Here is a 42,313-nt window from a genome sequence, read left to right as displayed (position 1 = left end):
TAGGGCACTGCCAGGCATTTATTCCAAAAAGCCCGACCTCGTGTCGGGCTTTTTTTTTGCTCGTTAGCAAGGGCTTAGCCGTTCGCGGTATCATTGCGCCCCTTTAGACTCCCCATAAAGCATCCTGGTCCATGGCGATTCGTGAACAACTTCATAGGGATCTCGGTCTAACCGCCGAGAATATTCAATACAACCTCCAGCCCAAACAGTTGTTTGCCGAGGCCCTAGAGAACGACCGTGGCCGCGTTCGTGTGGGTGGGTCGTATGACGAGCCCAAGGCCTTCGCCACTAAGCTTGGTGATCAGGGGCCGCTGGTGTTCTACACCGATCCCGAGGTCACCGGTCGTCCCGTTAAGGACACCTTTGCGGTCGATTGGCCTGAAGTTGAAGGGGAGCTCTGGTGGAAAGCAGACCTTCAAAAGTTTCCGCATTCCCAAGTGGATGCGCTTTTTGAGCGCATCGTTACTCATCTGAACACGCGGCAGGGTGCCGTTTATGTGCAGGATCTGACCGCAGGTTGGTTGCCCGAGTACGCAATCCCCCTACGTTTCGTGGGTGAGTACGCGACGCACGCTCTGTTTGCGCACAACATGTTCGTTCGCGATTCGATTGCTATAGACGACGCGGATGAGAAGCGCTGGACGATCCTCAACGCTCCTTCTTTTCTCTGCGATCCCGAACGTGACGGTACGCGTTCGGAGCGTTGCGTCATTATTGATATTCGTAATCGTCGTGTTCTCATTGCAGGTCGCGCGGACTACTGTGGCATCAATAAGAAATCGATCTTTACCATCCTGAATTACTTGCTGCCGGCCCAGGACTTTTTGCCCATGCACGCTTCGGCGAACATTGGCAAAGACGGCGCGAGTGCAATTCTATTCGGTTTGTCGGGTACCGGTAAGACGACGCTTTCTGCAGACCCTGACCGCTTGCTCATCGGTGATGACGAGCACGCTTGGACGGCATCGGGTGTGTCTAACTTCGAGGGTGGGTGCTACGCAAAGCTTATTGACCTCAATAAGGATGCCGAGCCTGTCATCGCACGCGCGTTGTCCATGCCTGGCACGGTGATCGAGAACGTCCCCCCGCTGCCTGGTAAGCCGCTTTCGGAAACCGATCCCCAAGATCTAGACCTGAGTGATCAATCGATCACTGAAAACACACGGTTTAGCTACCCGCTGGAATGTAACCCCGGCGTTGCGCCTGGGGCGCAAGGCCCTCATCCCAACACTTTGGTATTCCTGACTGCAGATGCATTTGGGGTGTTGCCTCCGGTGTCGATCCTCGATGAGGACGAGGTGATTTTCCACTTCGTATCGGGTTTTACCGCGAAGTTGGCAGGCACCGAGGTTGGCGTCACTGAGCCCAAAGCGGCTTTCTCGGCATGTTTTGGCGCGCCATTTATGGCTCGACCGGCATCCGTGTATGCCCAGTTGCTAGCCGCTAAAGTGCGTGGTGCACATACGCGTTGCATATTGCTCAATACAGGATGGACGGGCGGGCCTTATGGCGTTGGTGAGCGCATTTCCATCAAACTCACCCGGGCTATGCTCAATGCAGCACTACGGGGTGATCTGCACGCGGAAGGCATGGAGTACAAAACCCATGACATCTTTGGCTTGAAGATGCCCACGAGTTGCCCGGATGTACCGGCGGAGATGCTCGACCCTCGAACGACCTGGGACGATCAAGCTGCGTATAACGCCAAAGCTCAGGAGCTCAAGTCTATGTTTATCCGCAATTTCGAAGACAAAGGCTTCGCCGATCTGGGCATTAAGAATGTCATGGCGGACGACTGAAAACGCGATATAATATCGCGCTTTCCTAAGGGAAAAATCAGTGGGCGATTAGCTCAGGGGTAGAGCACTGCTTTCACACGGCAGGGGTCGCAAGTTCAAATCTTGCATCGCCCACCACTGACATCACAAAAAGGAGCCAATGGCTCCTTTTTTTTGGGCAGCGCTTTGTCAGCGCGGCCTTATCGCTCGATGTTGTTGGCCCAGCTCTTTGCATTACTCAGTCCTGTGGCCGTCAGAGCGGTGCCCTTGCGAGCCCTATAGGAGCATGGCCCCTCACCGAGTGTCCATGATATTGCTAGCATTCCCCCCTTAGAAAAACGGGTGGGGACGACGGGATGCAAAGACGCCACTTTTTAGGATTATGCGCGGTTGGGCTGCCTGCGGCAGGGTGGTTACTCAGGCCTAGCGACGCTGGCGCCGCATACAGCTCAGAATTCGCTAGCTGGAACGAACAGCTTCGTCTGCACGGTGAGGGCCGGCCGAGGATGCTGCTGGATCTTAATGCTGTGGACCACAACCTTGCGTTGGTTCTGGCCAATTTGGGATCTCAAGACTCGCGCAAACATCTGCGCTTGGTGGTCAAGTCGCTGCCGAGCATAGAACTACTCGAGTACCTGATGCGGGCAGCTCAGACTGAGCGACTGATGGTGTTTGATTTACCAAGGCTGCAGGTTATTACTGAGGCACTTCCGCAGGTGGATGTGCTCATGGGCAAACCCATGCCTGTGGCTGCCGTGGCGGCGTATTACGACGGCCACGACTCTGGCTTTGATCCTGCGCGGCAGTTGCAATGGTTGGTGGACTCCCCGCAGCGTTTACAAGAGTATTTGGCACTCGCCAAAGCGCGTGATCTGCGCTTGAGTATCAATATTGAGCTCGATGTGGGACTGAGGCGCGGCGGTGTGACCGCCGGGACTGTCTTAGATGAGATGTTGTCCGTCATCCAAGCGCACCCCAAGCATCTTGTGTGGTCCGGCTTCATGGGCTACGACGCTCACGTGGTGAAAGTGCCAGACCTTATCGCTGATACCTCTACGCTGTTCAGACAGGCTATGCAGGCTTATAACGCCGCAGTCGCTCAGCTCAAGCAAGACTTTCCATCCCTTACGCAAAATCTTGCCGCCGACCGTCCGTGCCTAAATACGGCTGGCAGCCCGACATTCCGCCTGCATCAGCAAGAGACGCTATGCAATGAAGTCGCCGTTGGCTCGGGAATCGTGCAGCCCACAGATTTCGACATTCCCAGTTTGGAAGGGCACCGGCCCGCGTGCTTTATCGCCAGCCCGGTCCTGAAGCAACTGGGCGCTTTGGAGCTCCCGGGCAACCAACAATTAGGGGCCTTGTGGGCGCGCTGGGACGTCAATCAGAGGCGCCGCTACTTTATTTACGGTGGCGACTGGAAAGCCAAGTATTACCAGCCAGCAGGACTCCAGCCAAACCCCCTATACGGGCGCAGCACAAATCAAGATTTGGTTTGCAGCTCGCCGGCCACAGCTTTGAACGTTGGCGATCACGTTTTTTTACGGCCCACCCAAAGTGAACGTGTCTTGGCACAGTTTGGCGACCTGTTTATTTGTCGGGGGAGCACTCACCTGGATCAGTGGACGACAATGCGTGTCTAAGCCTCCGCGCCGCTATACTTTGCCACGTCGATTTGCCATGCGTATCAAGACCTTGGGCACCCAACGATGATCACTCCTGCTTTATCTTCCATTGCCAAAGGATGGTTGAGCCTGGAAACAGCAGACACTCCCATGCACATGGGCGGACTACTGTATTTCCGGGTGCCGAAGACTCAGTCTGCGACGGCCGTAGCGACTGCGCTCTACGAGAACTGGCTTGAAATCCCGCCGACAGTAGCGCCGTGGACATTACGCCTCAAGCGCTCCTGGGCGAACCGCAATCAATCCGCATGGCAGGTCGATGAGAGCCTGGAAATGGAGTACCACCTGCGGCACGCGGCCCTGCCTCGGCCAGGTGGCGAGCGTGAGCTTGGCGAGTTGATTTCTCGTTTGCATGGCCGCCCACTGGATCGCAGCCGACCTTTGTGGGAGTGCTACCTCATTGAAGGCCTGCATGGGAATCGCTTTGCGCTCTACCTCAAAATTCATCCGGCTCTCATCAGCGGTTTAGATTTTCTGGATGGCGTGCTCAGCGGCTTGAGTCAACGACCGACCAAGCAGGCTCAGCCGCCGTGGACAGCCTCCATCGCTTTACAGCCTAAAGGCGCCTTACTTAGCGATTGGCCTCACTGGGTGAAGCCTTTGTGGCGCCATCTGCGCGACGCGGTGAGTTCCTCTTTGCCCTGGGCCGGATTGCAGCATTCACCTAGCTCGGCGCTGAATGGCCGCATCAATGGGCTGCGTCGTTTTGCCACCCAGCGTTACTCTCGTGCCCGCCTCAGTGCCTTGGCCAAGCAGTTCCGGGTGAGTGATGAAGACATTTTGTACTACGCGGTGGGTAGTGCCTTAAGGCGATTTTTCAAAGAATATAATGCGTTGCCTGACGAGCCTTTGGTTGCCGTGGTGGCCGACCGCTCCCGCCAGGACGCCCTTTTGACGCCATTGCTCATTAGCTTGGGCACGCATCTGTGTAATCGGCGCGAGCGTCTTCAAGAAGTGCGGCACAGCCTTAGGGTAGCGCGGGGGATGGTTCAGGCACGCCCGGCTGCGGCTGCAAATGCCGAAGCGGCCATCGAGGTGATGCCGTATATCCTGCGCCAGCTATCGCGAATCGATCATCGCCTGCCCCCCATGTTTAACTTGGGTGTGGTGAACTACGAACGACCTCATCAACGCAGTTATCTGGGTAAGGCCCAGCTCGAGCAGGTGTTTCCAATGCCGATGCTACTGCAGGGCTCGGCTTTAGCGATTGCAAGCATTTCTGATCCAGACAACATCTTTGTCGGGCTGTGCGGCGCGCGCGATAATTTGCCGCACCTGCAACGTATTGCGGTGTATATGGATCGCGCACTTGAAGAGTTAGAAGAAGAGGGACTAGACGATGCCTAAAACAGCATTCAGCCCGCGCTCACTGGGTAATCTCAACCGGCGCGCGGCGCGCAGCCTGGGCAATGGTTTGGAATGGCTCTTCCAGCGTGACCAGCTTATTAAGTCTGGCAAGACTTGGTACGAACTGGTCTACGACGGCGACCCCATGGCAGTTCGCTACTACGGCCTCCCCGACGAAGCGCAGGTCACCTTGCCCGACGGTAGCGACATGCCCGTGTGTCGCGACCAGCACGCTGTCCCACTCATTTTGGTGCCACCGCTAGGGGTCACCACCGAGACTTTCGATTTGATGCCACAGCGCAGTCTAGTGCGCTATATGGCGGCGCGCGGCTTCAAGACCTATATGGTGGATTGGGGGCGGCCGCGGAAAAAGCACGCCCATCTAGGCTTGTACGATTACTCGCAGCGCATGCTCGCAAAAGCGATTGATAAGGTCCGCGCCCACTCTGGTTGCCAGGAAGTGAGCCTGTTCGGCTGGTGCATGGGTGGTCTGCTCTGCCTCATGCACCAAGGCCTGAATGGTGACCCCAATATCCGTAATATCGTCACCGTCGCCAGCCCCATTGATCTACGCGGTGGCGGCATGGTGGCTCAGGCTGCGCAGCTCATTGATGCACCAGCGCGTTTGGTACGTAAGTACACCAACTTGCGCTTGCAGATGCTCGACCCACGGGCCTTCAACATCCCACCATGGATGACCACTTTGGCCTTTAAGCTCACCGACCCCGTTGGCAGCGTGACGACCTACTGGGACTTGATCACGCGTTTGTCAGATCGTGAGTTTGTGGAGTCACACACCACCACTTCAGCCTATCTCAACAATATGCTGATGTACCCCGGTGGGGTGGTTCGCGATATGACCGAGAAAATGGCTATCGACAACACCCTGGCAACGGGGAAGCTGGACCTTGGAGAGGGCAAGATTGCTGATCTCGCCAACATTCAGTCCAATCTCTTGGTCTACGCGGGTGACCGAGACCACCTAGTGGCGGCAGAAATTGCATCGCGCAGCTTGGACTTGGTATCCAGCGAAGATAAGAGCTTCAGGGTTGCGCCCGGTGGGCATATGGGCGTGATATTAGGAGGCAAAGCCTATAGGTCGGTATGGTCCGAGTCGGCAGACTGGCTTGCCGAACGTTCTGCATTGCCCCTGGCTGAGGCGGCCTGAGCCGATGCGGGCCGTCGTTATACGGCATGTGGCCTTTGAAACTTTGGACGGCTTCGCCGGGCCATTTCTGCGCAGCGGATTTCAAACCCGACTCTGTGATGGCTGGGACCCTCAGGCTGTGCAGGAGCTGCGGACCGCGGATTGTGCAGTCTTGCTCGGTGGGCCCATCGGCGCGAATGACTACGCCAACTACCCCTATCTTCGAGAGCTGCAGGCTGCCTTAGTCGATCGGCTGAAGGCCGACAAACCCACCTTGGGTATCTGCTTGGGGGCGCAAATGATGGCGTTGGCTTTGGGCGGAGAGTTAATCCGGGGGAGCAGCTTAGAAATTGGTGCCGCGCCCATCACGCTAAGCACTCATGGAGAACAGTCTTGTTTGCAAATCTTCCAGCGCTTTCCTGAAGCCTGGCATTGGCATCAGGACCAGTTCAGTTTGCCGCCTGGCACGCGACCGCTCGCGTCGACCGAAACGACTGCAGTGCAGGCTTTTGATCGTGGCGAACACATTCTGGCATGCCAGTTTCATCCCGAGTTCGCCGGTGGTGTGGAGCCATGGCTAGTCGGGCATCACGTCGAGCTCATGCAGGCGAGGGTGCCCATAGCGGAACTTCGTGCGCAGGCTTTGCATCATAAGGTGGACTTTGCGCACAAAGCTGAGCATGTTGCGCAGGCGTGGCTGCATGGGTTTATGGATTGAACAATCCCAGTCTGCGGTCGCGATGCAAATCCGGCGGTAGGCCGAGCGTGGGCTGATATGGCGACATCCTTGCATGAGCTGCTCGGAACGGTTCTACGACTTTGGGCGAGTACAGGAAATGCGGCCGCAGCCCAGTTACACTTTCACTATTCGTCAGGTCGTTTTGGCGGTTACGCGCGAAATGTGCCTGTGAACTCTATTCAGCGGAAACGACAGTTTTATGGGCGAATCTAAGCCGACAATTACTTACACGATTACGGACGAAGCGCCAATGCTGGCGACTGCATCGTTCTTGCCGATCATCAGCGCCTACCTTGCCGCTGCAGGGGTGAAGGTTGATGTTGCTGATATCTCTCTAGCGGCACGTATTCTGTCTTCATTCCCCGACTACTTGAGCGAAGAGCAGCAAGTGCCTGATTATTTGGCGCAGTTGGCCGAGCTCACTCAAGACCCTGGCGCGAACATCATTAAACTGCCCAACATCAGTGCGGCAGTGGAGCAGCTGCGCAGCGCCATCAAAGAGCTGCAAAGTCAGGGCTATAAAATTCCGGATTACCCCATGGATGCCTCCGATGATAAGGAGCGTGAAATCCAAGGGCGTTACGCCAAAGTGCTCGGCAGCGCCGTGAACCCGGTGCTCCGCGAAGGTAATTCTGATCGCCGCGCACCGAAGGCGGTCAAAGAGTACGCGCGCAAGAATCCCCACTCCATGGGGGAGTGGAGCATGGCTTCGCGTACGCACGTGGCGCACATGCGCGAAGGCGATTTCTACCATGGCGAAAAGTCCATGACCGTAGACAAACCTTGCAGCGTGCGGATGGAGCTCATCACCAAGGATGGCGAAACGCATGTCCTCAAGCCCGAAGTGAAACTGCTGGCCGGTGAAGTCATCGACAGTATGTTTATGAGCAAGAAGGCGCTGGTGGAGTTTTACGAAGAGCAGATGCAGGACGCGCACGAGACTGGAATGCTGTTCTCACTGCACGTCAAAGCCACCATGATGAAGGTGTCCCACCCCATCGTGTTCGGCCATGCGGTGAAGACCTACTACAAAGAGGCCTTTGCCAAGCACAAGTTCTGGTTCGATACCCTGGGCGTCAACGTCAACAACGGCCTGGTGGATCTGTATCAGAAAATCGAGCTCCTGCCACGCTCCTTGCGTGAGGAAGTCATTCAGGATATGCACGCCTGCCACCAGCACCGGCCTGCGCTCGCCATGGTGGATTCCGCACGCGGTATCACCAACCTGCATGCCCCCAATGATGTGATTGTGGACGCATCCATGCCGGCGATGATTCGTGCCGGCGGCAAAATGTGGGGAGCAGACGGAAAGACTCACGATACCAAGGCGGTCATTCCGGAAAGCACCTTCGCCCGCATCTACCAGGAAGTCGTCAACTTCTGTAAAACCAACGGCGCTTTCGACCCACGCACCATGGGCACCGTGCCCAACGTGGGACTGATGGCGCAAAAGGCCGAAGAGTACGGCTCTCACGACAAAACCTTTGAAGTAGAAGCCGCTGGTGAGGCCCGTGTGGTGGACAACGCTACCGGTGAGGTCTTGATGACTTTGGAGGTGGAAGAGGGCGACATCTGGCGGATGTGCCAGGTCAAGGACGAGCCGATCCGCGACTGGGTCAAACTGGCCGTCAATCGGGCGCGCGCCTCCGGTATGCCGGCTGTGTTCTGGCTGGACCCCTACCGCCCCCACGAGGCGGAGATTCTCAAGAAGGTCCATGCTTACCTAGCCGAGCATGACACCGAGGGTTTGGACATCCGCACGATGTCCCAGGTCCGGGCCATGCGCTTCTCGCTGGAGCGGGCCTCGCGCGGGCTGGATACCATTGCCGTGACCGGCAACATCCTGCGTGATTACCTCACCGACCTCTTCCCCATCCTGGAGCTAGGTACCAGTGCCAAAATGCTGTCTATCGTGCCCTTGATGAAAGGTGGTGGCCTGTACGAAACCGGCGCTGGGGGCTCCGCACCCAAGCATGTGCAGCAGTTGGTGGAAGAGAATCACCTGCGCTGGGATTCGTTGGGCGAGTTTTTGGCCTTGGCCGCCAGCCTGGATGATCTGGGCATGAAGTTCGACCAGCCGCAAATTCGCATCATGGCGGACACGCTGGATGCTGCCACTGGCCGCTTACTGGATGAGGGTAAATCGCCCTCGCGCCGTACCGGCGAGCTGGACAACCGCGGCAGCCAGTATTTCTTGGCGCGCTACTGGGCCGAGGCTCTGGCCGAGCAATCCGACGATGCCGAGCTGCAGGCTTGCTTCAAGCCCATTGCTGAAGATCTCGCGGCTAAGGAAGAGCAAGTGCTTGATGAGCTCACGCAGATTCAGGGTAAGGCCGTGGATATTGGCGGTTACTTCTGGCCCAACAAAGCCAAATTGGCTGAGGTTATGCGCCCCAGCGCCACCTTCAACGCCGTACTGGAAAAACTCCCGGCTGCTTAGTGGCAATCGGTGCCGTGCGGCGGTGTGGATAATCTAGATCTAACAACGGCCCCTTCTGGGGCCGTTTTTTTTTGGACTACCCGAGCTAAGCGGTGTGTGGCTTAAGGGATGAGACTGAGCTGCTCAGGGGCTTGCGGGCGTTGATGCTTGCCGGGCTCGCTCGCGCAGGAAAGCCGCCAGACCCGGAAGATCATCGGTATTGATATGATCCAGGCTGGCGTCGGCGAGTACCGTCCAGAGCGCCTCACGTGCGGGTCCGGGCGCATCAGGTGTGGCCCAAAAACGCAAACGCGCTCCCAAGGCCTGGGTTTTTTCAATGGTGCTCAGCAACTTGGCCTGCTCCTCCTCGGGCATAGGACCCTCGCCTCGCCAGCGGAAATGATTCCCCCAGTTGTCGCTGATTAATGGCATCAGTTCTACCTGGGAGGGCGAGTCCAGGTCGGGCAAACGGCCATCGATAAAGGCCAGTCGCTGGGCCTGCGCCGCCAGGGTATTGGTGGGCCGATTGCCGGAGATCACCACGGTGACCATGCCGGGGTGGACCTCGCCGTCGGCATAGCGGGTGAGCATGGGGGCATAGTCTTCAAGAATGGGCTCGAGTACCAGCCAAGTGGTTTCCGCTTCGGTTTTGAAGTCAATAAGCAGTTGCAGTGGCGCCACTTGGTCGGGGTATAACTGCCCGTCCTGCTCAAAGCGCTCCCATAAGTGGTCGAGGTATAAACGGCGCAGTGTGCGTTCGGGACGAATGTCCTGCGGGTCGTGTGCTACATACAGGGTGGACACCAGCGGCAGAGCGACAGGCAGGGCGGCCATCATTTCCGGCGGTAGCGGCGCCGCGAAAACGTCCGCCTCCACGCTCATGAAGCCATGACTGAGGGCATCCAGCAGTGGCCGCGGATGCTCGTAGTCGTTGTGGGCATGGGCCTGAGCCAAAGCCATCGGCTCGGCAGGGTCCATAACCGTCTCCCGCGCGTCTGAGTGCATGCCGGGCTGTCCACCCTCACACGCCGTCAGGAGTAGGGCTGCAGCAACCAGCAGCGGGCTGGGGCGAGCACGTAGATGTCTGGTCATAGCGGGGTTCCGAACAGGGGAGCGGGTGCGGTTTCACTGCCGATCAATAGGTGCTGACTGTCCTGGCTGAAGTCCCCAGCCTCGATCTGGGGGTAGTCCGGTACCTTGATCACGCGCGGCGTTTGATTCAGGGCCTCCAGCCAGGGCTGGCCGGCGTCACGGGTGTAAACATAACTGCGGTCCAGAGTGACGATCACGGCTTTCGCGCCATCATCACTGAATGCAAACGCGGTGGGTGACACATTGGTGATGCCATCCACGCGGCTTCCGCCTTCCGGGATTGGCAGGCTTTGAATCTCGCCCAGAAATTCCGCCGTCACCAGGCCGCTGGCGTCCAGGGGCAGGCGATACAGACGGGGCAGAGCATCGCGTTTGGAAAGCAGGTAAATAAAGCCTTCTGCAGCATCCACGGCCACCCCTTCGCAGTCGCGGGGGCCGTCCGGGTACCGCAGGATTATGTGGCGGTGGACCGTGAGCGGGGCGCTCAGAGGTGGAGTCGATGTGGGCTCAGCCACGATGTACAGGTCCACGAAGGGCCGAAAGGCTCCGTTGTCGCCCACGTCTGCGAGTAGCAAAAAGCCCTGCTCGCCATCCCGCCAGGAGGCCATGTCTTCCCAATCCAGGGCGCCGGCCAGGAGTACGGGCAGCGTGCCCAGATCACGGCCCTGCTGATCGAAGGCGAACACGCGCGGCTGGTCGCCGGAGTCGTTCAGGCCGTAAAACACACCAGGGTGCAAGGCGCTGTTGGCCAGGCCACTGAGTTCGGCAATGTCAGCGTTCTGGGCCTGGAACTCTCCTTGCGGTGGCTGCGCACCATCGCGCACCAGCAGCAGCCGGGCCGGCTCGTCTGTGATCACGCCATCGACGCCCATTGCCAACAGTTCGCGCATGCGCGGGGCGTCATTAATGGTATACGGGCTGATGCGAAAACCACGACGGTGAATGTCGGCAACGATGTCGGCGTTGAGATTGCTGTGGCTGGGGTTGATCCAGTCGGCAAAGCCGCTGATGTCTGCCCAGGTTTCTTCGTCTTGCGGCGGGTTACCCAGCAGGCCGATGGGCACAGCCGGGTGAATATCGGCGTAGGTGCGCATGGATTCCCAGTCAAAGGAATGCACAATCAAGGGTTGCTGAGCTGCGCCATTGTTGACCCAGCCGGCGGCTTCTAGGTCACGCGCAATGGCCTCTTCAATGCCTGGGTATCTGCTAGGCCCTTTGACCTCTAGCAACAGGCCGGCCCGATCCCGCAACAGATTCAGGATGTCGGTCAAGGAGGGGACCGGCTCACCAGCATAGGAAAAGTTCAGCGGATCCTTGGAATAGCCAAACCAGGTGCCGGCATCCAGGGTGTAGAGTTCGGCGGCATCAAAGTCCCCTACATTCCAAGGCGCACCGACGGGGAAGCGTAGTGGGGCGTCCGTGGTGCGGGTCAAGGTCGTGTCGTGCATCAAAACGACCTCGCCATCGGCACTCATCTGTACATCAATTTCGACGAAGTCGGCTCCGGCCAATACGCCTAGGTCCACCGCAATGGCCGTGTTCTCTGGCGCAATAGCTGAGTAGCCGCGGTGGGCAATGACCAGCGGTACCGCTAAGGGTTGGAGTGCTTCGGAAGCTGACTGCCGGGATGAGGCGGGTAGGGAGGACTGACAGGCCGACAGCGTAAAAAGCATTGACCCCATCAGGGCCTTAACGATGAGGCCAACTGATGGATGAGCAGCGAGGTCCATGGCGTTGAGGTGGTTCTCCAGAGGCCGCCAAGGTTGCCACCCGAATATGACAACTTAACTGCGACACCACCATCACCAGTTTAGGTATTGAGTTCCAGTCTGGTTTGACCCACAGCCTTCCAGGAAAATCCCAGAACTAGAGTACGGATGGCTGACCCAGCGCCAGCCATCCTGTCCTTACTTCACGATAGGGGTTAGAACGCCTTATCGGCGCAGTGGCTCGTGGTCAGCGACATCAGGGTAGGCGAACAATTGACTGTAGCCGCCGCCCCAGGGGTCACCTTCGATTACCAGATACTCACGGAGCATGCTGTCGACGTCCTCATCGGCTGAGTAAGGCGTCGCTGCATAGGACAGGCTGAGGCCTGAGCCAAGCTCTAAGGACATGCGAGAAAAGTAGCCTCCGCCCCATGGGTCTCCTTGGGCAAGTACATATCCACCGCCCCACGGATCACCTTCTACAGAGGTGACTTTCTCCCAGGTGCTCCCAGGAAAATTGAGTGGGTCGTTATGGTCATCAGCAATAAAGTACTGTTGGCGTTCTTCGTCGAATCTTGCCCTGCCTAAAAAATGTGTCTTATCAGCCAGTTCCAAACTGATATCGAGGCCCACGTTTGCGCACTGGCTTGCGTCGCTCACTAAAGCAGCTTCGGCGTCCAAGAGCCCGGCGCCTTGCTGGAAGACACTGATCGCTGCTTCACCATTTGGATTAACCGCGGCTCGCGCAGTTGCAATGAGCTTGCATTTCACATCATCAGGTGTCAGGTGGGGCTGAGCTTGTAGCAATAGCGCCGCTACTCCACTGGTGATCGCCGCAGCTTGTGAGGTTCCTGATAGGGCATAAACTCCGCTTCGAACTTCGCCGGCTCCACCGTTACTCTGTGCCAAGGTGCTGCGTGGGTGCGCTGCGCCTAGAATCCGGTCTCCAGGAGCAACAAGGTCTGGTTTCACAAAAGCTTCGAGGGTAGGACCTGCCGCAGAGAACGAAGTGATGAAGTCATCACTGAGATTTCGGGGAGTTCCATTGTCACTCACAGCGCCAACGGTGATCACGTAAGGCAGATTTCCGGGCACCGTAATGCTTTGAGGGTCGGGCCCCGTATTCCCTGCAGAGGTGACCACCACGATGCCGGCATCCCATGCACGCATCACAGCTTGGTTTATGGGGTCATCCCAGTAGTGCGATTGCACTGGGGCGCCAAAAGACAGGTTCAGTACCCGAATATTGAGCTCGTTGGCATTCCGGATGACCCAATCAATACCCTCGAGCACATCAATATAGCGACCTAGACCATCGTCATCGAAAGCCCGCACCGAATAAATGTGCGCACCGGGAGCAACACCAGCTTGATGCTCCCGCCGGTCTGCACCCACGACGTGACTAATGAGGTGGCTTGCGTGCCCGTGTCGATCCTGACTGCCGCTCTGGAGCTCTGCGCCCTGAGGGGGAATGTCTTCACCAACGCTACTCACTTCACCAAAAACTCGTGGCAGGTTGGCCACCCGGCCCCAAACGCCGGTGTCGATGAATGCAACGCCTATCCCGGCGCCGTCGATGCCCATATTGTGGACGGCACTGGCGCGTACCCAGGGCACAACGGCCGCCGGTTGCCACTCTTGCTCGGGCTGAGATGCGTTGGAGTTCTCTCTGTCAGCAATGCTGAACAGAGGGCCGTCGGCAAACAACTTCAGCTGAGGGTTCTGCGCCTGAAGAGCCACGACTTCGCTAGCGCTAAGCCGCACGCCCCAAGTACCCAGGCTGGGCTGCTCGGAGATGATCCTAGCCCCGACTGCCTCCAGGGACTCCGCGACGTTTGGGCCCCAAGCAACATAGGCGAAGCGCTGCTCACCAGATAAGCTGACAGAAAAGTTCGCCGCGTAAGCAGCCAAACCGGTCGCAGCCACGGCAAAGCCGTAGCGTATCCAAGTGTTCATCCCAAGTGCTCCCTGCGAGTCGAGCTGCGCAATGCCGTAGCTTGCGCGATTTACCTTCAATGTAAGCAACTCCTGGGCCGATGTCTACCTTGTGCAGCTCCAGGATGGAGCCGCTATGCTGACGAGCATCGACCTAGCTCAGCTACTCGAGCCTGGACGCATAAGAAAAGAACCTAAAGCAGGGAAACAATTGACTCGTTCTCCGCCTCCGCGCGCTATTTTCGGTCGCATATCGCGCTTTCTTGTGACTGCCATAGCTGTCACAGTACTTGGCTGGGCGGAGTTATCAGCTGCCTCGATGCGGATGGGCTTCGACGCGTACAGCCAAAAAGCCGGGCTGAGGCAAGCCTCGGTCTACGCAGTGGTGCAGGATGTTTACGGGCAGATATGGGTAGGCACCGAAGCCGGGCTACATCGATTCGACGGATATCGATTTCGGCAGATTTCGGCCGAGTCAAAGGCGACTCAGTCGCAGTCAGATTGGGTTTACAGCATCCTGCCTATGCCGAACGGAGATTTGCTGCTGGGAACCCTCAACCGTGGGATCGTTAAATACGCTCGTAACGCTGGAGAGTTGGTCTCATTCTCTGGTAGCAGCAGCCCCACAAGTGCAATCCGTGATCTAGCCCAGGTCGCGCCCAACGAGATATGGGCAGCCACTTATGGTGATGGGGTTATGCGTATCTCCGCTGATGGGGACGTGCTCGGACTGATTAGCCTAGAAGGTGTTTCCGCGGATGCGCAATTCGTGCTCGATTTACAAGTTGCGTCGGACAAACGGGTCTATGCAGCAACGCTCGGTGGTGTAGTCGAACTTGATGCCGAGTCTGGCGTTGTGCGCCCTTTACTCGACGAAAGCAGGTCACCCTTCCGTTCGGAGTCTGGCGCCTTACACCTAGGCCCAGATGGTCAGCTTTGGGTTGGTACTCGTTTCGACGGGGTGTTTCGCTTGTCGGAGTCCGGCGTCCTTTTGCAAGTCGTAGACAAAATCGCAGGCCGGTCACTACAAGACATCCGCTCACTAACCACTCTGAGTTCTGGAGTAATTATTGCCGGAACTGGCGTCGGTCTGGCCTCAATGAGCGCAGCGTCTGGTACCTGGGAGTGGGTGATTGCCGAAGGCTTGGCAGACGACAAAGTTATGTCTCTGCTGGAGGATGGCGTCGGTGGGCTTTGGGTCGGTACTAAAGATGCTGGCTTGGGCTACTGGGACCAAAACGCCAGCTTATACGGCGTGTATTTGCCCACCCAGCTCGAGGATGCAACCGTAACGTCAGTAGCGTCAATCGATGAACAAACCCTGGCTATAGGGACTGTTGGCGCGGGCCTCAGACTTGCAAAAGTTGACGGCTCAGGAAGTTATCGAACCGTTAACCTTCAGGAACGAACCAACGTGATGGGCTTGCTATCACAAGGTTCTCTGGCGCGCCTTTGGATTGCAACTCGGTCATCTGGATTGTTGGCGCTGGACTCAGGCCTTGCTCAACATCGTTGGTTTCGCCGAGGGGATAACCCCGATACTTTGCGCACTGATGGTGTGATGAGCGTGGCTGAGTCTCGTACAGGGGAGATTTGGGTAGGGTCTTACCGCGGAGGTTTGGCACGGCTTCGCGGGAAGGAACTGCGCCTGCAGCGCCTTAATGTCATGCCACCTCAGCAGCAGTTGAATGAGGCTCTGCCTGGAAGTCTAGAATTCGATGAGTCTGGTGCATTGTGGGTAGGAACACGGGGATTGGGTTTGTTCTACATCTCCCCCGATGATGTAGAAGCACAAAATGAAGGGGTAACCGCCATTCCGGTTCGGTCCCCGGCGCAGGTGATCTATGGCATCGCAGCAGATCGACGCGGAGGGGTGTGGGTTGCCAGCGCAGATGCGGGGTTGTTACACGTCGACACGACATTCACAACTTCCACTCCCGACGTTCGTGTCATCCCACTCAGCGATGAACAAGACAGCTACACAGCATTTGATGTGGTTGTTGATGATGATCAATCGGTTTGGCTCAGTGCGGATTTTGGCCTGGGCCGCGTCTCGTCAAACCAGCAACATATCTTGAAGCTTCAGCGTAATCACCCTTCTTCTATCAGTGAGTACACCGCAGGTGCAGGCGCTCTACTCGAAGATGGGCGGGTGTTCTTTGGCGGCCGGCGGGGCTATAACCTTTTTGATCCTCGCGACCTGGTTTCTGCTGAAGCTTCTCCAAAACTGACTCTCACGGGCATAGAAACTATTGGGGACAACGCGAAGTTGTACCCGCACCCCGAGGCGCTGCCAGCCTTAGAACTGGATCACACCATTTCTGTGGTTCGCTTTGACTATGCATTAGCGGATTACGCAGCGCCCGAAGACAACCGCTTCACCTTCCAACTGGAGGGTTTTGACTCAGATTGGAGCCCGCTGACCAACCGCCATTCCAGCACCTACACGAACCTGGATGCTGGGGACTATGTTTTTAAGGTCCGGGCTATGAACAGTCTGGGTGTTTGGTCAGACCAAGTCCTAGAGGTGCCAGTTCGTGTGCGCCCTGCGCCGTGGGCAAGTTGGTGGGCGTACACCCTATACGCGGCGTTTTTCGTGGGTTTGATTTGGTTGGCGCTGCGTTGGCGCTTCCGCGAGCAGGAGCGAGAGGCGCGTATTAATCAGCTGGCTTATTACGATCAGGTCACTGGTATTCCTAACCGCTACTTATTCGAAGCTAGAGCAGACGCGGCCTTAACGCGGGCGATGGGGGCGGGGGAAGCCTTCTCGGTGTTGTGGCTACGTTTGGTACTAGCGCCACAAATGTCTGATCTACTGAATCCAGAGCAGCGCGATGAGGTGGCTCGCGCGCTCGCCGCTCGCTGCGTGCGCATCGTCCATGCTGGGTTTAATGAGCCCGGCAAACGGGATGTTGCGCGGATGGAGAGCTTGGGCTTTGCCGTATTTGTGCGCGATCAAGCTCGGGGCGAGCAAGCGCAGGCTTTGGCCGAGCGTTTAGTCAATGTGTTGGGGCAGCCGCTGACAGTGGCCGAGCAACTCGTGCCCATTGCTGCGCATATTGGTCTTGCAGCAGCGCCAGATGACGGCGACAAATTATCTGACCTCATGACCTATGCTCAGGCGGCAACATTCGACCCCGGACCACGCCAACAGAGTCGAATTGTTCGCTACCAAGCCAGCATGACTCAAACTGCGGCAGCAAGGGTGTCTTTAGAAAGTCGCTTACGTGAGGCTTTAGCGCAGAGCATCCTGCAGGTCTATTTTCAGCCCAGACTCAATCAGGATGGGCGCATCACAGGTGCCGAGGCCTTGTTGCGTTGGCCTGTGGCGGATGGTCCATGGCCCAGTCCGGCAGAGTTCGTGCCGCTGGCAGAGCAATCCGAGTTGATCGGAGTCTTGGATCGGTATGTTCTACGTAGGGTGTGCATCGCCATGCAGCGCTGGGCCAAGCAGGGTATTCCGGCTATTCCCATAGCCATCAATATGTCCGCGCGCAGTCTGGGGCCGGATGATCTCGTAGAAGATCTTCAAGCTCTGTGCGTAGATCATGGAATCTCTGCCGATAGCTTGGAAATCGAGCTGACGGAGTCTGCGGTTGTGGCCGACATGGAGCGTGTGCGGCGTAGCCTGGAGGCCCTGCAGCGAGCAGGCTGCAAGATTTCTTTGGATGACTTTGGGACTGGGTATTCTTCCCTGAGCCACCTACAGGCATTCGCTATCGACTGCTTAAAAATCGATCGTAGCTTTGTCGCGGAGGTGGATGCTGGTGGTCAGCCGGCGTCGATCTGTCAGGGCATCATCTCCTTAGCCCAGGGTTTGGGTATGCGTGTCGTGGCCGAGGGGGTTGAGACCCAAGCTCAATGGGACACACTGAAGAGAATGGGCTGCCCTGAGATGCAGGGGTTCTTATTTTCTCCGGCTGTTCCGGCAAGCGAGCTAGCCGCTTTGTTGGTCGAGCCTGTGGCCCAGCCGGTGAGCCAGCAATGAGTGCGGGGATGTCACCCTCGATTCAGCCGCCGCCCGGACGGGCGCGAGGCTTGGTTGTATTCGGCGTTGTCATGTTGCTGACAGCCGTTGGCTTGGCGGTGCAGGAAGCGCGGATGGTGTCGGCCCCGACGCTGCTGGGGTTTTCAGCACTGGCTCTGTTGGCGTCCAGTTGTGGTTTTGGGCCACCAGGGCTCGCCTACGTTTCCTTTGATCGTGCTGCCCAGTTTGCCGCCGTGTTTGTGGTGGGGCCTGAGTATGCGGCGGTTATTGCGGGGATTGTGGCCATCGTAGACCCCTGGCAGCGTCGGCGCTCTGGCCAGAGCTGGGGGGAAACTTTGGTTCTGGGCTGGAGTAACGTCGGGATTTCCGTGGGGGTGGTGTTTGTTGGGGGCGCAGTCTTCGAGGCGCTTGGCGGAAACGTCCCACTGCATTCTCTGGATTCTCGGCAAACCTTAGCTTTGCTAGCCACCGGCGCGGTGGTTTATGTCCTCAATGCCATTTTGTTGCTGGGGTGGCATCACGAGCCCGGGCAACGCAAAGTACTGCGGTTGTTCGACCCCTTCGCCACCTCAGTCCAGGTGTTTGCTTATCTCAGTGGGGTGCTGGTCGCGTGGTTATGGAGTAGCTCCTCGCCGCTACTGTTGCTGTTGGGGTTGGCCGTACTTAGCATTGCCATGCTCTTGATACGCCAACTCGGCATCATGCGACTGCACCTCGAAGATTTGGTGGCCAACCGCACCCGAGGTCTGGAAGAAAAGGCGCAAGCTTTGGATTACATGAGTCGAACAGACTCACTCACAGGCTTACCCAATCGGCGCGGTGCGGATCAGGTACTGCAGCAGGCTATGGCAGATGCACTGCGGCTGCGCACCCCGCTGAGCGTTGCAGTGGCTGATCTGGATCGCTTTAAGCCCATTAATGACGAGCATTCACATTTAGTGGGAGATCGGGTGCTGGAGCGAGTGGGCGAGCTTCTGGCTCCAGCAAACCACAAGCACATGCTTGCCGCGAGACGAGGCGGTGATGAGTTCATCTTCTGTTTCCCGCACACCTCCTTGGAGCAGGCGGCTCAGCGCTGTAATGAGTTACGTGATTCGCTGCGGAATACCCTCGTCGCCGACCTAGGACTTAAGCAGCCGCTTACCATGAGCGTGGGTGTGGCTCCCTTTCATGGACAGACCTTGGAGCAGCTCGTGGCCGAGGCCGATGAGGCGATGTACCAAGCGAAGGCAGCGGGACGCGATCAAACCATCGCAGCACCGTCGCAGCCCCTGCCAACCCAGGCCTATCGCGCTCTAAGTGATGACTAGTTAACCCTGCGCACGCTGGCGCCTAGGTATTAACCCGAAGCAGGGGCCTGTTTGGTGCGCTGCGCTGGATGGGATGGCTGCGGTTGGGCGCGCAATTCATATTCTTCCCAGCGCGGGCGATGCATCTCTGCACGGAACTGGCGCGGTCGCCAAGGGTAGATGTTGGGGATGCCATCACGGTCTAAGTACCAACTGTCGCAGCCTCCGGTGAACCACACGGTTCGCTGTGCGGCTTCGGCCATAGTGGCGTTGTATTGCGCGAAGGCCGTTTCCTTCGGCACAACCTCCGTCAAGCCTTCATCCCGCATCTTATTGAGTACGCTGATGAGATGGTCGATTTGATACTCACTAACCAGGATCAAAGAGATATTCCCCACCGGACCTGTAGGTCCTTCAACCATCCAAAAGTTGGGGAATCCGGGCACTCCTACCGAGCGATGAGCACGTGGGGTGCCGTTCCAAAATGTCTCCAAGTCGCGTCCATCTTCGCCGATGACCTGAGTGGGCAAAACAAATTTGGCCACGTCGAAGCCGGTCGCGAGTATCAGTACGTCCAGCTCATGCAGCTGCCCAGCCGCACTGCGCACGCCTTTGGTCTCGATGCGCTCAATGCCAGCCGTGCACAAATTTGCGTTGTCGCGACTGATCGCCGGATAAAAGTTCGAACAAAAAATGAGCCTTTTGCAGGCGGCTTGGTATTGCGGGCGGAGCTGCTCACGCAGCTTGGTATCTGTCACTTGTTTGCGTAGGTGGCGCTCGCAAGCCCACTGGATGTAGCGCAAGAACACCTTGTTTCCCAGGGTGGCTTCAGCAAACAGGTTTTCAATGGCCAGCAACCAAAACCAATAGCGCGCCGTATTCAATGCTGGAACTTTTCGCAGTAGCCAGCGCCATACACGGCTGTAGGCCACCTGCGGCAGCGGATGCATCCACTGCGGTGTGCGTTGGAAGAGGGTGAGCTGAGCAACCTGATCGGTTATGGCACCAACAATCTGCGCCGAGGTCGACCCCGTGCCAATAATGCCAACGCGTTTTCCGCGCAGGTCTAAGTTTTCGGGCCAGCGTGCTGTATGGAAAGCCTGCCCTTGGAACTGGTCCAAGCCCTTGAAGTCTGGCACCGCTGGGTGGTGAAGCACACCCGTAGCAGCGACGACTACGTCGAAGGTTTCAACATCGCCTTGGGCTGTATGCAGCTGCCAAATGGGCGCTTGATATTGCAGCTTGTCGACTACGCAATTAAACCGCACCACCGAGAGCACGTCGAAATCACGCGCCGTTTGTTCCATGTAGGCTTGAATTTCAGGGCCGTAGGCAAAGCGGTGCTTCCAGTTAGGGTTTTTCGCAAAGCTAAACGAGTACCAGGCCGCAGGGATGTCGCAAGACAGCCCGGGGTATCGGTTCTCCCGCCATGTGCCTCCCACCTTGTTGGCTTTTTCGAACACCGTCAGGTCGGTGTAGCCTGCTTTGCGCAGTTTCACCACCGCGGCAATACCACTCATGCCGGCGCCTATGATGGCAATGCGGGGCTGGCGCCCGCTACCTGACCACGGCGGTAGAGGATGTGGTGCCTGGGTCATTGGTCTGTCTCCGGAAGTGATGTCTGACGACAGCTTACGCCAGTGACCTTGCCTCACCTATGATGGAGAGGGTCAAACTATTGATAAAACGCGACAACTAGGAGCGGTGAATGAGTGCTGAGTTGCGGCCAACAATACGCGTGGGTCTTTGGTCGGCTAGACGGTTGGCTTACGGCGTTTTACCGCTTCTCAGCGCCCTTGAGAAACATGATGTGCACTTGGCTCCCATTTTGCGCCGGGCCGATATTGATGAATTCGGCCTTTACGACCCCACTTACACCATCGACATTGACCAAGAACTGCGTCTGCTCAAAGAGGGCTTTGCGGCGGTCGGTGATCCGGTATTCGGTCTGGAGTTGGCGAGTTACTACAGCTTGCGAAGTTTTTCCGCGCTGGGGCTGGCCATACAGGCCAGCCAGAACTTAGCGGAAGTACTGCAACTGGTGACGCAATTTCCTCAACTTGCATGGGGCGTCAGCGATGTGAAAGTCGAGTTTTCGGATGCCGAAGTAGCACTTCAGTTTGAACCGCACCCCTTGCTTGGCTCTTTGGGCATGGACTTGGTGGAAAGAGACATGCTGTGTGCCCTCAATATCCTCTGTGAATGTTTGGGCCAGCGTATTCAGCCAATCGCAGTGCAACTCATGCGCCCGCAGCCGTTACTGGCGACGCAGGCTCGGTATCAACGCTGCTTTGGGCGAACACCCCAGTGGGGCCATCACAGTCATCAGTTGCACTTCAAGCTTTGGGAGTTCAATCAACCCTTGCCGCAGGCTGACCAGCGCATTCAACGCTTTTATCGGGCCCAGTGTCAGCATATGGTTGAGGTGATTCATCAGCCTTTCAGCTTTGCTCAGAATATATTGCAGCGCTTGCACCAGGCGAGTCCCATTCCTGATTTGTCCACGCTTGCGCAACACATGTGGCTCAGCCCGCGGACCCTGCAGAGGCGGCTCAAGGCAGAGCACACAAGTTTCAGTCAGCTCTTGCAGCGTGCCCGCCTAGAGCGTGCTTTTGCACGTCTTCAAGAGCCCCAGACCAGCTTGGCGGGCTTGGCTGCAGAGCTGGGTTTTAGTGATGAGGTTGCGTTTAGTCATGCCTTCCAAAGCTGGACCGGTACATCCCCACGGGCTTGGCAAAAAACAGCAGGGCAATCTCCTACTGGCATCACTTGAAAGTTGATGGCTTGGGCCTATATGTCCGCCGCAGACCTGCCGGCGTGTATAGGAACAGCCTTCATGTTGATACCGTTTCCCACTGGGGAGAGTCGCTCTTGGGTGCACCCTTGTTTGCGCTGCGGCGCATGTTGCGCAAGCTTTAGGGCGTCTTTTTATTGGGCAGAGGCCAATGACGCAACGCGTGGAGGGGTGCCCGTGGAGCTTACGGAAGTATTGACCCCTCATCTGCGTGTGATGCGCGGCACCAATCAGCCTCAGCCACGCTGCATCGCTCTTGATGGGCACATTGGAGAAGCCGTCCGCTGCACCATTCATCCACAGCGGGCCTCCGTCTGCCGAGAGTTTGTTCCCAGCTTCGAAGACGGGCAGCACAACCCACGTTGCGATGAGGCCCGGGCGCGTTACCAACTGCCGCCCCTGACCCGTGCTGACTGGCAGGGCAAAGACCCAGATGAGCCAGAGCCCCTGGGGCCGTCGCCAAGGTGGCCAGAAGTGGCTTGAGTGCCGCTGTTGGCAGCTATAGCGACTGACAATGAAAGCGGCTGTCTAAATGCTATTCCACTATAGCTACACTACAGATCCCTGTTTTCTGAGTTGAGGAGATTGCAGTGAAAGTTTCGAATTCGTTGGTAGTGGCATTGGCCGCTACCACCTTACCAGTCTTCAGTGTCCATGCAGCGCATGGCGAAGGCATGGCCAAATCCGACCAATTTTGGTGGCCAGAGAAAGTTGACCTGCAGCCGTTGCGTCAACACGCTGCGGAATCCAACCCGCTGGGCGCCGACTTTGACTACGCCGCTGCCTTCGCCAGCCTGGATCTGGATCAGGTCAAAGCCGACATTGAAGCGGTACTGACCGAGTCCCAGCCCTGGTGGCCAGCCGATTACGGCAATTACGGCCCCTTCTTCATCCGTATGGCCTGGCACAGCGCAGGGACCTACCGGGTAGCCGATGGTCGTGGTGGCGCCGGTGGTGGCCAACAGCGTTTTGAGCCGCTGAATAGCTGGCCGGACAACGCCAATCTGGACAAGGCCCGCCGTCTGCTCTGGCCCGTCAAGCAAAAGTATGGCGCTAGCTTGTCCTGGGCAGATCTGATGGTGCTGGCCGGGAATGTCTCGCTGGAATCCATGGGCTTCAAGACCTTTGGCTTCGCAGGTGGTCGTACCGACGACTGGGAACCCGATTTGGTCTATTGGGGGCCAGAAAAGGTCTTCTTGGCCGATAAGCGCTACAAAAAAGGCCGCAAGCTGGAGCAGCCCTTGGCGGCCGTACAGATGGGGCTTATCTACGTGAACCCCGAAGGCCCCAACGGTAAGCCTGATCCGCTGGCCGCAGCTCAGGATATTCGCGAAACCTTCGGTCGCATGGCCATGAACGACGAAGAGACCGTGGCGCTGATCGCCGGCGGTCATACCTTCGGCAAAGCCCACGGCGCGCACAAGCCCGACGAATGCACGGGTGTGGAGCCAGCGGCGGCCGAGCTGGAGGAACAGGGCTTTGGCTGGACCAACAAGTGCGGCAAAGGCCACTCCGAAGACACCGTGACCAGCGGCCTGGAAGGCGCCTGGACGGCCACCCCCACACAGTGGAGCATGCAGTACCTGCAAAACCTCTTCAATTTTGAATGGGTGCAAACGCGCAGCCCGGGCGGCGGCGTGCAGTGGGTGCCCAAAAATGCCGATCAGGTGAAGTTCGTGCCGGATGCCCATGTCGAAGGCAAGCGGCATGCGCCGATCATGTTTACCACCGATCTCTCACTGAAGTTCGATCCGGCGTACCGCGAAATCTCCATGCGCTTCAAGGACAACCCGGAGCAGTTTGAAGAGGCCTTCGCTAAGGCCTGGTTCAAGCTTACCCACCGGGATATGGGCCCGCGGGCGCGCTATGTGGGTAGTGATGTGCCCAGCGAAGTGCTGAGCTGGCAGGACCCCATCCCGGCTGTGGACTATCGCCTGATCAGCCAACGCGATGCACGCAAGCTCAAGCGGCAGATTCTGGAATCGGAGCTGACCGTGCCGGAACTGGTGCGTGCGGCGTGGGCCTCCGCCGCCAGCTATCGGGATACCGATATGCGGGGCGGAACCAACGGCGCGCGTGTGGCTTTGGCCCCGCAGAACAATTGGCCGGCCAACAACCCTCAGGAATTGGCCAAGGTGTTGGAAGTTCTGGAAGGCATTCAGACCGAGTTCAATGACTCCCGCCTGTTCAACAAGCGCGTGTCGCTGGCCGATATGATCGTGCTGGGCGGTGGGGCAGCGATTGAAGAAGCCGCACGCCGGGCTGGGCTGGATATCGAAGTGCCCTTCACGCCGGGCCGGGGCGATGCCACGGCCGAGCAAACCGATGTGGCCTCCTTTGCCGAGCTGGAGCCCAAGGCTGATGCCTTCCGTAACTACTACAGCAACGAAGCGCGTCTGTCGCCGGTGCATGCCCTGGTGGATCGGGCCAACTTGCTGGGTCTGAACGTGCCCGAAACCACCGTACTCCTGGGCGGCATGCGGGTGCTGGGCGCCAACACGGGCGGAGCGGAGCATGGCGTGTTCACCGACCGCGTGGGCACGCTGAGCACTGACTTCTTCGTCAACCTGTTGGATATGAGTGTGGTCTGGACGCCTTCGGCCGAAGCTCCTTATCTCTACGAAGGGCGCGACCGCGCCAGCGGCGAGCTGCGCTGGACGGCCACGCCGGTGGACCTGTTGGTGGGCTCCCATTCCGAGCTACGGGCCATTGCCGAAGTCTATGGCGCGAACGATGGCCAACAACGTTTCATGCAGGACTTCGTAGAAGCCTGGGTCAAGGTCATGAACCAGGGTCGTTTCGACCGCGTTTAAGCCGGAGCCTCAGCTCCTAAGAAAAGGGCGTAGCAGCGTGAGCTGCTACGCCCTTTTTTTGTAATTGCCGTCTTTTCTAGGACATTGGATTACCTCGGCTCATAACCACACGCGCCCTCGCTAGGGTGTGGTACCAGGTACTGTACGAGGGACATTGGCTGCAGATTTAGTGTTCAGAGCCAAGCCAGAGGCATGTTGGTCTGTTGGGTCCGCTGTCCTTCGCGCCGCTGCGCGGTGTCCTCCGTCGCCTTGCGCTCAGGTAGTGGCCGGCTTGCCGCGACGTCCTGTCGCGGCTAGCCTCAATCGGCCGTCCATGGCCGATTGACCACAGTCGCTACAAGGCGCCTACGGCGCTGCGGAATGCGGCCCCAACAGACCAACACGCCTCTCTGAACCGTTGCCAAACGAAGACCACTCCAAACCACACCGTCGAAGCAAAAATTACGACGGGAGGGCGTAGTCCCAAGCTGCGATAATGGGGAGCGCCTGCCGGGAGTGGGCGCATGGTGCGAAAGGAGTCCCCATGACGAAGCGAAGCGGCCCGGTGCGGGCGCTACTCATCACGATTGCAAGTTTGCTATTGGCCGCGGGTTGCGGCGGTGGCCGGCCTGGTTCAGCCCAGGAGCCGTCCGGAGGCCAAGCTCCGCTGCAGGCGCAGTTAGCGAGCAAAACCACCTTGGGTGCCTGCGCCCTGCAAAGCCCGCTGCGCGAGCTGGGGCCGGGGCGCGACTTGCCAGGGCGGGTCGATTTAGAGCCGGCTGCGCTGGTTGAACGCCCGGCATCGGCCAGCCTTAACTCGGGGGCCTGCGCACAGAACGAGCAGTACCTGATGGGCAGCGGCGTGCAGGACATGACCGGTCCCGCCGGTGACAGCATCTCGGCGGGCTATGAAGCGCCGGATCATGTGTTGCGCGGTATTCACTTGCGTCAATTTGCCCGGGCCTTCGCCCTGCGCGACCCCTGCAGCGGCCGCAGCCAGGTGATCGCCGTGACCGAAACGGGCTTCATGACTCAGGGTACGCGCCAGACTGTGCTGGACCTGGTGGCCGCAGACCCGGAGCTGGCTCCGCATTACGGCCCCGATAACATCATGCTCAGCGCCACCCATACCCATTCCGGACCGGGTGGGGAGGCGCACCACACCGCCTTCAATCTTTTCCGTTTGGGGTACGACGCCCTGGTTCACGAGGTGTATACGCAGGCGATCTACAAGGCCATCCGGCAGGCGCATGTGAATCTCGAAGCCCACCCCGAGCCGGGCACCATTCGCCTGGCGCTGGGCGAGCTGCTCAACGCCAATGACAACCGCTCCGAGCCGGCCTATGCCAATAACCCCGAGAGTGAGCGCCAGGAATGGTTGAACCAGAGTGGTGACGAGGTGCGGGTGAACAAGCGCATGCTCCAACTGCGCTTCGACCGGGCCAACGGCCGTTCCATCGGCTTGCTCAACTTCTTCGGCGTGCACACCGTGTCCGTAGGTACGGCAGAGCCTTTGATCAGTTCGGATAACAAAGGCCTAGCGGCGCGGGCCTTCGAGGCCATGATGCAAACCGACTATACGGCGCCGGATGGCCAGGATCGCTTCGTTGCGGCCTTCGCCCAGTCGGATGAAGGCGATGCCAGCCCCAATCTGTGTTTTCGGGAGCATCCTTTTCCCGATCCTCGTATTGGCTGCGGTGAGAATACTTTGCAGTCCAATGCCGCCCATGGGGTGAAACAGTTGGCGCGGGCGATTGAGCTCTACGACGGCGGCGGTGTACGCATTCGCGGCGAGCTCGACAGCCGTCTGATGCACGCCCCCATGGACAGCATCGAGGTGAGCGACCCGGTGATTCTGGACAGCCTGCAGCATCCCGCCGCGCTGGACGACGCCGACAAGCGCACCTGCAGCGCAGCATTGGGATATTCCATGGCCGCCGGCGCGGAAGACCAGCGTGGCCCCTCCCAAGAGGGGGTGACCTGCGCCGACGTCAATCTACTGGATGCCCTGGCCACCGATATCGCACTGGCTTTGGAAACCGCAGCCGCCAATGCCAGCGGTAGTGGTTACCCGGTCATTCCGGCCTCAACCGTGGGCAGCAGTCTGGGCTGTGCGCTGACGGGGGGATTGGGTGCCTTGCCGGGCTTGCCCGATGCCGATTACAGCTGCCATGCCGAAAAACCCATCCTGTTCCCCATTGGCAGCACCGACTTCATTTCCAATAGCGATTTGCCCCTGCAGATCCTGAGTCTGGGCCAACTGGCTATCGTGGCATTGCCCTGGGAGGTCACCACCATGGCCGCTCGGCGAATTCGCGAGACCGTGATGGCTGAGCTGCGCGGAGCGGGCATCGACTATGTGGTGGTCGCGGCCTTGAGTAATGATTTCGTGCAGTACCTCACCACGCGTGAGGAATACGCCACTCAGCAATACGAAGCAGCGTCCACCCATTTTGGCCCCTGGACCCTGGCGGCCGTGCGCCAGGAGCTGCGCCAGTTGGCCATCAGCCTGCGCGACGGTCAGCCCGCACCCGCCGGCGTGCCCGCGCCACGCACCACGCCGCCGCCTCCTGCTCGTTTGCCGTATATCGCGGCCGATGCCCGGCCCGGCGGCGCCGAGTTTGGCGCCGTGCTCGAGGATGCAGCGGAGGCCTACGCGCCAGGAGAGACTGTGGAGGTTCGCTTTGCCGGCGCGCATCCGCGCAATGACACCGCCGAGGTCTTGAATCGTGGTTATGTCTTCGCCGAGCGTCAGGTGGGGCCAGAGCAATGGGAGGTGGTCGCCCAAGACTGGGACCCCGGCCTGATCTTCTACTGGCGGCCCACACCAGAAAGCCCGGTGGCCGGTCAAACCCTGCCTGGACGTCAGTCCGAGATTGAGGTGATCTGGCATCTGCCGGCCAACCTGCCTGCAGGCCAGTACCGCATCCGCTATGCCGGCACGGCTGTGCCGGCCCTTATCGAAGCCGATGCGGGGCAGCGTCAGAGCTTCAGCGGGGTGAGTCGGGTGTTTACCGTGGACGGGCCACAATCCGAGTGTCCGGGCTATCCGGCCTGGTTTTAGGGCATGGGCTGAGGTGCAGGAGCCCGTTGGGGTTTGGAAGGAGAGCTTTGATACTGCCTGGGTGTTCGACTATAGCGAGGCCGGCGCTGCTTCAGAGTCGAATGCAGTCGGGGAGTCAGGCAGGCGTTGGGCTTGGCGCATGGGCTTCGCCCTGAGGTGCTGTGGGTGCTTGAGCTGCGCTCATCAGCTTGTCATCTTTGCAGCCTAAGCTTGTGAGTCCCGTGCTCCGAGAACCTCCCAATGCGCGCTCTTTATTCGGTGGCAGTGGCCGCACTGCTGACAGCTTGTGGCTCTAGTACTACCGGCGGTCGTGATGACGACCCGGCAACAGATACGGCACCCACGCCATCGCCGAGCCCGGTGGCGGTCATGCCCACACCGAACCCGAGCTTAGCTCCGCTCAAGACCGACCAAGTCATCGTGGCGCACCGGGGTGCATCGGGCCATGCGCCGGAACACACCTTGGCGGCCTATGACCTGGCCATCCAGATGGGTGCGGAGTACATCGAGCAGGATGTGCTGCCCACGGCGGACGGAGTTCTGGTCTGCATCCATGATGACACTTTGGATCGCACAGCCCGCGGCCCGGCCGAAAACTGCAGCGGCAATGTCTCCGACAAAACCCTGGAGCAGCTCAAGACCTGTGACATGGGCTCATGGTTTAACGAGCGCTATCCAGACAAGGCCAAGCCGGAATATGTGGGGTTGCCCATCCCCACGCTGGAAGAAGTGTTTCAGCGTTATGGCCAGGCGGCCAAGTACTACATCGAGATCAAGCCCAACATCACCACGGGTGGGGCTGTAGAGCAAACCCTGTTAGATTTGATTAAGGCCTACGACCTCTATGAGGGCATGGTGGAACAGCGGCAGGTACTGGTGCAGTCTTTTATCCCCACCTCTTTGCTGAACATGTTTGCGCTGGATCCTCAGGTTCCACTGATCCAGCTGTTTGCAGCAGGCACCAATATCGCCGCGCCCCTGGCTTCGGCTTACAGTTTTGGAATTGGCCCCAACCGGGCCGAGCTGAATGCCTTCACGGTCGATCAGGCGCACCAGCTCGGCATGGCTATTCACCCCTACACCATCAATGCTGAAGAGGATCTGCGCAGTGCCGCCAGCCTGTGCGTGGACGGCCTGTTTACCGATTATCCGGACCGCTATAGGGCTGTACTTAGCGAGACGGATTTCGGCTGCCCGGCGCCCATTCGTTAGTTGAGCTGGAGCAGGGCATGACTAGTACTGTTCGATACGGGGCGGGGTTGTTTGTCCTGGCCGCACTGGTGTCCTGCGAGGGCGGTCGCAATGCGGTCGACTTGAACGCCCCAGGCCGCGAGACTACTCCTGACCAGAGTCTGGCTCTGACCATTCAGGGTCAGGGGCAGGTGGTCTCATCGCCACGCGGCTTGGACTGCTTGAACAGTTGTACGCAGCCGCTTGCCGAGCCCGCCACTCTGGAAGCGGTGCCTGCGCGCGGTTGGCAGTTTGCGGGCTGGGAGGGCGACTGCCAGAGCACGGAAGCGCAGCAGTGCCAGTTGGCCGGTCCGCAGGCGCGGGTCACCGCGCGCTTTGTTCCCGCGCCCAAAGCGGCCCCCGGGCAACGCTACTCTGGGGATATGCATACACATTCCGATCATTCCAGCGACGGCAGTTTGATTCGCCAAGGTTTTGATGACGCAGCCCCCGGCAATATGCCGCTCAAGGACATCATTACCCTGGTGGAAGCTCTGGGCTCTCTGGACTTCCTGCCGTTTACCGACCACCGGACTTACGACCACCACTATGACCCCAACTGGCGCTCCGAGCGCCTGTTGCTCATCCCCGGCGAAGAGGCCAACGGGCGGCCGCATGCCACCGTACACGGCGCGGTCGACATGATCGATCAAAACGCCAGCCTGGCCGAGGCCCTCGAAAGCCGCGTGGTTCAGGAGTCGATCTGGATGGCTCATAGTCAGGGAGCGGCCTGGGTGACAGCGCATCCGGATCGTGACTCCACCGACGATGACAACAACCCCACGGACCGTGCCGACGCCATTGGTGTGGATCTGGTCGAGGTCTGGAATCGGGCCGAAAACGCCGAGCTGGAAATCGATTACGCCGAAAATCGCTGGAATGCCGGCTGGCGTTTTGGTGTGGCGGGTGCCAGTGACAATCACTTCAAAGAGCTGTGGGCGCTGGGTGGGACTCCGGGGCGCCCGGCCACCGAAGTGCTGGCGCCAGCGTTCAGTGAGCGGGCCTTGCTGGACGCCATGCGTGGCGCGCGCACCTCCATATTCTCGCGCGAGCAGGCCTCGGTACGGCTGCGGATGCGGGCCGACTTCGATGATGAGGCTGACTTCGAATTTCAAGCCGGTGATGAGGTCTTTGTTCCGACTGGCAGCAGTGGGCGCCTGCAAATTGAAGCCGTTAACGGCATCGGCACACGCATTCTGGTGTACGCCGCGCCTGGGCGGTCAGCCGGCCCTATTGCCGAGTTCTTCCCGACGTCTGTGGGCAGCGAAGTCTTCACTCTGGAGCTGACCACGCCGGATACGCCGACCTGGTATCGGGCTGAAGCGCGCAGCATCGGTTTGACGGAGCCGGCGAGCATCCTCTTTGGTGTGGCCTTGGGACCCTACGATTTCGAGAATCTCTCGCAAGAGCTGTTTGATCAACTGCGTGCTATCACATCGCCCATCTTTGTCTCGGAAGCCCCCGTCACACCGGTCGGGCCAGCCACACCCCCACCCGATGGGGGGCAGCCCGATGCGGCGGAATATGTGTTGGGCGCTCCGGGCGAATTTGCAGGCTTTCCTGATGCGGTCGCTGTGGATGCCACTTTACATGTGGTCGCCGAGCGACATAGTGACCGTGCAACAACAGTGCACTACCGCCGCCGCGATGGAGATGGTCGCTGGCAGTCCAGCCTGACATTGAATCAGTTCAGCAGCGGACGATTTCCTGCCATTGCCGCCCGCGGGGATCTGGTGGCGGTGGTCTGGCAAGACGAGCGTGCGGGACAGATTCCACGCCAGCCGGCGGTCTATGCCCGCCTCAGTCAGGATGCCGGACATAGCTTCGGGCCGGAGATTGCGGTAGCCACTCCCGATGGGCAGGCCATGCATCCGGATGTGGCCATCGACACCGCTGGAGTGGTGCATGTGGTCTGGCAGCAAATCGTGCCGGAGCAGCCCTACGACATCTTTGCCGCTAGCCTGAACCCGTCGGGGGCGGTGTCCGCGCCGCGTAACCTCAGTCGCAGCGATAAAGCATTTAATGAAGCCAACCCGCTGGATGCGCGCAGCGCCCGCTTCCCGGCATCGGTGAAGCCCGCTGTAGCCGCAGCGCTGGATGGCAGCGTGTGGGTGGCCTGGCAAGACAACCGTTTTGATCTGGATCCCCTGTGGACCGGGCAGGCTAGCTACGGCGAAGGAACCAACCCCGACGACTGGCAAATCGCTGTACGCAGCTTGGCCGAAGGCAGCCCCATTCGCTACCTGGGAGCGGCCGATCGCGCCGACCGTCACGTAGATATCGCCGTGGATACGCTGGGCACCGTGCACCTAGCCTGGGATAGCAAGCCGCTACAGGCTGCGGGGGCGAATTTGGAAGTTGTGGCCAGTCATCGCAAACCGCAAGACGAGCAGTTCTCGGCACCCGTGTCGGTGTCGCGGCAGCCGGCCAGCTCTGCGACCCGGCCTCGTTTAGCGGCTCAAGCGTCCTTCGGTATGCGCATGACCTGGTTTGATAGCCGCAGTGCAGATTGGCGCTGGCGCGCGATGGTGGCGGATTTTCAGCATGGCTGGTCCGAGGGGCGTTTGATCCCCAGCCCCGGTGTGAATACCTGGCCAGTCCTGGCCGGTGAGTACCTGCTCTTGGCCTCCACCCGCAATGCGCAGCGGCTGCAGCGTGACCGCACCCAGCAGATCTATGCCGTGGCTCTCAATGAGGCAGCGGATAAACCAGTAAGCGCGTCTGCTTTGGTGAAGTCGGCTTTGAGGTTGGCGGTGTGTCCCGAGTGTGAGGAGCAGCATGACTGCTTCGATGAGCACCCCTACAACGAGGCGGTTATGTCCTTTGGGAATTTTCAGTAGCCGCAAACCCGAGCCCTGAATCACATCAGCCGACGTCGGCTTTTTTAGTCTGCCCGCGAAAACCGGCCAGGAAACTTCTCTTCAAGCAGTTCTCCCAGTGCAGCTTTGGTGAGAGGCTTGTTCAAAAAACCAGCCAGTTCCTTGCGTTGGTCGGCGGCAGCTTGATCGTCTGGATGCAGAGAAGTGGTCAGCATCATTACCACGATGGTGCCTTGCATGGCGTCTTCCATGGCTTCCAACTGGTCTAAGAACTCCCAGCCATTCATGCGGGGCATGTTGATGTCGAGGAAGATAAGCTCGGGCATGCGCCGCTCTGGCGAGGCCGCAATGTCTTGAAGGTATTCCAACGCCTGGGCGCCATCTTCGGCCACGGTAATCTTGCCCGCGGCGTGTAGACGTTCTATGACCGACTTGTGAATAAAGTTATCTGCCGGGTTGTCATCCACCAGCAGAATTTCATGCAATGCGCTCAATGCTTTAGATCCTTCAAGGTCATATGAAAGCAGGCTCCAGTCTGGTCGTTTTTATCAAGCCAAATTTCACCATGGTGCATCGCGACCACCTTACGGCAACTGGCTAGGCCGATTCCAGCACCTGGTGTGGATGCGGTATTTCTCCCGCGGTGAAATACGGTGAATACTTTGTCCACATCCTGGGGCGCAATTCCGGGGCCGTTATCGCAAAAGCTCAATTGCCACTCACCTGGCTCTATGGAGCGACACCCGATCTCGATGATGGGTTTGCTGGGGGGAACATGAAACTGCAGAGCGTTCTTCAGCAGGTTGAAGAAGAGCAGCTCTAGCTGATCACGGTAGCCGTGAATTGTCGGCAGCGTGTGCAGGATATGAATACTGGCACCGGCTTGCTCTAAGTCGTCTGCGAGGTCTTGTTGGGCACCTTGAAACACTAAGTGGAGATCAATGGGCTCAATGACGCTGTCTGCACCCAGGCGCATGTGTTTGAGCATGGCGCTGAGCAGGCGGACCTGTCGCTGGATCATGCTCTCGATCTTGCCTAAGGCTTCACGGCTATCTGGAGTAAGGCGGTTCTGGACGTTATTGGTGATAGTCGCGAGCTGCCGATGAATAGCCCTGGTAGGGCGTTTGATCTCCTCTCCGGCGAAGACCGCAAATTGCTCCAGCTCATCATGGCTAAGCAGCAACTGGTTTTGTTTTTCTTGTAGTCGCCGCAGTAGGCGCTCCAAGCTTTGATAAAGCTGACGCACTTCAGGAGCTGAGCCATGCAGTGGGGGAAGAGAGGGCTGTTCGAGTTCGAGGTCTTGTAGTGCTGACGCCAGGGTCCCGATAGGGCGGGTGATGCTGCGGGCGAATAACCATGTGACTAGGCTGGTGAGCGCAAGCATCAGCAATAAGCTTCCGGTGCTTTTTTGCAGGATGCTCTGCAACACCAGGTTCGATGCTTGGATGGGAGATTGGATAATTAGTCCCAACAGCTGGCGCTGTTCCGGAGTGCCGTACAACAAGGTTTGCACACCGGTTAAGAAGCCACCCTGCTGATATAAGCTAGGCCCGTCGGAATGCGCCGAGGGCGTCAGTTTAGACTGCAGCTCAGGTACGAGATTTGTTGCCGTCGCTGTACGGCCATGGTCGAAGGCGTACCGTGGTCCATCATCGGCACGCAGTAAATACTCGCCACGCTGATTAACCACGCTCAGCAAGTAGCCAGGAGGAGGAGCATGTTCGCCTCCGTGCAGGATGTAGTCGGCATCCACGTTAATGAGCAACACAGCCACGGCCTTCTGAGAGTCACTAGGGCCTAGGGCAATACCTGCCCGCAGCACCGGCTGCTCAGGCTGCTGTAACTGCGCAAACTCTCGGTTGAGCGAGGGGCTGCCCATCCACACTTCTCCAGGCGGATGCTCCACTGCCGCCTGGAAATAAGGACGGTGCGCCTTATGTTGCAGCGCTGCAGGCTTGCGAATGGGCCAATCGAAATGCGGGCGCTCCAGACGAATGAGCTCTGCACCGCTAGAGTTGGCATTGAGCAGACGCAGCTGCAGATAATGCGGGCGGCTCAGTAGTAGCCCGCGAAAAACCTCGGCGATGCTATCCATCGTGGTTTGAGGAAGCCCTTGGGCATTGATTCCCCCACTTGGTAGGGGCTGAGTGTGAACCAGCTCTTGCATCGCTGGCAGGCTATGCAGCAATTGCAGGTCGCGTTCAATCTCGTTCAAGATGCCGCGGACGCGTTCGGCGTGCGCGCTTAGCTGGGACTGCACCCCGCCTTCCAGCATGCGCTGTGATTGATGCGCAATTTCTTTGCTGAGTATGGCCGTGGTGAGCGCCGCCACAATCACGACCACGCCTCCCATAAGAAGGCCCAGGCGCCAATGCAGGGGTAGTTTGCTCAGTACCACGACCAGCAGCTGGTATTTTTAACCCAGGCGTTTTGGTCGCATACGGGGCGTAGCATCACGTTGCCATGGTGGTTGGTCATGGTTGCCAGCGCCGCCACACGCGCTTTCTCCTTCACACGCTTGATGGATTTCGAATAACAGCTTCCATGTCAGGCCGTGAAAGAAGAGTAAAGACCGTTGACTTAGTCCAGGTCGATCACAACCTTGCCTCGGCTTCGTCCGGAGCGGCTACGCTCATAGGCTTGCTGAGCATTGCTCAGCGGGTACACGCTATCAATCACTGGCGCGAGGCTGCCAGCGGCGATTAAGGAATTCAGAGTCTGCAAATCTTGGGTATGAGATTCCACGATCACAATTTGACTCCGCGGGTCACGCGCGCGAATCACTCCCCAGTAAGCACGGGCATTACCCCCTGTGGAAACGAACCAGGACCCCGGTGCGCGCAGAGCATGACAGCTCTGCGGAGTCTCAAAGCTGGTGACGTCGAAGATCAGGTCATATTGGCCCTGACTTCGCCACTCGTCACCCACGGTGTAATCGATGACATGCTGGGCGCCAAGGCTTTGTACTAACTCACGGTTTCGACCGCTACATACGGCGGTGACCTCACAACGCCAGGCCGCTGCAATTTGCACCGCAAAAGTGCCAACTCCGCCCGAGGCACCGATGATGAGTACCCGCGAACCCGACTTGGCCTGGCCCTTGTTCAGGCCCTGCAGGGCTGTTTGCGCAGCCAGTGGCATGCTCGCAGCCTCTACCCAGCTGAGGCTAGGTGGTTTGTGCGCGATGCGGGCCTCGTTGATGACGGCTACTTCTGCGAGGGCGGCCGTCCGTGGGCGCATATCCATGCCATATACAGCGTCGCCAATTTCAAACTGGCTGACCTTATCGCCAACGCCAATCACTTCTGCCGCGAGGTCGTCGCCGAATAGCGGTGGCAGCCACCGCTCCGGCACAGGCGCCAAAGCTCGTGCCGCATTCCAGTTGAGTTTCCAGTCTTTGGGATTCACCGAAGTGGCATGAACCCGCACCTGAACCTCAAGGCCACGCGGTTGTGGTGGAGCTTTGACGGTTGAATGTAAGCGAGTTGGCTGGCGCCAATGCTTGAGTGCTATGGCATGCATGTTCAATGGCTGAGCTTATGCGGTGAGATGGTCATCCAACACCCTGAGGAAATCTGCGGGCTCTGGACGAATACGGTAGTTGGAGCTGAGGTCGGCGTACAGGACAACGCCCGAGGCATTGGTAATGAAGACCGTAGGAAGGGGGACGTCGCTGTCGTAGCCCAGCGCCTGTAAGCCGGTCGGCAGACCGTTTGCAGCGAAAATTCGCAGGCGTTTAGCCACGGCATTGTCGCGGTCGCGCATGAATCGTAAGGGAACGGAGAACTTCTGCGCCAAACTGCGCGTCTGCGCGTCGGATTGCGGGCTCACCAGCACCACCTGCGCCCCACGGCGTGCCAGCTCTTGGTACTGCGCAACCACCTCTTTGATCTGAGCCATACAAAAAGGGCACCAGTTGCCACGGTAGAACATCCACACGGTGGGTTGGTGACTCAGGCTGTGCAAAGAATGGGCGTGGCCGTCGACGTCGAACAACTCGGCCTCTGGCAAGGCCTGACCGGAGCGCAGCACCGAGTCATCACGTTGGTTAAAGCGCGAATACCATAGGTCGTAGAGTAGGGTGCCTACGACGCCGACGAGTACCGCTAGTACGAAGGCCCAGCCCCCGCCGAGCATGCCGGCAATCAGACTGCCGAGCACGCCCGCTAGGAGTACATGCCAAAGGCGCTTCGGAGTGCGGGCGTGTCGTCCGGTGAAGACCCAGCCGAAAAACACCGCCACACCTCCAGCCGCAATCAAGGTGCCCCACCACGGTGTCGGCCCAAAACCGTTTTGTATGATGATCCACGCTGAGACAAGGCTCAGCACAACTGCACCGCTGGAAAATGCAGAAACAAACAGTGACTTGAGGTGTTGCACGCGTCCATTCCCCGATGTGTTCCTTGCTCATTGTGCCTGAGGATCTGCTTGCTCCGTTTGCCAGGCCGTACTTCGGGAATCAGCCAGAGCCTCGATGAGGCAATAGAAAGAGCCAAGTCTGCACTCCTTCTATCTGGTAATCCCCCAAACGAAATGCTGCTCCAATCTTTCCAAGCACTCCGGCCCAGGGTCCAGACCATGGCCAAACGTCACGACGATGAGTGGCATTGGCCCGGAGATGTGAGTGATATCTACCCTGAATGCGAAGGTGCGCAGAAAATTGCGACAGACCTTAGTTTCCTGAGTCGTTACACTCGCCATTGAACCTGCCCATGTCGGAGAGATTTGTCCGACCGAGGGGCTGCGAGGAGACAACATGCATTTACAACGGCTGCCGGGCCACCGGCTAATCATGCTTTTTCTGGCGTTTGGTCTGTACGCCTGTGAAGGCGGTCGAGGCGAGCTGTCTTCGGCAGCGGGCTCTCGCAGCATGGAACCCATGGATACCGCTGCATTAGATGCCCAGGAGGCGGAGTTGCAGCAGCGCGGTTGTGACCCCTTAGACCCTGCCCATTGCTTGTTTCCCTTTCCCAGTGACCATTTCACCCGGCCAGCGCCTGCCGGTGCACCGGGCAGTATGGAACGGGCAGGAACAGGGCAGCTGATCAACTTCCCCTTGGCGGCCATGCCCAGGAACATCGCCGGCGCGCCGATCCAGCCTTGGGAATGGAACCGCAGTGATGGCTATTCGCCAGGCCAGCTGCTGCTAGCTCGTGTGCCCAATGTGGCCATCCTGCGTGATGTCGACGGGAACGCGCTGGGGCCGCTGCCCAATGCGCCCTCCGTGAACGATCCCGGAGCGTATCTGCAGCCTGCGGCGAGCATCCTGGTCATCGATGCCGAAACCGGAGCGCGGCACCCGGTGTGGGCGGAAATTGATGCCAATGCCGGATTCCGCTCGCCACCCGGCGGAGAACCCAGTAATCAGGCGGCTGAACCGGCGGTGATTATTCGGCCGGCGAAGAACTTCAGGGAGGGGCGGCGCTACATCGTGGTGTTGCGTGACCTCCGCACGCAGGACGGGCAGCCCATTGCCGCGCAAGCCGTCTTTGCCGCTTGTCGTGACCATGGCAGTGCCGCTCTGGCAGCTAACTGGCCAGGACTGGCTGCGCGCTGCGCCAACCTGGAGCAACGGGTCTTCCCGATCCTGCAGGACGTGGGCATCGCAGTCGAGGCCAATGCCGGCCTCTACCTGGCCTGGGACTTCACCGTGGCCAGTGCAGCCAGTACCAGTGGTCGGCTTAAACATATGCGCGATGATGCCTTTGGGCGTGTACTCGGCCAGGTGGAAGATGACCAAGGCCGCGTCCTGGAACTAGGAGCGGCGCCGACCTTCACTGTGGACTCCCAAGTTGTCGATGATGACTTCCTGGAGATTCGCGGCACGCTGCAAGTGCCCAGCTATGTGCTGCCGGCCGACCCCTCGCCGCTGGAAGAGTCTGCCCCGGCCAATGCCGTGGACGCGGTACTGACGGCTCTGGAAGAACAGGAACCCTTGAACGAGGTGGCGGGTCCGCTGCGTGAGGTGTTGCGCATCGGCAGCAGCGCTTCGATTCCGCCTAACCGGCTGAATTACCTGCCGGACGCCACTTACCCAGATGACCTAGCGTTGTCGCTGTGGGGCGACGGCTTGCCTGATCAAAGCGGCACCATCGATGTGCCCTTCTTCTGCCGACTGCACGAGCAATCCACCAGCGCCAACCCGGCGCGGGCCGGGATTTATGGTCATGGTTTGTTGGACTCACGCCAGGCCGTCTCTTACGACCGCGTGCCCCAGTTCAGTCGGGCCAGCAACTTCCTGTTCTGCGCGGTGGACTGGTTTGGCTTCGCCCAGGGAGATATCCCCAACGTGGCGGCCATGCTACTGGATCTGTCGCTGTTCCCGGCCGTTCCGGATGGCTCCCAACAGGGCATGTTGAACATGCTGTTTCTGGCCCGGTTGTTGCGCCACCCCGAAGGGCTGTCTGCGCACCCCGCCTTCCGTGATGCGGATGGGCCGCGCTTTCTGGCCGAGCCGGTGTACTACCACGGTATCAGCCAGGGCGGCATTCTGGGTGGTGTGGTGGTGGCCATGAGCAAGGACATCACCCGCGGCGTTCTGGGCGTTCCGGGTATGGCCTACAGCATCTTGCTGCAACGCAGTACCGGCTTCACGGGCTCTATCGTGGACCCCATCCCGCTGAGTTTTGCAACCCCACTGTATACGGCCTACACCGGCGATCTGGATCGGGCCCTGGCCTTTGGTCTCATTCAGATGCTCTGGGACCGCGCCGAAAACAACGGCTACGCCCATCACATCGCGAACAACCAGGTCTTGGCGGGGCCCGACAATCAGGTCTTGCTGCGTCCCGCCTGGGCCGACCATCAGGTGACCCATTGGTCGGCCTATGCCCTGGCGCGCACCATTGGCGTGGACCTAGCGGATGTGATGTTTCGCAGCCCGGAGCAATGTGGCGAGGCCGTTCGCTTTTGCTACAGCTCGCGCGCGCAATGGGCCCGCGAACGCGAGGTCGACGTGGACCTGCTCTGGGGTTTGCCCTTAGAGGGGCGCGAGGTCAGCTACGCCCAGCCGGGTGGGTCGGCGTCATTGGCCGCGCAGCAACAGTCCGCACTCATGGTCTGGGACGAAGGCGAAACCGCCGCCCCACCCTTGGCCAACATTCCCCCCAACTGGAAGGATGATCGCGACCCGCACTCTTACCCACGTGATGCGCCGGGCAGCTTCTGCCAGCAGTCGCATTTCCTGCATCCGCAGGGACGGGTGATCGACGTGCGCGCCGTGGCTCTCGGTGCAGACTGCCCAGCATGGCCAAATCCTGCCGAGCCTAGGCCATAAATGCCCTCGATTGCGGGTCTTAATCCTCGGCGATATCGGGCTTGGAGGTCGGGGCAGAAGAGTTGGAGGCCTTAGCATCTACGGAGATTGCTGCCCGGCGACGGCTCAGGCCTTGTGCCAAGGCTGCGGCGGCGGCAATCGCGCCGAGACCCACACCCAGCGAACCGCTGCCGGACCCGTTCCCCGAATCAGCACCACTTGTGTTGTTGTCCTCGACGGGCGGATTCAGGCTTTCTTCGGCAAGCACTGTCTGCGGTGCGATGATGGGCGGATCCTGACGCGAGCCTTGCTCCCCGGTGGCCAGCGGTGCGGCTTCCACGGGGGTGAGGTGCGGATTGCCACGCGGGGTACGCAGTTTGATCAGTAGGGTTTGTTCCTCGCTCATCTCGCGCTGCGGCGTGGTCCAGGCCTCTAGGAAGGCCTCAGACTCACGCAGGTGCACCATGGTGTAGCCGTATTGGGCTTTCCAGTTGAAGTAAATCAGATTGGGGTTGGCCACTTGGGCGGCTGCCTCAATGGCGATGGCGGCGGGCAGGGCGGCGGGTCTATACACCGCGTCATAGGTTTCGGCATCGTCAAAGGGGGCATTCTGGCGGCCGCCATTGGCCTGCCAGTACAGGGTGTCGGCCACCACATCCTGGGCGCCGGGGCGACCCATGGCGGTACCCACCATTTCTACACCGACCACGGGCAGCGGGGAGAGCCCGGTGCGGGGCAGGTAGTTGGGCAGCTGCGGGTCTTCGGTGAGGTCGGAGGCAAACCACCCATGCGAATCTCCGCTGAGCACGATGTTGTCGCGAATCTCGTTATCGCGTAGCCATTGGTAGAACTTGCGCCGCTCTTCGGGGAAGCCGCCCCAGGAGGTGGTGTAGAGCTCGGGCCCGCGCGGGTCGATGCCAAACATCTCCTGGAACTGCTCTTGATATTGGGTATAGAAGGGGGTGTTCAGCGTGCCCAGCTGCGACATGTTGTGCTGGTTAATCAGAACGTTGTGACGAACGCCGCGGGCCTTGCCATCGAGCAGGGTCTGGGTGAGGAAGTTCCATTGCTTGTCGCCCAGCAGTTTGCTCTCCACCGCATTCTCATCGCGTTGGTAGCGCACATCCATGACGATGATTTGGGCTACATCGCCAAAATCCAGCACCCGATACTGGTTGAAGGTCTCCAGACCGCGGGGGATGTCCACCTGTTCGTTAGGGCCAGTGAAGGGGCGCCAGCGCCCTGAGCCATCGGCCAAGGTAGGCCGTTGCGGCGTCCACTCGTGGAAGACTTCGCCGGACTGCTCTAGGGTGATGAAGGCATCCTCGCTGAACTGGGTGGCGTCGTAGTCATGGTTGTCGCCCAACACCACGAAGGGGGCGGCCAGGTGGGCGGCCAGCATGTTCGGACATTGGTAATACAGGGCGTAGCGCCGGCGGTTTTCGCCAATGGTTCGCCAGTCGCGGTTGTCGATGTCCTCGTAACCACGAATTTGGGGGTTGCCGTCCTTGTCCGGATATTGCCGGCTAGACATATGGTTGCCGGACACTTCGTAAACATGGTCGCCGGCATTGGTGATCAGGTCGATATCGTTGCGCGCACCCATGCGGCCATAGCCGTTGAAGAAGTCTTGCCACCAGGAGGTGCAGGACACATGACCAATGGTGAGCTCAGTAATGCCCTGGCCGGTGGCGGGTGCGGTGCGGGTACGGCCAATGGGAGAGCGAAAGCCCAGGGCGGTAAAGGCGTACCAGTAAGTGGTGCCGGGTTGCAGGCCGTCGGCGTCCACCTTCACCGTGAAATCGCGGCTGGCGTCGGTGCTAACCACACCGCTGTTAACAATGGTTTGCAGCTCTGGGTCGCTGGCAATCACCCAGCCCACATCCACGCTTTGAAAGCCCTGTGGGTCCGGCACTTGGGTCACGTCCCAGCCGCGCGCATCAGGAATCGTGATGCGGGTCCAGAGGATGACTCGGTCCTGCAGCGGGTCACCGGAAGCCACCGCATGGCCAAAGGGCAAGAGTTCCTCGCGGGCGGGGAAGTGCCATTCGCCCCCAGGCAGTTCCCGGCAAAAGGCTTGGGCTTGTGCCTGGGCCCGGGCGGGCATCAAGGCTGCAAAGCTGGCGCCGGCTGCTCCCAAAGTGACTGTGGAGAGAAATTCGCGTCGGTTTAGTGGAGGGGCCATGGCGGATTCTGGTCAGGTTCTCAAGCACCAAAGATTAAGACAGTCCTATGACGACTGGATGACCATCGGCAAAAAGCCCTTAGCGTTTGTGGGGCGGTAACTGGCCTAAGCGCTCCACGAGCGCAGCATGGCGGCGCAGGTCCACTGGCCGGTGGAGCTTGGTCTCTACCGGGGGGTGCTTTTGCAGACTGTTATCACCAAGCCACGCATTGGCGGGTCGTATGGGGCGGGGACAGAAGTTTCCGCCACAGTTGGGGCAAATATTGTCGAGCAAGCCTTCCGCACATGCCGCGCAGAATGTGCACTCGAAAGAGCAGATGCGCGCATTCGTACTGTGTGGAGGTAGGTCTACTCCGCAGTGCTCGCAGCACTGTCTGAGTTCAAGCATGGGCTAGCCTCAAAAAGTGATTGTTTGCCACCACAGAGCAGCTAAGCGGCTGCTAAACGACTTCGCCCTGTTACCAGGCCCAGCAAAGCTTTTCGGCGGAGGTAAAGCAGTCCGGCGCAGCTCAGCCACACCCCGCAGGCCATCGCAAACAACGCGCCGCCATCGCTACTGCCGTCGGCATTTTGCACCGCCACACCCAAGGGAGTGAATAGGTGAAAGCCGATGGCCCCGGAGATCACGCCCAAGCCAAGCAAGGCACCTGCTGCGTTGAGGATGGCAAGGCGGGGAATCAGCATGCCCAGCAGCAACAGCACCGAGGCGATGAGCTCAAAACTACCAATGACTTTGGCGGAGAAGATGCCGCCGGGTGCAAACACCCCCGCAAACCCTAGGCTTGCCGCCCAGGGGTCCAGCTTGGTTTCGAAGATGTAAACGGTCTCTGGGGAGCCAGTGAACTTGAAGAACAGGCTTTGGATGAAAACAAAGCTCACAAATAGGCTCAAGGCCCAGGGCAGTGCACGGTGCAGAAGTTTGGTGTCGGACATGACCGGGACCTCGACTTATTGTTCAAACAAGGTGGGGAATTTCTTATTGGCCTCGGCAATATAGCCGGGGATATCGCGGCGCCATTTTTTGGAGACGCTGGCGTCGTAGTTCA

Annotated in this window: 27 protein-coding genes and 1 tRNA gene (1 of these 28 cut by a window edge); 16 read left to right on the top strand and 12 right to left on the bottom strand. The window is 59.1% G+C overall.

Annotated features, from left to right (window positions below):
• Positions 1–131 precede the first annotated feature (131 nt).
• The 7 genes from KI787_09805 to KI787_09775 all read left to right on the top strand — a co-directional run bounded on the left by KI787_09805 (position 132) and on the right by KI787_09775 (position 9,136).
• A complete protein-coding gene (locus tag KI787_09805) occupies positions 132–1,799 on the top strand; it encodes a phosphoenolpyruvate carboxykinase (ATP) (protein MBV6630247.1) in 1,668 nt (555 codons plus the stop codon).
• 42 nt (positions 1,800–1,841) lie between these two features.
• A tRNA-Val gene (locus KI787_09800) sits at positions 1,842–1,916 on the top strand.
• Positions 1,917–2,134: 218 nt separating this feature from the next.
• Positions 2,135–3,421, top strand: a complete 1,287-nt coding sequence (locus KI787_09795) for an alanine racemase (protein ID MBV6630246.1) — start codon at positions 2,135–2,137, stop codon at positions 3,419–3,421.
• A 66-nt stretch (positions 3,422–3,487) separates the two neighbouring features.
• Complete coding sequence (locus tag KI787_09790; GenBank protein MBV6630245.1) at positions 3,488–4,810, top strand: DUF1298 domain-containing protein; 1,323 nt, start codon at positions 3,488–3,490, stop codon at positions 4,808–4,810.
• Entirely contained in the window at positions 4,803–5,978 is a 1,176-nt protein-coding gene (locus KI787_09785; protein MBV6630244.1) for an alpha/beta fold hydrolase, read from the top strand. The genes KI787_09790 and KI787_09785 overlap by 8 nt, the downstream gene beginning before the upstream one ends.
• Positions 5,979–5,982: 4 nt before the next feature.
• Positions 5,983–6,675 carry a gamma-glutamyl-gamma-aminobutyrate hydrolase family protein gene (locus KI787_09780; GenBank protein MBV6630243.1) on the top strand — a complete coding sequence of 231 codons (693 nt, stop codon included), beginning with the start codon at positions 5,983–5,985 and terminating at the stop codon, positions 6,673–6,675.
• 220 nt (positions 6,676–6,895) lie between these two features.
• On the top strand, positions 6,896–9,136 hold the full coding sequence (locus KI787_09775; protein MBV6630242.1) for an NADP-dependent isocitrate dehydrogenase: 2,241 nt from the start codon (positions 6,896–6,898) through the stop codon (positions 9,134–9,136).
• A 123-nt stretch (positions 9,137–9,259) separates the two neighbouring features.
• Here the strand turns inward: KI787_09775 and KI787_09770 are convergent, their stop codons facing one another.
• From KI787_09770 to KI787_09760, 3 genes are all read right to left on the bottom strand, one after another.
• Complete coding sequence (locus KI787_09770) at positions 9,260–10,207, bottom strand: phosphatidylinositol-specific phospholipase C/glycerophosphodiester phosphodiesterase family protein (GenBank protein ID MBV6630241.1); 948 nt, start codon at positions 10,205–10,207, stop codon at positions 9,260–9,262.
• Positions 10,204–11,880, bottom strand: coding sequence for a hypothetical protein (locus KI787_09765; GenBank protein MBV6630240.1), 1,677 nt, complete (start codon positions 11,878–11,880; stop codon positions 10,204–10,206). Before KI787_09765 ends, KI787_09770 begins: the two co-directional genes overlap by 4 nt.
• Before the next feature lie 261 nt (positions 11,881–12,141).
• On the bottom strand, positions 12,142–13,872 hold the full coding sequence (locus KI787_09760; protein ID MBV6630239.1) for a S8 family peptidase: 1,731 nt from the start codon (positions 13,870–13,872) through the stop codon (positions 12,142–12,144).
• A 244-nt stretch (positions 13,873–14,116) separates the two neighbouring features.
• Between KI787_09760 and KI787_09755 the strand changes: the two genes are divergently transcribed.
• Together KI787_09755 and KI787_09750 are read left to right on the top strand one after the other, a co-directional pair.
• Entirely contained in the window at positions 14,117–17,839 is a 3,723-nt protein-coding gene (locus KI787_09755) for an EAL domain-containing protein (GenBank protein MBV6630238.1), read from the top strand.
• Between the two features lie 8 nt (positions 17,840–17,847).
• On the top strand, positions 17,848–19,149 hold the full coding sequence (locus KI787_09750; protein ID MBV6630237.1) for a GGDEF domain-containing protein: 1,302 nt from the start codon (positions 17,848–17,850) through the stop codon (positions 19,147–19,149).
• Positions 19,150–19,178: 29 nt separating this feature from the next.
• On the opposite strand, the gene KI787_09745 is transcribed toward KI787_09750, so the two are convergent.
• A complete protein-coding gene (locus KI787_09745; GenBank protein ID MBV6630236.1) occupies positions 19,179–20,726 on the bottom strand; it encodes an NAD(P)/FAD-dependent oxidoreductase in 1,548 nt (515 codons plus the stop codon).
• Between the two features lie 110 nt (positions 20,727–20,836).
• Between KI787_09745 and KI787_09740 the strand changes: the two genes are divergently transcribed.
• The 6 genes from KI787_09740 to KI787_09715 all read left to right on the top strand — a co-directional run bounded on the left by KI787_09740 (position 20,837) and on the right by KI787_09715 (position 31,848).
• On the top strand, positions 20,837–21,901 hold the full coding sequence (locus KI787_09740; GenBank protein ID MBV6630235.1) for an AraC family transcriptional regulator ligand-binding domain-containing protein: 1,065 nt from the start codon (positions 20,837–20,839) through the stop codon (positions 21,899–21,901).
• Positions 21,902–21,964: 63 nt separating this feature from the next.
• A complete protein-coding gene (locus KI787_09735) occupies positions 21,965–22,405 on the top strand; it encodes a YkgJ family cysteine cluster protein (GenBank protein ID MBV6630234.1) in 441 nt (146 codons plus the stop codon).
• Between the two features lie 191 nt (positions 22,406–22,596).
• The gene (gene katG / locus KI787_09730; GenBank protein ID MBV6630233.1) at positions 22,597–24,735 is read left to right on the top strand and encodes a catalase/peroxidase HPI; all 2,139 of its coding nucleotides are present in this window, start codon (positions 22,597–22,599) and stop codon (positions 24,733–24,735) included.
• Positions 24,736–25,258: 523 nt separating this feature from the next.
• Positions 25,259–27,778 carry a neutral/alkaline non-lysosomal ceramidase N-terminal domain-containing protein gene (locus tag KI787_09725; GenBank protein ID MBV6630232.1) on the top strand — a complete coding sequence of 840 codons (2,520 nt, stop codon included), beginning with the start codon at positions 25,259–25,261 and terminating at the stop codon, positions 27,776–27,778.
• A 240-nt stretch (positions 27,779–28,018) separates the two neighbouring features.
• Positions 28,019–28,990, top strand: coding sequence for a hypothetical protein (locus KI787_09720; protein ID MBV6630231.1), 972 nt, complete (start codon positions 28,019–28,021; stop codon positions 28,988–28,990).
• A 17-nt stretch (positions 28,991–29,007) separates the two neighbouring features.
• On the top strand, positions 29,008–31,848 hold the full coding sequence (locus KI787_09715; protein MBV6630230.1) for a PHP domain-containing protein: 2,841 nt from the start codon (positions 29,008–29,010) through the stop codon (positions 31,846–31,848).
• 44 nt (positions 31,849–31,892) lie between these two features.
• Here KI787_09715 and KI787_09710 read toward each other — a convergent pair whose 3' ends face one another.
• From KI787_09710 to KI787_09695, 4 genes are all read right to left on the bottom strand, one after another.
• Positions 31,893–32,321 carry a response regulator gene (locus tag KI787_09710; protein ID MBV6630229.1) on the bottom strand — a complete coding sequence of 143 codons (429 nt, stop codon included), beginning with the start codon at positions 32,319–32,321 and terminating at the stop codon, positions 31,893–31,895.
• On the bottom strand, positions 32,318–34,225 hold the full coding sequence (locus tag KI787_09705) for a sensor histidine kinase (protein MBV6630228.1): 1,908 nt from the start codon (positions 34,223–34,225) through the stop codon (positions 32,318–32,320). Before KI787_09705 ends, KI787_09710 begins: the two co-directional genes overlap by 4 nt.
• 182 nt (positions 34,226–34,407) lie before the next feature.
• Positions 34,408–35,256 (bottom strand): NAD(P)-dependent alcohol dehydrogenase, encoded by an 849-nt coding sequence (locus KI787_09700; protein MBV6630227.1) that lies wholly within the window; start codon positions 35,254–35,256, stop codon positions 34,408–34,410.
• 108 nt (positions 35,257–35,364) lie between these two features.
• Positions 35,365–36,207: a redoxin domain-containing protein gene (locus KI787_09695; protein ID MBV6630226.1), complete on the bottom strand. Its 843-nt coding sequence runs from the start codon at positions 36,205–36,207 to the stop codon at positions 35,365–35,367.
• A 376-nt stretch (positions 36,208–36,583) separates the two neighbouring features.
• Between KI787_09695 and KI787_09690 the strand changes: the two genes are divergently transcribed.
• Positions 36,584–39,103 carry a hypothetical protein gene (locus tag KI787_09690; GenBank protein ID MBV6630225.1) on the top strand — a complete coding sequence of 840 codons (2,520 nt, stop codon included), beginning with the start codon at positions 36,584–36,586 and terminating at the stop codon, positions 39,101–39,103.
• A 19-nt stretch (positions 39,104–39,122) separates the two neighbouring features.
• Here KI787_09690 and KI787_09685 read toward each other — a convergent pair whose 3' ends face one another.
• From KI787_09685 to KI787_09670, 4 genes are all read right to left on the bottom strand, one after another.
• A complete protein-coding gene (locus tag KI787_09685; protein ID MBV6630224.1) occupies positions 39,123–41,267 on the bottom strand; it encodes an alkaline phosphatase D family protein in 2,145 nt (714 codons plus the stop codon).
• Positions 41,268–41,346: 79 nt separating this feature from the next.
• On the bottom strand, positions 41,347–41,655 hold the full coding sequence (locus KI787_09680) for a DUF1272 domain-containing protein (protein MBV6630223.1): 309 nt from the start codon (positions 41,653–41,655) through the stop codon (positions 41,347–41,349).
• Between the two features lie 41 nt (positions 41,656–41,696).
• Positions 41,697–42,200 (bottom strand): hypothetical protein, encoded by a 504-nt coding sequence (locus tag KI787_09675; protein ID MBV6630222.1) that lies wholly within the window; start codon positions 42,198–42,200, stop codon positions 41,697–41,699.
• 15 nt (positions 42,201–42,215) lie between these two features.
• Positions 42,216–42,313, bottom strand: partial view of a hypothetical protein gene (locus KI787_09670; GenBank protein MBV6630221.1) — the 3' end only. The gene runs 385 nt beyond the window's last position; 98 of the gene's 483 nt are visible here — the last part of the coding sequence; the start codon falls outside the window, past its right edge — the gene reads right to left on this strand; the stop codon is at positions 42,216–42,218.

Origin of the sequence: Oceanococcus sp. HetDA_MAG_MS8, from assembly GCA_019192445.1 — a bacterium.
GTDB lineage: Bacteria > Pseudomonadota > Gammaproteobacteria > Nevskiales > Oceanococcaceae > MS8.
Note: the sequence above shows the minus strand (reverse complement) of the source record. Positions and strands in the feature narration are given on the sequence as shown.

What these genes read in the sequence shown, in the direction of transcription:
- KI787_09805 (MBV6630247.1), top strand. Translation starts at nt 132, where the DNA reads ATGGCGATTCGTGAACAACTTCATAGGGATCTCGGTCTAACCGCCGAG.
- KI787_09795 (MBV6630246.1), top strand. Translation starts at nt 2,135, where the DNA reads ATGCAAAGACGCCACTTTTTAGGATTATGCGCGGTTGGGCTGCCTGCG.
- KI787_09790 (MBV6630245.1), top strand. Translation starts at nt 3,488, where the DNA reads ATGATCACTCCTGCTTTATCTTCCATTGCCAAAGGATGGTTGAGCCTG.
- KI787_09785 (MBV6630244.1), top strand. Translation starts at nt 4,803, where the DNA reads ATGCCTAAAACAGCATTCAGCCCGCGCTCACTGGGTAATCTCAACCGG.
- KI787_09780 (MBV6630243.1), top strand. Translation starts at nt 5,983, where the DNA reads ATGCGGGCCGTCGTTATACGGCATGTGGCCTTTGAAACTTTGGACGGC.
- KI787_09775 (MBV6630242.1), top strand. Translation starts at nt 6,896, where the DNA reads ATGGGCGAATCTAAGCCGACAATTACTTACACGATTACGGACGAAGCG.
- KI787_09770 (MBV6630241.1), bottom strand. Translation starts at nt 10,207, where the DNA reads ATGACCAGACATCTACGTGCTCGCCCCAGCCCGCTGCTGGTTGCTGCA.
- KI787_09765 (MBV6630240.1), bottom strand. Translation starts at nt 11,880, where the DNA reads ATGCTTTTTACGCTGTCGGCCTGTCAGTCCTCCCTACCCGCCTCATCC.
- KI787_09760 (MBV6630239.1), bottom strand. Translation starts at nt 13,872, where the DNA reads ATGAACACTTGGATACGCTACGGCTTTGCCGTGGCTGCGACCGGTTTG.
- KI787_09750 (MBV6630237.1), top strand. Translation starts at nt 17,848, where the DNA reads ATGTCACCCTCGATTCAGCCGCCGCCCGGACGGGCGCGAGGCTTGGTT.
- KI787_09745 (MBV6630236.1), bottom strand. Translation starts at nt 20,726, where the DNA reads ATGACCCAGGCACCACATCCTCTACCGCCGTGGTCAGGTAGCGGGCGC.
- KI787_09740 (MBV6630235.1), top strand. Translation starts at nt 20,837, where the DNA reads ATGAGTGCTGAGTTGCGGCCAACAATACGCGTGGGTCTTTGGTCGGCT.
- KI787_09735 (MBV6630234.1), top strand. Translation starts at nt 21,965, where the DNA reads ATGTTGATACCGTTTCCCACTGGGGAGAGTCGCTCTTGGGTGCACCCT.
- katG (MBV6630233.1), top strand. Translation starts at nt 22,597, where the DNA reads ATGGCCAAATCCGACCAATTTTGGTGGCCAGAGAAAGTTGACCTGCAG.
- KI787_09725 (MBV6630232.1), top strand. Translation starts at nt 25,259, where the DNA reads ATGACGAAGCGAAGCGGCCCGGTGCGGGCGCTACTCATCACGATTGCA.
- KI787_09720 (MBV6630231.1), top strand. Translation starts at nt 28,019, where the DNA reads ATGCGCGCTCTTTATTCGGTGGCAGTGGCCGCACTGCTGACAGCTTGT.
- KI787_09715 (MBV6630230.1), top strand. Translation starts at nt 29,008, where the DNA reads ATGACTAGTACTGTTCGATACGGGGCGGGGTTGTTTGTCCTGGCCGCA.
- KI787_09690 (MBV6630225.1), top strand. Translation starts at nt 36,584, where the DNA reads ATGCATTTACAACGGCTGCCGGGCCACCGGCTAATCATGCTTTTTCTG.
- KI787_09685 (MBV6630224.1), bottom strand. Translation starts at nt 41,267, where the DNA reads ATGGCCCCTCCACTAAACCGACGCGAATTTCTCTCCACAGTCACTTTG.
- KI787_09680 (MBV6630223.1), bottom strand. Translation starts at nt 41,655, where the DNA reads ATGCTTGAACTCAGACAGTGCTGCGAGCACTGCGGAGTAGACCTACCT.
- KI787_09675 (MBV6630222.1), bottom strand. Translation starts at nt 42,200, where the DNA reads ATGTCCGACACCAAACTTCTGCACCGTGCACTGCCCTGGGCCTTGAGC.